Consider the following 55,631-nt stretch of genomic DNA (forward strand, 5'->3'; position numbering starts at 1 on the left):
TTGACCGGCTGCAACAGGCCATGGTCGGCCACGAAAAAGACGATGGCCATGTGATGGTGCTGTTTTTAGACCTGGCCCGCTTCAAAGACGTGAACGACTTGCACGGCCACTGGCTGGGGGACCAATTGCTCTCGGCTCTGGCCTGTCGCTGGCGCGCCGCATTGCGCCCGGCCGATACCTTGGCCCGCCTGGCCTCAGACCAATTTATTGTCATTCTTGAGCGGGCCGCCAAGGCCAAGACTGCCGAGGTGGTGGCGGCCAAGCTTATCGACTGTCTCAAGGCGCCTTTTCGCATTCAGGGCAAGGAGATCACCGTCGATGCCCACGCCGGTATCGCCATGTACCCCGAGGACGGCAACGACCCTTCGGTATTGATCCGTAACGCCGAGGCGGCCATGGCCCAGGCCCGCGAATCCGACGACACCCGCTACCGCTTCTTTACCCCGGCTCTGAACGAATCCCTGTCCCGCCGTATCCTGGTGGAACAAGCCCTGCGCCAGGCCCTGGGGTATAACGAGTTCCAACTGGTCTACCAGCCCCAGGTCAAACTGGACGACAACCAGGTGGTGGGGGTGGAGGCGCTGCTGCGCTGGTACAACCCCAAACTGGGCCAGGTACCGCCAGACCAATTTATTCCCATCGCCGAGGAAGACGGGCAAATCCTGCCCATCGGCCTTTGGGTGCTGGAAGAGGCCTGCCGCCAATTGGCCGCCTGGCGCGAGCTGGGTTTTAACCCGGTGATGTCAGTCAATCTTTCGGCCCGGCAGCTGCGCACCCATGAGCTGCACACCCAGTTACAGCGGTTGCTGGAAAAGTACCAACTGCCGTCCGGGCAACTGGAGCTGGAACTGACCGAAAGGGCGGTGCTGGACACCTCGCACCCGCAGGTGCGCCAATCTCTGGCAGTGGTGGAGGAGCTGGGTGTCGGCTTGGCGCTGGACGATTTTGGCACCGGCTATTCGTCGCTGCGTTATCTCACCGAGCATCCCTTCAACGTGCTGAAGATCGACAAGAGCTTCGTGCAAGCGCTGCCCGAGCGTGACCGCGAGTACACCCTGGTGGCGGCGCTCATTGCCATCGCCCACAAGCTGGGGATGGACGTGGTGGCAGAGGGGGTGGAGACCGCCGAGCAACTGGCGATTTTGCAGTCCTTGCAGTGCCCTGTGGTGCAGGGCTACTACTTCAGCCGGCCGCTGGCACCGGATGATTTGCTGGCCCGGCTAGAACGCCGGGGCCAACACTGGCAACTGGCGCTTTAGAAAATGCGCTCCAGCACGTTACGCACCAGCTCGCCGCCGGCCAGGGCCATTTGCGCCCCGGCGGTGCGCACCTTGATGGCGGTGCGGGTCAGGGGGTAGCCCTTGAAGATCCAGCGTTTGCGCAGCAGGTTGTAGTTGTCGAAAAACTGTTCCCGGTGCGCCGACAGCGGCTCTTCACACAGGCTCTTCCAAGCTTTGTAGACGCCGCTCAAGTCAGCGCCACGCATAAAGCCCTGCACCCAACCGGGGAAGCGCACATAGCGCAGCGACGATTGAAAATCGATAAAGTGCGGCTTGCCGTCGTCCCCTACCAGCACGTTCCCCAGGTTACGCAGATCCAGGTGCACCACCCCACGGCGGTGCATCTCGGCCACCATCTTCTCGAGCTCCAAAAAGAACTGGCGCGGCAGGCGCTGCTCGGTTTTTTTGAGATTGCGAAGAGGGGTGCCTTCGATAAAGGGATAAGCCAGCATCAACTCGTTGAGGCGATAGCTCTGGGGAGCCACCCCTTCAATGCCTTGCAGGCGCGCCAGGGCCTTGGCTTCGCGGCCCACGAAAAAGCGCCCGGCGGTGAAGCGCACCGGCCAGGGACAATGGGAAAAGTCTTTGATAACCAAGTCGATATCGTCATCGCGGTAGCGCATGACGATGGCGTTGGCAAAACGCCCTTTGTGCATCACTTCCAGCTTGTCGAAGGCGAAGGATCTCTCCGCAAAACGACTGGCTAGGGCAGCCAATACGCGACTTTTGAGTGCATTCATCACGACAACCTCACCACTAACGGTGTTTTGGCTCCAAAGGAGCACCTGCCTTGGTGCCCAGAGGGCAGCGGCGAAAAAGCGAAAACCAATGAAAATGAGCAACATTACCTGTTACTAAAACCACCAGCCCCAACCGGGGGCCCATGGCCAAGAAGAAGGCGGCTAAGTTGCAGCCAGGGAGTTAGTCAGTCCGTTGATGCCCACAACAGGCGTCTTGCCTTTGCATCATCAAGACAGTGGTAGTGACCTTGAGCCAGTACCGGCAGGTAGGGAGGAGAGCCCGGCCAAAAGGCCGCGTTACCGACAGTTCCGTTGTCAGGTACCACCAAGGCGCCAGCGCCAACCGTGACAGTGTCTTGAAATCTAACTGTCACAATTTTAAAGGCCAGCTGTCATCACCTTCAACCTTAAGGCTTCATTAAAAACTGAGAAACTATATCTACTATTTTCGAACAATGCTCACGATACGAGCAAAAAATGGCAGCCAAGCCCCGCTTTTAGTGGCCTGGAGGAAGGTAGGAGAGAAAAAAGCCGAAGCGGTTGCTTCGGCTTTTTTAAGGTCAATTGCCAAAAAGGCGGTCGAGGAAGCCCCGCAATTTATCGCACTGCACCTCGGGCAGGTAGCGTTTGTCGGCGGGCAGCAGGCGACCGCTGCGGTTGCAATCCCCCAGGTAGTTGCCGTCGTCGTCAAACACTGCGTCGACGATATTGGCCGGCGGGCGCAGCCGCAGGCTGATGGGATGGCGGTAGTCGAGGTAACTGCCGTACAGGCGAGCCGCGCCGGTGGCGCCGGTGAGGTTGGCCGGGCCGTTATCGTCTTGCCCCACCCAGATGGTGGTGACATCACGGGCGTCAAAGCCGGAGAACCAGGAGTCACGCAGATCGTCCGTGGTACCGGTTTTACCGGCCAGGACCTTACCGGGGAAACGGTTACCCACAAAGCGGCCGGTGCCCTCGCTCATCACCTGAGTCAGGGCGTAATCAGTAAGATATGCCGCTTCCTTGCTGACATTTTGCACCGCGTTGTCGGCCCGCTTCCACAGCAGCTTGCCATCACCACTGGTCACTTCGGACACCGCCGCCAGCGGCACCTGGGCACCACCTTTGGCCAACGTCAGGTACATCTGGTTGACCTGCCAGGGCGACAGCGCCGCCGTGCCCAAAAATACCGAAGGATAAGGCGGCAGATCGGCATCCACCCCCAGGGCCCGGAAGGTGTCCAGCACCGCCGGCACCCCAAGGCGCATGCCAAGATTGACGGTCGGCACGTTCAGGGAATGGGCCAGGGCGTCTACCAGCGCCACCTGGCCGCTGTAGGTACGCTCGTAGTTCTGGGGCTGCCAGACATCACCGTTTTGGGATTTGAGGGTAATGGGCTTGTCTTCAAGCTGGGTGGCCAGGTTGTAGTCTTTGCTGGCAAGGGCGGTCAGGTACACCGCTGGCTTGGCGATGGAACCTATCTGGCGCCGGGCATCGAGGGCGCGGTTAAAGCCGGCAAAATCCACGTCTTTGCCGCCCGCCATGGCCTTGACCAGGCCGCTACGCGGATCGGAAACCACCGCCGCCATTTCCAGCGGTTTCTTGCCGGCAATGGCCGGGAAGGTGGTGCTGATGGATTTTTCCAAGGCCCGCTGCGCCAGTGGTTCCAGGCCGGTAAAGACCCGCACCCCTTGCTGGTCGTCAATAAAGGGTTTGACGATACCGGCCAGCTCGCGCCGCACTTCCTGCATGTAGGCTGGCACCTTGGTGCTGAGCACATTGCGCTCTTTGCTGACCCCAAGCGGCGACATCACGCTGCGCTGGTAGGTGCGGTTATCGATAAGGCCGTTCTCCAGCATCACTTTGAGCACCAAGTCGCGCCGCTCCTTAGCCCGCTCCGGGTGGCGGCGCGGATCGTAATAGGAAGGCCCCTTGATGATCCCCACCAACAGCGCTATCTGATCCGGGGTCAGCTCCTGCACCGGGCGGCCAAAATAAAAGCGCGCCGCCAGGCCCATGCCATGCACCGCCTGGGCGCTGGACTGGCCAAGGAAAATCTCGTTGAGGTAGGCCTCGAGGATGCGGTCTTTGTCGTAACGAAGATCAATGATGAGCGCCATCAGCGCCTCGTTGACCTTGCGCACCAGGCTTTTCTCGCGGGTTAGGAAGAAGTTCTTGGCCAGCTGCTGGGTCAGCGTCGAGCCCCCCTGCACCGTGTGGCCAGCCCGCAGGTTGACCCACAGCGCTCGCAAGATGGACAGCGGCGACACCCCGTAATGGTCGTAGAAGTTACGGTCTTCCACCTGGATAAGGGTCTTGGGCAGCAGCTGCGGCATTTCATCCAAGGGTACAAAAATGCGCTCTTCGTCGTCGGTGGTTTGGCTTAAAAGCTCCACCAGCACCGGCTCGACCCGCTCAATGGCCACCGGCTGCTGGCTGGCGCTGTCGTAAACCTCGTCGATGCGGTCGCCGTCAAAGGCCACCATCAGCCGCCGTGCCGGCTCCAGGCCCTCGGGGAACAGGAAGGGGCGCCGATACAGCTCCACCTTGGTGCTGGAGGCGGAAAACTCCCCCGGTTGGTCGGGGTTGGCCACCTTGCGGTATTTCAACAGGCGCAGCTCGTCAATGAACTGGTCTCGCGACAACGGCGCCCCGGCATAAAGGGCCAGCGACCTTGAGTAGATTTGCGCCGGCAGTTGGAAGGTCTGGCCTTCAAAGCGGTGACGTACCTGGCCGTCCAAATAAACGCAGTAAAGCGCCAGGGCGGCAATCAAGGCCAGGCTCACTTTGAGCAGCAAGGCCCAGGGGCGAAACCGCTTGGCGGCGACCTTAGGCTGAGCCGGTTTTTTGGGGCTGGTTTTCTTCTTGGTCACTGAAACTCACTTGGGTTGCCGGTTTTTGGTAAAACGGGTGGGCTTGGCATTGGCCGGATCTTCAGGCCACTCATGCTTGGGATAGCGGCCACGCATTTCCTTGCGCACGTCCTTGTAACTGCCGGCCCAGAACCCGGCCAGATCGCGGGTTACCTGCAAGGGTCGCCTGGCGGGCGAGAGCAACGCGCAGGTCACCACCACCTGGCCATCACAAAGGGTGGGAGACGCTAATTGACCATAAAGGGCCTGAATCGGTACTGACAGTACCGGCGGCTCCTCCAGGCGGTATTCCAAGGCAAACTGCTGGCCGGTTGGCACTTCCAGGCGGCCGGGCAGCTTTTGGGCCAGGGTCTGGGGTAGCGGCCAGGCCAGATAACTCTCCAAGGCCTGGCGTAAATCCAACTTGGCCAAGGCCTGCTTGCTGCGCACCTCCCCAAGATAGGGGCCAAGCCAGCTTTCTAGGTTGCCAAGTAGCGCGTCGTCGCTGACATCAGGCCAGGGTTCGCCTGGCAGCCACTGGCGGGCGCACAGAATACGGGTTTGGTATTGGCGGCTGGCTTCGTCCCAGGGCAAGGCTCCCATGCCCTGGCGGCGCAGCCAGTCGCAAAGGGCGGTTACCCGCTGCTGTTCGGTGAGGCTCGCCAAAGGCCGGGTAGCCAGCACCAACTCGCCGTAGCGCTGCTCTTCTTGGGCGGTCAGGCGCTCGCCTTCCCAGTCGAGGCGGGCCTGCCAATAAAGGTGGCGGCTGTGCAGAGCCTGCCAATCGTCAAGGTTAACGGCGGCGGCCAGGCGAATAAGGGCATCGCCCTTGTCGCCGCTCATCTGCGCCACCACCAGCCAGGGGCTGCCCCAGAGCCGGTCGCCTTCGGCAAGCTTGGCGCCGCGGCCCATGGCCAGCCGGTAACGCCCCGGCGCCACCGCCATGGCAATGCGCTCGGGGTACGCCAGGCTCAGCATGGCCCCAAGGGACCACCGCTCCTGGCCTTTGCCTTTGAGCTGGCGTTGATAGCGCTCGGCCTGGCGGGCAATGGTGTGCTTGCCAAGGGCGCTTAAGCGCCCTTCGATATCGGCGTCCCAGCCCGGGAAAGGGTCACGCTCTTCCAGCAATGCCGCCAGTAGCGAGGCTTCTTTGAGGCTGCTGCCGGCCTCTGCGGCCACTTGGGTCAGCATATGAGCCAGACGCGGATGGCACCCGAGGCGAGCCATGGCACGGCCCTGAGCGCTGATGCGCCCTTCGTCGATGGCGTCCAGCTGCGCCAGCAGCTTCACCGCTTCGCGCCAAGGCCGGGGCGGGGGTAAATCCAGCCAGTTAAGGGTGGCCGGGTCGCTGACGCCCCATTGGGCCAACTCCAGCACCAGGGGGGCCAAGTCAGCTTCCACTATCTCGGCCGGGGTCTGGGCACTGAGGCTCTGCTGCTGGCTCTCGCCCCAAAGACGAATGGCAATGCCAGGCTCCAACCGCCCTGCCCGCCCGGCCCTTTGGGTGGCAGAAGCCTGGCTGATGCGGCACAGCTTTAACTGGCTCATGCCGGTGGCCACATCCAGCATCGGCCGGCGGCACCAGCCACTGTCTACCACCAGACGGATGCCTTCGATGGTGAGCGAGGTTTCAGCAATGGGGGTGGCCAGCACCAATTTGCGCCGGCCGGCTTTGGGCGGGGCTATGGCCTCGTCCTGCAAGGCTTTGTCGAGATCGCCATAAAGGGGGTAGAGGTCGACATCAGCGGGCAGGCGCCCTTCTAAATCCGCGGCCAGGCGGCGAATTTCGCCCCCTCCCGGCAAAAATACCAGCATCGAGCCAGGTTCTTCGGCCAGGGTGTTGACCACCACCGAGCCGCACAGTCCCAGCCAGGGCTGGTTGACCTTGGGGGCCTGGTAACGCAGCTGTACCGGGAAGCTGCGGCCCAAGCTTTGCACCCGGGCGCAGGGGCTGAGTAGCTTTTCCAGGCGATCGCCGTCGAGGGTGGCAGACATCACCAGCAGCTTGAGGTCATCGCGCAGCCCGGCCTGCACGTCCATCGCCAGGGCAAGGGCTAAATCGCCGGTAAGGTTGCGCTCGTGAAATTCGTCGAAAATCACCAGGCTGACGCCATCGAGCTCCGGGTCACTTTGCAGGCGGCGCACCAAAATGCCTTCGGTGACGATTTCAAGGCGGGTTTCGGGGCCGACGGCGCTGTCGGTGCGGGTACGATAGCCGATGGTCTGGCCGGGCTTTTCGCCAAGGATGCTGGCCATGTAGCGGGCCAGGCTGCGGGCCGCCAGCCGCCTTGGTTCAAGCATGATGATGGCGCCGCCAAGGGTTTTTAACAGATGCAGCGGCACCTGGGTGGACTTGCCGGCGCCGGGAGGGGCTTCCAGAATAAGCCGCGAATGCTGGGCCAGGGCCGAGGTCAGTTGTGGCAATACCTCATCAACAGGCAGGGAACGCAATGCCGGAGTCTTCCTCATCGAATAATGCCGGCCAGTGTATCATGGCTGACAACGGAGATTTCCCGCCGGGCCTCTTCATCCCTGGTGACAACTCTCTACATTTCGGCAGCTACCTGTCGTTTTGTGGTCGGCGTATAGTTCTGGAGCGTTCATTGACGCCCCGTCAATCCTGGAAGACAAGCAGCTGAAGAGGTCTTCATGTCAATCAGCCTGAATCAATACGCCAATATCTACTCCACTTTCGAAAGTGAAAGAACCCGCCCCGTTTTAGACTTATTAACCCATGTTCCTTCACAACACCTAAAAAGCGCCATCGACTTAGGCTGTGGCCCCGGCAACTCCACGCAAGTGCTGGTGGATTTATTTCCCGGTGTAACAATTGCGGGCATCGACAGCTCCCAGGACATGATTAACAAAGCCAAGGCTCGCCTGCCCGATGTTAACTTCGACGTAGTGGGTATCGAAGCCTGGGCGCCAACTGCAAGCTACGATTTGATCCTCGCCAATGCTTCGTTGCAATGGGTACCAGACCACCAGCAGCTCTATCCGAGGCTACTGAGCTATTTGAATAAGAGCGGGATTTTAGCAATACAAACGCCGGACAACTTAGCAGAGCCGGCCCATTGCTTGATAAGAGATGTGGCAACAAGCGGTAAATGGCAGGGCAAGCTGGCAGGAATTGAACGCACACCAAGGCCGAGTGCCGATTGGTATTTTCAATTACTCAACGACAAATGCGCCCAGCTCACGGTATGGCGAACCTGTTATTACCACCATTTAAAGGGCGGTATTGACGATATTATCGACTGGTTCCGAGGCAGTGGCTTGCGCCCGTATTTGTCGCGACTAGACGAGACTGAACAGCAGGTTTTTATAGACGATTACAAAGCGGAATTGAAAAAGGCCTACCCCGTCATGGCCGACGGTTCAGTACTACTGCCTTTTCCACGGCTCTTTATCAACGCCACTCGCTGAGCCACGTAACGAAGCTTGTATCGGCACTGATAAATCAGCTAATCGAGATAAAAAACGCCGGCATCAGTGCCGGCGTTTTTATTGGGTGTGGCTTTTTAAATAAGCCTTAACCGAGGTCGGTCAAGCTGCGGGCAATGGTGCGAATGCCGCGGGCGGTACCGCCGGCAGCCCAAAGGCTGTTTTCGCTGTTGTTAAAGCAAGCCGCTAAGTCCAAATGCACCCAGCCTTTGCCGTTGTCTCGCACAAAGCGCGACAGGAAACCGGCAGCGTTGGAGGCGCCGCCGGTGCCGCCGCCTTTCATCGGGCGACTGTTGGCGGTGTCTGCGTAGTTACTGGGGCACTCAAACTGGTGGAAGGGCTCAAGTGGCAGTGGCCAGGCCGGCTCGTTTTCGGCGCTGGCGATGGCGTTAACCTGGCCGGCGATATCTTTATCCAGAGCAAACAGGGCATTGTAGTGGCTGCCCACGGCGGTCATAGCGGCACCGGTCAGGGTGGCGGCGTCGATAATAAGCGGCGCGCCTGACTCACCGGCCACCAGCAGACCGTCGGCCAGCACCAGGCGGCCTTCGGCGTCGGTGTTGACCACTTCAACGGTGGTGCCGTTTTTGTAGGTGAGGATGTCACCCAGCTTGTAGGCATTGCCGGACACCAGGTTCTCGGCGCAGCAGAGAATGAGCCGCACCCGCTTATCGAGGCCGCGCAGAATAGACAGCGCCAGGCCACCGGTAACCATGGCCGCGCCGCCCATGTCGGCCTTCATATAAAGCATGCCTTCGGAGGCTTTAAGGGAGTAGCCGCCGGAGTCAAACACGATGCCTTTACCCACCAGGGCGGCACTGACCGGGGTGTCTTCGCCGCCGGGGTTGTAGTCCAGCACCAGCATCACCGGTGGGCGGATGGAACCGCGGCCCACGTTGTAAAGGCCGGTCCAGCCTGCGTCTTTGAGGGCTTCGCCGGAGATCATCTTGTAGCTGACCTTGTCGCCGCCGATGGCGCTAATAAAGGAAGCCGCTTCTGAGGCCAGCACCTGGGGCGATTTTTGCTCCGGACCTTTATTGGTAATATCGCGCACCCAGCGAGCTACCTTGAAACGGGCGTCCAGCTCTTGGGACTCGCCGGCCCAGCGGATTTGCTCGCCGCCGAGGGTAGACATAAAGCCTTCGGCAAAGGCCCATTGCAGCTCCTGGTCGGCAAAGCTGCTACCCAGCTGCACGGCCATGATGCCTTGGCTGCGCAGGCGGCGGCCGGCCTGTTGCACCCGGCGCAGCTCGCTGGCGTGCACGGTGGCGCCGTTTTCTTGAAAACTCAGTAAGGCGTTGTTGCCCCATTGGCTGGCAGCAGCTTCGCCGGAAAGATTTACCTCAAACCAGTCACTCATCTGTTACTCCTATTGGACGGCGAGTGGGCCTTGTAGGCAGCAAAGCATACACTAGAGCCGAATTTGAACCCAGACGAGGCCCCATGAAGTTTCAACCGCCCCTGGAAAAAGCCCTTTTATTAAAACGCTACAAACGTTTCTTGGCAGACATCGACGGTGACCGCGGCGCGCTCACCGTCCACTGCGCCAACACTGGCGCCATGACCGGCTGCGGCGACAGCGGCGATACCATCTGGTACCGCTTTGATCCCAGCCCCAAGAAAAAGCTGCCAGGCAGCTGGGAGCTCACCGAAAAAGACGGCAACCTGATTTGCATCAACACCGCCAGGGCCAATGCCCTGGTAAAAGAAGCGCTGGACAATGGCGCCATTGAGGCCCTTAGCTGGGCCGAAACAGTGCTGCCCGAACAAGACGACGGCCACGGCAGCCGGATGGACTTTGTGCTGGAAGGCCAGGGCCGGCGCCTGTGGCTGGAAGTAAAAAGTGTCACACTGCTGACCGATAATGGCGTGGGCGCCTTTCCCGATGCCGTCAGCAGCCGGGCCCTTAAACATCTCGACGCGCTGATGGCCAAGGTGGCCGGCGGTGAAGAAGCTGCACTTTTATTTACGGTGCTGCACAGCGGCATCAACCAAGTGCGGGCGGCAGCGGAGATTGATCCTGTCTATGCTCAAAGGCTTAAGGATGCAGCCAAAGCCGGTGTCCAGGTCCTTGCAGTGAAGGCCAATATCGAAATCGAGGGCATGGTTATTGACAAGTCTGTAAAAGTCGTCATCTAAGCGTTGTGCAGGCAGGGACTATCTGCTATAGATAGCCGCCTTAAACGAGCTGAAGGCTCACATCATCCTGATGATTAGGAGAGTCAGCATGGCTGAAATCAAGAAGAAAAGCTCCCTGGGGGTCCTGGCAATTGCCGAGGTGGAGCCTTATCAAGAGAAGCCAGGCGAAGAGTACATGAACGAGGCTCAGCTTGCGCATTTTCGCAAGATCCTCGAAGCATGGCGTCGCCAGCTCAGGGAAGAAGTGGATCGGACCGTGACCCACATGAAGGATGAAGCAGCCAACTTCGCCGACCCGGCCGACAGGGCCTCGCAAGAGGAAGAGTTCAGTCTGGAGCTGCGTACCCGCGACCGCGAGCGCAAGCTGATCAAGAAGATTGAAAAGACCCTGCAGATCATCGAAGACGGTGACTACGGCTACTGTGAGTCATGCGGTGTTGAGATCGGCATTCGCCGCCTCGAAGCCCGCCCTACTGCCGAGCTTTGCATTGATTGCAAAACCCTGGCAGAGATCCGTGAGAAGCAAATGGCCGGCTGATGCCCGGTTATGTGGGGCGTTTTGCCCCAAGCCCTTCAGGGCCGTTACACCTGGGTTCCCTGGTGGCGGCCCTTGGTTCTTTTCTGGACGCCAAACGCCACCAAGGCCGCTGGCTGCTCCGCATCGAAGATATCGACCCTCCCCGCGAAGTGCCCGGTGCCAGCGACGCCATCTTGCGTACCCTGGATGCCTTTGGCCTGCATTGGGACGGCGCCGTTCGCTATCAAAGCGCCTGCCATGACCACTACCGTGAACGCCTGGCCTTTTTAGCCAGCAATGGGCTGAGTTATCGCTGCGCTTGTACCCGCAAGCAACTCAAAGCCCAAGGTCTGCACCAGCGCGAACTTTGCCAATGCCCGGCAACAGCTGAGGCGGCAGCGCTGCGCTTTAAAAACGACGACCCCCAAAGCCAATTTACCGACCGGCGCTTAGGCCAAATAACGGTGCCGGCTGCATTTGCCTGTGAAGATTTCATCATCCACCGTAAAGACGGCCTCTTTGCCTACCAATTGGCAGTGGTGAGCGACGACATCGACCAGGGCATCACCCAGATTGTGCGGGGCGCCGATCTGCTGGATGCCACCGTCTGGCAATTGCAGCTGTACCGGGCCTTTGGCGCCCAGCAGGTCGGGTATCTGCACCTGCCGTTGGTGATGGACGAAGACGGCCAAAAGCTTTCCAAACAGAACCACGCCGCCCCCATTGACGATGCCAATCCGATACCGGCACTCAGCGCAGCCCTTGGCTATCTTGGCCTAAAAAGTCGCGATGACAGCTCGGTAGAGGCCCTGCTCAAAGACGCCATCATGCAATGGTCATGGCTGGATGATTCTCAACCGGCGCAAGCTCGGGTATGATTTGCGCCTTAATCAGCTTGTATGTGCATTCAGGTGAACGCCATCATTTCTAGAGTTATTGATTTTTGTCGCCGCGTTGTCGGCGGTAAAGAAGAAGAAGTCACCCGCGTTATCCCCAGGGACGACCACTCCATCAGTCGCAAGGACATCAGCGACAACGCGCTCAAGGTGCTTTATCGCCTCAACAAGGCCGGTTACCAGGCTTATCTGGTGGGCGGCGGTGTCCGCGATCTGCTGCTTGGCCTTCAGCCCAAAGATTTTGACATCGTCACCAACGCTAGGCCCGACGACATCAAAAAACTGTTCCGTAACTGCCGCCTGGTTGGGCGGCGGTTCCGCCTGGCCCATATCCTCTTTGGCCGCGACATCATCGAAGTGGCCACCTTCCGGGGCAGCCAGACCGACGATCCCCAGGCCGCCCGCTCCGACGAAGGCATGCTGCTGCGCGACAACGCCTACTCCGACTCGGTCGAAGAAGACGCCCTGCGCCGCGATTTCTCCATCAACGCCCTTTACTACAACATCGCCGATTACAGCATCCTCGACTTTGCTGGCGGCATGAAGGCGCTGGAGAACCGCCGTATCGATCTGATTGGCGACCCTGCCACCCGCTACCGCGAAGATCCGGTGCGGATGCTGCGGGCGGTGCGCTTTGCCACCAAGCTCGGCATGGATATCGCCCCGGCCACGGCCGCTCCCATCCGCGAATTGGCGCCACTGCTGGACGACATTCCGGCAGCGCGCCTCTTTGAAGAGAGCCTCAAGCTGTTCATGGCCGGCAAGGGGCTGGATAACTTCCAGATGCTGAGCGAGTACGGCCTGCTGCAGCGACTGTTCCCGAGCCTGGTGCCGTTTTTGGACGACCCGCGCGCTGGCCGCTTTATCGAGCTGGCCCTGGAGAACACCGACTATCGGGTCCGTAACGATCTTAAAAGCACCCCGGCATTCCTGTTTGCCGCCCTGCTGTGGCCGGTGCTGGACGTCAGAGCCCAGGACATTCTCTTGGAGTCTGGCCTGCCCACCAACGACGCCTATCAGATAGCCATGAACGAAGTGCTGGACGAGCAATGCAAACGCATCGCCATCCCGCGCCGCTTTACCACCACCATCCGCGAAATTTGGACCTTGCAGACCCGCCTGGACAAACGCGCCGGCCGCCGCGCCGACCGCCTGTTCGAGCACCCCCGTTTTCGCGCCGCTTTTGATTTCCTGGAAATGCGCGGCGAAGTGGAAGGCAAGGAGATCAAAGCCCTGGCCCAGTGGTGGCACCAGTATCAGGAAACCGACGGCAGCGGCCGCCAGCAGCTGGTGTCTGGCCTGTTTGAGGCCAAAGGCCCCAAACGCCGCAAGCCCCGTAAACGCAAACCTCGCCCCCGTACCCAAGGCGAGGCGTGAGGGTCAGGGCCTATATCGGGCTGGGCGCCAACCTGGCCAGCCCCGCCCGCCAGCTTTGGCAGGCCCTGCACCACCTGGCCACCATCGAGCACAGCACGCTGGTGGCCAGCTCCAGTTTCTACGGCTCCAAACCCATGGGGCCGCAAGACCAGCCTGACTATGTCAATGCCGTGGCGGCCCTGGATACTGCCCTGCCCCCTCTGGCGTTGCTGGACGCCCTGCAAGCCATAGAGCTGCGCCAGGGGCGAGTGCGCCAGCGGCGCTGGGGCGAGCGCACCCTGGATTTAGACCTGCTGCTTTACGGCCAGCAGCAGTTGGCACTGCCCAGGCTCACGGTGCCCCATGAAGGCCTTAAAGTCCGTTCTTTTGTCCTAGAACCCTTGAAAGAACTGGCTCCCAAACTGGTATTACCAGACGGGGAGTCCTTGGAATACCTGCCTTCCCACGCTGGGGAGCTGGTCAAGGTTGCAGCGCCTCTTTGAGTCGGCTGCACCTTGAGTTAGAGTAATCGCCCTAATTTCGCTCGGAAGGTCCTCTTATGAGCAAGGTAAACGAAGCGGCGCTGAAAAAGCGCACCAGCATTTCCACCCTGCATAAGATGAAACAAAAAGGTGAGAAGTTCGCGACCCTCACCGCCTACGACGCCAGTTTTGCCCAGCTTTTTGACGAGCAGGGCGTCGCCATGTTGCTGATTGGCGACTCCCTTGGCAACGTAGTCCAGGGCCTGGACGACACCCTGGGCGTTACCACCGACGATATCGCCTACCACACCCGCTGCGTGCGCCGCGCTACCCAGGGCGCCCTTATCGTCGCCGACCTGCCCTTTATGAGTTACGCCACCCCCCAGCAGGCCTGCGAAAATGCCGCCATGCTGATGCGCGCCGGCGCTCAGATGGTCAAGCTTGAAGGCGGTGAGTGGGTGTGCGACACCATTCGTACCCTGGTGGAACGCTCGGTGCCGGTGTGCGCCCACATCGGCCTGATGCCCCAATCGGTACATGTGATGGGTGGCTACAAGGTGCAGGGCAAGAGCGAAGAAGACGCCGCCCGAATTCTGCGTGACGCCAAAGCGGTTGAAGCCGCTGGCGCCCAGCTGCTGGTGATTGAATGTGTCAGCAAGAAGGTGGCCAAGGCGGTGACCGAGGCGCTCAGCATTCCGGTTATCGGCATTGGCGCCGGCCCCGACACCGACGGCCAGGTACTGGTGATGCACGACATGTTCGGCATCAGCGCCGGGCACACGCCCAAGTTCTCCAAAAATTTCCTGATAGAAACCGGCAACATGCAAGACGCGGTTGCCCGTTATGTTTCCGACGTGGCCGAAGGGCGTTTCCCGGCGGCCGAGCACTCCTTTGATTGAGGTAACCATAGAATGCGCACCGTGCATTCCGTTAAAGATCTGCGCGCCCAGGTAAAGGCCTGGCACCAGAAAGGGGAGCGGGTCGCCCTGGTTCCCACCATGGGCAACCTGCACCAGGGGCACCTGACATTGGTCAGGGAAGCCAAGCAACTGGCCGACCGGGTGGTGGTCTCCATTTTCGTCAACCCCATGCAGTTTGGGGCCAACGAGGACCTGTCGGCCTATCCGCGAACGCCGGACGAAGACTCCAGCGCCCTGTTCGAAGAAGGGGTGGACCTGCTGTTCATGCCGAGCGTAGAGGCCCTCTACCCCAACGGTATGGAAGGCCACACCAAGGTGGAGGTGCCCGCCATTTCCGATCTGTACTGTGGCCAGACCCGCCCCGGGCATTTTCGCGGTGTGGCAACGGTGGTGTGCAAGCTCTTTAACCTGGTACAGCCCGATATCGCCTGCTTTGGCACCAAGGACTACCAGCAGTTGGCCGTCATTCGCCGTATGGTCGAAGACCTGGCCATGCCCATCGACATCAAAGGTGTCGAAACGGTGCGCGCTGAAGACGGCTTGGCCCTTAGCTCCCGTAACGGCTACCTCACCAGCGAGGAGCGCGCCCAGGCGCCGGCCCTTTACGCCACCCTCAATGCCATGGGCGATAGCCTCACCCAAGGTGAGCAGGACTTTGCTGCCCTTATCGACCAGGGCAAAGCCCAGCTTAGCCAAGCCGGATTTAAGCCCGATTACCTTTATATCCTCAACGCCGACACCCTGCTGCCGGCTGCCAAAGAGGATAAGGAATTGGTTTTATTGGCGGCGGCCTACCTAGGTAAAGCGCGGCTTATCGACAACCTGCGAGTAGATTTGCAGGCCTAACAGAATTGGTTTATATTGCGCCGACTTTCTCGGCTACGTGGTACGATAGCCGCGTTTCCCCGTAAAGGTCGCGAAGAAACATAGGATTTTTAGCCATGCAAAGAGTCATGCTGCAAGGCAAACTGCACCAGGCCCGAGTAACCCACTCTGTTCTGGAATATGAAGGTTCCTGTGCCATCGACCAGGACTTCCTGGACGCTGCCGGCATTCTGGAATACGAAGAGATCCAGATTTACAACATCGACAACGGTGAGCGCTTCACCACCTACGCCATCAGCGGCGAACGTGGTTCCAAAGTGATCTCCGTTAACGGTGCGGCGGCCCACAAGGCCAAGCAAGGTGACCGCGTGATCATCTGCGCCTTTGTCCGCCTCGATGATGCCGAAGCCAAGAAGCACAAGCCCAGCCTTGTCTACCTTGATGCCAAGAACAACATCGTGCGCACCAGTAAGGATATTCCTGTACAGGTTGCCTGATATTGATCTGGACAAAGAAAACGCCGGCTTTTGCCGGCGTTTTTCGTTATTCCATCATGGCCCACAGATAAATCCCTTCAAGGGCCAGTAACAGCGCCGCTCCCGTGGCGATCACCAGCAGTTTTACTTTCACTAAGTCTTTCATGGCGGCCCCGTTAATGGTGGTGCTCACCCTTAACTCTAGTCAGCCCCCAAATCAGCGTCCAGCTGCCAGCATTGCTGGCCGGCAGCCCGGTACTTGTGTTCAAAGGGGGTCATGGCGGCGCCTTTGGCCTCGCTTTGCACCGCGTCTTTGCCGGCAAGGCTAAGCGCCCTGGCAAACTCCTCGACATAAAGCTGCCAGTTGGAGCGCAGCTGCAACTGGCCGCCCAGAGCCAGCAGCGCCTTGAACGCCGGGCTGCCGTGCCAGCGCCTGCCTAAGTGGGCAGCCTTGGGCCAGGGGTTGGGGTAGAGCAGGTAATGGTGACTGGGAAAATAGCCGTGCTCGGCCATCAGCCGCCACAGATCGTTAAGATCGGCCCGCAGCACCAGGTAGTTATCACGGGCCAGGGCATAGTGCTCGTGTTTACCAAGGCGGTGAGCCGATTTATCCACGCCCAGCACCAGGGCCTCGGGGTGACGCTCGGCCAGCAGCGCCGTGCTCTGCCCTACCCCGCAGCAACTATCCAGCACCAGGGGCCGGGAGCGGCCCGCCAGCCACTTTTCGAGTTCGCTAAAGGCGGCCAGACTGTGTTCGGCATAGGGCTTTTTAAAGTCATGGGCCAGGTGGCGCAGCACCACCTCGTCCAGCTTGTCGTGCAGCCCCGGCTGATTACTGCTGACCGCCCTCGCCGTCATCAGTGGCGCAGCCCTACGCCGTTCTTGATGAGGTAAAGAGCCAGGCCATACATGGCCACAATCATCACCGTCAGCACTGTAAAGGCCTGCCACAGGGCAATATCCGCGGTGCCCAAAAAGCCGTAACGGAAGGCGTTAACCATGTAGAGGATGGGGTTGATGTGGCTCAGGCCTTGCCAGAAGCCCGGCAACAGGCTGATGGAGTAGAACACGCCGCCAAGGTAGGTCAGCGGGGTCAGTATGAAAGTGGGCACAATGGAGATATCGTCGAAGCTCTTGGCAAAGATGGCGTTCAAAAGGCCGCCGAGGCTGAACAGCAACGAGGTCAGCAATACGGTCACCACCACCACCAGCGGATGCTGGATTTGGATATGGGCGAAGAAAAACGACACCACAGTCACAATCGCGCCCACCAACAGGCCCCTTGCCATGCCGCCAGCCACAAAGCCCCAGATGATGATGCTGTTGGGGATAGGCGCCACCAGCATTTCCTCGATGAAACGCTGGAACTTGGCCGAGAAGAAGCTTGATGCCACATTGGAATAGGAGTTGGTGATCACCGACATCATGATGAGGCCGGGCACGATGAACTCCATGTAGTCATAACCGCCCATCTTGCCCACCCGGCTGCCGATGAGGCTGCCGAAGATGATGAAATAGAGGGTCATGGTGATGGCCGGCGGCACCAGGGTTTGCACCCAGATCCGCATGAAGCGGTTGATTTCCTTATAGACGATGGAATTCAGGGCAATACGGTTACGGCTGTTCATGCCTGTCCTCCGTTGCGGCCGTTCTCGACCAGGGTGACAAAGAGTTCTTCGAGACGGTTGGCCTTGTTGCGCATGCTGAGCACTTCAATGCCCTGAGCGGACAACTGGGCAAACAGCGGGTTAAGGCCAGCTTCCTTGGCCACCTGCACTTCCAGGCTATGGCCATCTAACAACTTGGTCTCAAAGCCTTCAAGCTTGGGCTCGGGGGCGCCTGAGGCCAGGTCCAGGATGAAGGTCTCGGTGTTGAGTTTACCCAGCAGGCCCTTCATGGTGGTGTTCTCGATGATGCGGCCATGGTCGATGATGGCGATGTTACGGCACAGCATCTCGGCTTCTTCGAGGTAGTGGGTGGTCAGGATGATGGTCAGCCCCTCTTCGTTGAGCTGACGCAGGTAGCGCCACATGGAGCGGCGAATTTCGATATCGACCCCAGCAGTGGGCTCATCAAGAATCAGCAGCTTGGGCTCGTGCACCAGAGCGCGGGCTATCATCAGCCGGCGCTTCATGCCGCCGGAAAGCTCGCGGGTGCGGGCGTCTTTCTTGCCCCAAAGGTCCAGCTCTTTTAATAGCTGTTCGGCCTTTTTCAGCGCCACCGGCCGAGGTACGCCGTAGTAGCCCGCTTGGTTGACCACCACCTGCAGCACGGTTTCAAACTGGTTGAAGTTAAACTCCTGGGGTACCAGGCCCAGGGCGCTTTTGGCCGATACCGGGTCGCTGTCCAGGTCGTGACCAAAGATGCTGACCTTACCTTCACTCTTGTTGACCAAGGATGACAAGATGCCAATGGTGGTGGATTTGCCGGCGCCGTTGGGGCCAAGCAGGGCAAAGAAGTCGCCCTGGGTAACCTGCAGGTCGATACCCTTGAGGGCCTCGGTACCGCCCTTGTAGGTCTTTTTGAGATTGCTGATATCCAGCGCAATGGGGCTTGCTGACATGGTACCTCCCGATTGAATCCGGCCATTATACGCAAATTCATCGATAGATGCCGCCCACGCCAGCATTCCGCCTGGAAAATAACCTTATAAATCAAATGGAAATGGTATCTGTGAAATACAGTGTCACAGCCCTAGCCCTTTTCGTTGACCCGCAGCGTCACCCCTTGGCTTCGCAATATCACTTCCACTTCCGAGGCCGGCATCGGCTTGCCAAGGTAATACCCCTGGGCCACGTCTACCTCTTCGGCGGTGAGAATAGCCAGCTGCTCCGGGGTTTCTACCCCTTCGGCCACGACATTGAGCTCAAGGTTATGGGCCATCTGCACTATGGCGCGGATAAGGGAGCGGGCTTGTTGGTTGTCTTCCCGCAGACCGCGAATAAAGCTCTGGTCGATTTTCAGGCAATCCACGGCAAAGCGCTTTAAGTAACTCAGGCTTGAGTAACCGGTGCCAAAGTCGTCAATGGCAAGGCTCACATCCAACCCTTTAAGCCGCTGCACCACTTCGAGACTAGCCTCGACGTTGTCCATCATCAGGCTTTCGGTCAGCTCCAGCTCCAGGCGGTCGGCGGGAATGGCACTTTGCGCCAGCACTTCCTCGAGCAGGTCAAAAAAATCGGCCCGCAATATTTGCCGCACCGAAATATTCACCGCCATTAAGCCGTTAAAACCCAGCTGCCGCCACTGGGCCAATTGCCGGCAGGCTTCTTCCAGGCACCAGGCGCCAAGGGGCATGATAAGGCCGGTTTCCTCGGCCAGCGGGATAAAGCGCCCAGGCGACACGCTGCCAAGCTCGGGGCTTTGCCAGCGCATCAACGCCTCGACCCCTACCACTTGGCCGGTGCTGATCAGCACCTGGGGCTGGTAATACAGCTGCAACTGCTCGGTGCCGATGGCCTCTTTGAGCGCCGCTTCCATTTGCAGGCGCTCGGTAAGATTTTTGTCCATGTCACGGGCAAAGAAACTGAAAGTGCTGCGGCCACTGTCTTTGGCATGATACAGCGCCGTGTCGGCTTTTCGCAGCAATTGGGCAGCGTTGTCGCCATCTTCAGGGAATACCGACACACCAATGGAGGTGCTTACCCACAGCCGATGGCCGCCCACGCTGAACGGCTCACTCATTACCGCCAGGATACGCTCCACCAGCATCTCTACCCGCCGGCAGTTCTCAATATTGGGTAGCAGGATAAGAAACTCATCCCCGCCCTGGCGTGACAACAACTCGTCGGCCATGCACAGCGGCTTGATGCGTTTAACCACTTCGTTGAGCAGGGCATCACCGATATCGTGGCCAAGGCTGTCGTTAACCGATTTAAAGCGGTCAAGGTCGAGATACACCAGCGCCAGCATGTGCTGCTGTTGGCGAGCCTGGCTGATGGCATTTTCGCATTTGTCCACCAGCCAGGTGCGATTGGGCAGGCCCGTTAGCGGGTCGTGGTAGGCCAAAAAGGCAATGCGCGCTTCAGCCGCCTTGCGGTCGGTAATGTCGCTAAATACCGCCACATAATGCAGCACCTGGCCGTCATCGTCTTTAACACTGCGGATGCTAAGCCACTGCGGGTAAATCTCGCCGCTTTTACGCTTATTCCAAATTTCCCCCTGCCACATGCCCTGTATGTGGATTTGCTGCCACATCCGCTGATAAAACTGCCGCTCCTGATAGCCAGAACTCAACACCCTGGGGGTATGACCCACCACATCGTCGGCGCTAAAACCGGTGATAGCGGTAAAGGCGCTATTAACCGCCAGGATGGACTGGCTGGCGTCGGTGATCATCACCCCGTCCAGGCTCACCTCCACCACCTGGGCCAAAAGGTGCAGGTCCCTTTCCTTGCGCAGCCGGTCGCTGATGTCCCGAAGCGATAGCAGCAGGTAGCGTTTCCCCTGCTCTTCAAAAACGCAGCCCGAGGCTTCGGCCTCTATCTTGTCGCCCCAGCGGCTTTGAAACTGGATGCGCGCGGCATGAAGCAGGTTATCCCTTATCTGCCCAAGCAACTTTTCACGGTCAGCCGGATCCAGCCACAACCCCAGCTGTGTAGCGGTTTTACCTATGGCCTCTTGCTTGGGCCAGCCGGTGGTTTTTACCCAGTTTTCATTGACGTCCACCAAGGTGCCGTCGTCCAGCACCGTGACCGTCACCAGATCTGGCATCACTTTGAAAATGCGCAAAAAGCGTGCCTTTTGGTCTTCACCTTCCAGGTTGCTGAGCCGCAGCGCTTCAAGGGCGGCATCTTCGCTGTCCATGGTTTGGTTCAGCCAATGCCCCAACTGGCCAAGCTCATGGGTGCCAAGCGCCGGTACCCGCGCCTGCCGCTCGCCCTTAATGCGGCGCTGCAATACCGCCACCAGGATGTTGAGAGGATCATTTAACAAGCGCTGGGAAACCACATAAAAGGCGATGCCGGCCACTATGACCACCACCAGCGCCAGCCCCAGCAGGCGAATGCGGTTGGCAAACTGGGTATCGGCCGAGGGCTGGGTGTCAAACCACAGCAGCAGATAGCGCCCGTCGTCAGCAAAAGGGAACACAAAGAGGCTCTGGCTATCACTGGCGTAGCTGTGGGGCTCTTTATCCAGCGCCACGGCCGGTAACCAGACTTTGCTGTTAAGGTCGGCCAGAAGCTGGCCATTGAAGGGGCCACTGCTTTCCACTACCCGGCCCTGCTCGACGATGAGCAGTCTCGACAGCAACGGCTGCTTAGCCAGGGCAGCAAACTCGGCGCTGAGATCACGGGTGTCATCCATACCGGCATGGACCAGCGAGGCCACCAGCGCCGCTTCATCTTGCGCCTGACGTTGCAGCGCGGCCATATCGGCGCGGTTTTCCAGCCAAATCCCAATGATGGCCACACCCAAAATCATCACCACCATCATTGCCAGCAAACGCACGCGCAACGACTGCCATAAGGGAGGGTTAGCCATTAGCAATACCTTGCTTATCAACAGGTTCGAGCATTTCAGTGTAGACGTCCAAGCCAACCCCATCCTTGCGGGCATCCATCATAGGAGCTTGATTAATAGAGGAAACTGCGGGATGAACCTGACAAAGGATAGCATCTGCGTGGGCACCTGCCCGGCAACTGCCTGCCCGCTGCGGCCCCTGGCCAAAATCACAAAAAATTCTCGGGACTTGTTGAAACAAGGCGCTTTTTTAGGTGAATTTTTGAGCTATATTAGGCCGGTCAACACTCAGGTGTGCCGGCTGCCCCGACATTGGCGTGCTACGGGTAGGGTCGGTCGTAAAGCCCAGTAGCACGACTTTATGAGAATGATCGATGAATCTGTTCGTATCTAATCTGCCGTTTCGTGTTGAGTCTAACGATCTGGCAGAACTGTTCAGTCCGTACGGTGAAGTTCAACGTGCCCACATCGTCAAAGATAAAGAAACCGGCCGCTCCAAGGGCTTCGGTTTTGTCGAAATGGCAGACAAGGCCACTGGCGAGGCCGCTATCAAGGGCCTGAACGGCCAGGAGTACCAGGGCCGCAACTTGGTGGTCAACGAAGCCCGCCCTCGCGAGCAGCAAAGCCGCCGCCCTCGCTAAATCATTCCCCAAAGGCCAGCTTTACAGCTGGCCTTTTTGTTTACCAGACTGCTCGGCTTTGTTCGCCGCGCCGCAATGGGTAAACTGTGGGCACTGTTCCGCCGAGACTTCTTGTAAATGAAAGATCCCAAAACACTGCTCGCTAATAACCGCGAGTGGTCTCATCAGATGCGCGAGAACGACCCGACCTTCTTTGAACGTCTGGCCGAACGTCAAAATCCCCACCTGCTTTGGATTGGCTGCGCCGATTCACGGGTACCGGCAGAGCAGCTTACCGGCCTGTTGCCAGGCGAGCTGTTCGTGCACCGCAACGTGGCCAACCAGGTGCTGACCACCGATGTGAACTGCCAGTCGGTTATCGACTTTGCGGTGGGCGCCCTGAAAGTGCGCCATGTCATTGTCTGCGGCCACTATGGCTGCGGCGGCGTGCAAGCGGCCTTGCAAGGCGGCGCCGAGGGTAGCCTGGGGCAATGGCTGCTGGACTTAAAAGAAGTGGCCGAGCGTCACGGCTCGCTGCTGGATGGCCTGAGCTTTACCGAGCAGGCCAATCGCCTGTGCGAACTCAACGTGCTGGAAGCGGTATGCCGCGTGGCCCGTTCCCCTGCCGTGCAAAAGGCCTGGAACGAAGGCCAGAAGCTGTCTATTCACGGCTGGATCTACGGCGTAGCCGATGGCGAGCTGCAAGAGTTGGGCCTGACCGTTACTAGCCAGGACGACATAGTCCCGGCCAGGGATAAAGTACTGAGCAGCTACGTTAGTCTGTAAACCCATCCAATAAAAAGCCCGGCTTAAGCCGGGCTTTTTATTATTCCAGCGGCACCACTATGCCGATGTGGGGCAGGTTTCGGTATTTTTGCGCCCAGTCGATGCCGTAGCCCACCACGAACTCGTCAGGGATGGTAAAGCCGATGAAATCCACCGGCACGTCCACTTCCCGGCGCGACGGTTTGTCCAGAAGAGTACAAAGCTTGATGCTCTTAGGCTCGCGGGTTTGCAGCACCTTGACCACCTTGGAGAGGGTGTTGCCGGTGTCGATGATGTCTTCGACGATCAACACATGGCGGCCTTGGATGTCTTCGTCCAGATCTTTGATGATTTTTACGTCACGGCTCGAGTGCATGGAGCTGCCGTAGCTGGAAACGGTCATGAAATCAAACTCGGCGCTCATGTTCAGCGCCCGGGCAAGATCTGCCAGGAACACCACGGAGCCGCGCAGCAGGCCCACCAGCAGAATTTCGTCTCCCGGCTGGTAGCTGTTTTCGATCTCTCTGGCCATGGCGTCGACCCTGGCTTTGACATCAACTTCGCTGATGAGGACATCAACCCGGTGTTTCATCTTTCTCTCCCGTGCACAACTTGGGCGGCAAGGATACGCCAATCTCAGGGCTTTCCATAGCCCCAGCGGGGCACCAGGCCCTGCTCCAGGCCGATATGGTCAAGCACTCTGGCCACCATGAAATCCACCAGGTCGTCGATGGACTGCGGCTCGTGATAAAACCCCGGCGCCGCCGGCATGATGGTGACCCCAAGGCGAGCCAGTTTCAGCATGTTTTCAAGGTGAATGGCCGACAGCGGGGTTTCTCTGGCGACCAGAATAAGCTGGCCGCGCTCCTTGATAACCACGTCGGCGGCCCGCTCCAATAGGTTGTCCGAGGCGCCCTGGGCGATGGCCGACAAAGTACCGGTGGAGCAAGGGCAAACCACCATGGTCTTGGGCGCCGCCGAGCCCGACGCCACCGGCGAGAACCAGTCTTCCTTACCGTAAACCCTGAGTTGGCCGGGCTTGGCCTTAAAATGCTCGGTCAAAAAAGCCTCGGCCGCCTCGGGCTTGGCCGGGATCTTAAGGGGGGTCTCGGTGGCCAGTACCACCTTGGCCGCCGAGGAGATAAGCAGATGCAGCTGCCAGCCGGCCGCCAGCACGCATTCCATCAATCGCAGCGCATAAGGCGCGCCAGAGGCGCCGGTAATGGCGAGGGTCAGGGCTTTGTCAGTCACGGCCAGCCTCCAGAGCGGCAAGCAGTTTTTGGTGGATGCCGCCAAAGCCGCCGTTGCTCATTACCAGGATATGGTCCCCGGCTCTAGCCTCGCTTATCAGCATCTGCACCAAAGTGTCGACGTTGTCGCTGTAGCTGGCCGGTACCAAAGATTCATGGCACAAGTCTTTGATGGACCACTTAAGGCCATGGGGCTCGAACCAGAACACCCGGTCGGCAGCCTTGACCGCGTCGTTGAGCTGGTCGGCGTGCACCCCGGCCTTCATGGTGTTGGAGCGAGGTTCCAGTACCGCCAGAATGCGCTCGCCGCCCACTTTGCGGCGCAGGCCGTCGATGGTGGTGGCAATGGCGGTGGGGTGATGGGCAAAGTCGTCATATACCGCAACCCCGCCCACTTCGCCTTTGAACTCCAGGCGCCGGGCCACGTTTTTAAAACGGCCAAGGGCCTCGGCGGCCACCTTGAGCGGCACCCCGGCGTGGCGGGCGGCCGCAATGGCGGCCAGGCCATTGTGGACGTTGTGCATCCCCACCAGTTCCCAGCTCACTTCTACGGCTTCGTCGCCGCTGTGCACAGTGAACTGGCTACCATCGCCCTTGATAAGCTCGGCCTTGAGATCTTCCCCCAGGCGCAAGACCTCGCTCCAGCAGCCCTGTTCCAGGGTGGCGGCCACGTTTTGGTCTTTGGAGGGCACAATCACCAGCCCTTTACCCGGCACCATCCGCAAAAGGTGGTTGAACTGGCGCTGGATGGCGGCCAGGTCGGTAAAGATATCGGCGTGGTCGAACTCGAGGTTATTGATGATGAGGGTGCGCGGCCGGTAGTGCACGAACTTGGAGCGCTTATCAAAAAAGGCGGTGTCGTATTCGTCGGCTTCCACCACAAAAAACGGCGCGTCGCCCAGCCGTGCGGAATAGCCAAAGTTGGCCGGCACCCCGCCCACCAAGAAACCCGGATTGAGGCCGGCGTCCTCTAAAATCCAAGTCAGCATGGAGGTGGTGGTGGTTTTGCCGTGGGTGCCGCTAACTGCCAGCACCCAGCGGTCTTTGAGCACCGCATCAAACAGCCATTGGGGGCCTGACACATACGGAATGCCCAAATTCAGGGCCGCTTCCACGCAGGGGTTGCCACGGCTCATGGCGTTGCCCACCACCAGCAAATCTGGGGCGGGGTCGAGCTGCGCCGGGTCGTAGCCTTCGATCAGCACAATGCCGGCGGCTTCTAGCTGGGTGCTCATGGGCGGGTAAACGTTCTGGTCAGAGCCGGTCACCTTGTGGCCCAGCTCCCGGGCCAGTTGGGCCAAGCCGCCCATAAAGGTCCCGCAGATCCCCAAAATGTGTATATGCATGATGCGCTTCATTAATTAGTATCCTGGCGCCTAGTGTAACAGCACAATCCGGCGCAGAAAGCTTAACAGCACGCCCTGTGAGGGCGGGGCGAAATCGTTTATCATGACGGCGCTTTTTTCAGCCGCCGGGAATACTGTCCATGCAATTTTTGGTTAACGTCCTTCGCCAAGACGGGGTCGACAACGCCCTGATAAGCCTGCTCCAGACCGTGGGCGTGGCCTGCAAAGAAATCAATTTTCGCCTGCACCAGGGCGCCCTGGCGGGTGTGCTGGGCTCAACCGAAGACGAAAACGTCCAGGGCGAAGTGCAAAAGAAGCTGGATGTTATCTCCAATGACCTGCTCAAAGATCTGCTGCTGCAAAGCGGCCTGGTCAAGGCCCTGGCCTCGGAAGAAGAAGACGACATCGTGGTGGGCGACATCGACGGCCAGTTCCTGATTGCCTTCGACCCGCTGGACGGCTCGTCCAACATCGACATCAACGCCATGGTCGGCACCATTTTCTCCATCTACCGTGCCAACGATTCACTGGTGGTTGACGAGTCCTCTTTCTTGCAACCGGGCAGCCTGCAGGTTGCCGCCGGTTACGTGGTTTATGGCCCGGCTACCCTGCTGGTGCTGACCACAGGTAACGGCGTGAAGATGTTCACCCTGGACCAAACCCTGGGCGAGTACCTGCTCACCGTGAAAAAGGTGAACATCGACCCTGACACCCAAGAATTTGCCATTAATATGTCCAACCAGCGCCACTGGGCCAAGCCGATGCAAGACTACATCGACGACCTGCTCAAAGGCAGCGAAGGCCCCCGCGGCAAGAATTTCAATATGCGCTGGGTGGCGGCCATGGTGGCCGACGTGCACCGCATCCTTTGCCGGGGCGGGCTGTTCAGTTACCCCTGGGATCGCCGGGCACCGGAAAAACCCGGCAAACTGCGCCTGATGTACGAAGCCAACCCCATGGCCATGCTGATTGAGCAAGCCGGCGGCCGCGCTTCTACCGGCACCCAGCGCATTCTCGATATTCAACCGGAACAAATTCACCAGCGGGTAGCCGTAGTATTGGGGGCCGCCAACGAGGTGGGCGCCGTCGAGCAATACTACAGCCACCAGCGCTGAAACGGCGGTGCGGCAAAGTCGCACCGCAGCCTAGTCAGTCACGGCCAGGCCGCTATAATAGGCGCCTGAACCAAGTGAGAGTTGAAAGGACAACACCTATGAGCCTGAATCAGGTACCTGCTGGCAAGAACATTCCCGACGAGATCAACGTCATCATCGAGATCCCGGCCAACGCCAGCCCTATCAAGTACGAAGTAGACAAAGACAGCGGCGCCATTTTCGTTGACCGCTTCATGTCCACCCCCATGTTCTACCCCTGCAACTACGGCTACGTGAACCACACCCTGAGCCTGGACGGCGACCCGGTAGACGTACTGGTGCCCACCCCTTACCCGCTGATCCCCGGCGCCGTTATCCGTTGCCGCCCGGTTGGCGTGCTGAAGATGACCGACGAGTCCGGTGAAGACGCCAAAGTGGTTGCCGTACCGGTATCCAAGCTCACCAAGATCTATGACGACGTTAAAGACGTCACCGACTTGCCTGAGCTGCTGAAAAACCAGATCACCCACTTCTTCGAGCGCTACAAAGAGCTCGAGCCCGGCAAATGGGTAAAAGTGGAAGGCTGGGCCGATGCCGCTGCCGCCAAAGAAGAAATCATGACTTCCTTCGAGCGCGCCCAGCAAAAATAAGGCTGTGAGTGCTTGATGAAAAAGCCCCGCTTGCGGGGCTTTTTTTATGGCGGTTGGCGGTTAGCTGGCGTTGATGAACACCGGGTTGGAGTAGAACCACAGATCGTCATAGTTGCGATCGTTAAGCTGGTTATACCAATCCTGCACCGCCTGGCCATCGGCAATGGGGGTTTGGGCGTCCAGCTCGGGGTTACCCCTGCTGGTTTGGCCGGTCACGTTGTAACCGAGGTTGGTGCCGCGCAGGCGAAAGTACTGGTGGCCGTTGGCAACAAAGCTGTAGCGCATGTTGTAGTAGCCATCGGCATCGAGGGTCCAGTCACTGGCGGTAAAAGTCTTCACCACCAGGGTGCTGTCGTTGGTGTCTTTGGCGTAGGCGTCGGTACCGGGCTCGGCCTTGGTGGTAACGTTACCGGCGATAAGGTCGATATGGTCAAGCCCGGGGTTGGTGCCCACGTAGTTGCCGTCGCCAAGGTCCGGTTCTTTGTTGTTGGCAGCCGGGCTCTTCACGCGGATGGTCAATGTCACGGTGTCGCCATTGGCAGCCGCGAGGGTCTGCCCCATCACGGCCTTGGCGCTGGTGGTGGCCAGCTCAACATCCAGGGCGTTGATGAGATCCCCTGTCACCGCAAAACTGTTGCCCGAGCGCAGCCCGGCCAGCACCGCGGCGGCATCGGGGCTGGTGCTGTCGACCCAGGTGTAGGTCTTGGCATATTCACCGGGGTAGTAGCCGCTGGCGTAGGGCACGATGGCCTTGAAGTGGAAATCCGAGTTGGCCATGTTCCAGACGCGGCGCCCTTCACCCAACAGCGCATCCCACCAGCCCCCCACTTCGGCCACGGTTGGGTCAACCCCGCCAAACAGCCCGGCGCTGCTGTCGCCATAGTCGCCACGGCTGCCGTTGAACTGGTTGCCCACTATGCCCTCAATCATGAAGAACACGTCCGGGGCGGCGTTGTTGAGATCGCGAATGTCGCTGATGGTGTAGCTGGAGCGGTAGCGGCGCGGGTGGCTCAGCATGCCGTAGCTGCTGGTGGGGAAATTGGCCTGCAACCAGGCCAGGGCCGCCACGGCATCTTGATGGGTGCTGTTTTGGCGCACCACGCCGGCGGCGTTCCAGGCGGCAACGTCACTGGCGGCAAAATCGCTGAGGCTGTTTTTGTAACTGAACTCGTACTCAAACTGCTTGATGGCCGCCAGCCGCGCCTCGGGATCCTTGGGATTGCCCAAAATACCGATGTTGTAGTGCTCGTGGGTGGGCATGTCCCACTCGAAGCTCGACCACAGCACCTTGCCCGGATACTCGGCCTGCTTGGCCTGCACCGCCGGCTGCTCGTAGTTAACCAGGGCGTCGTAGTAAAGCTGCTCGCCAAGGTCGTTGTCGTCGTTGTCTTGGCTGTTATCGCGCATGTGGTTGGAAAGGCTCAAATAGTCGAGCCCGAAGCTGGCAAAGGCGTGGTCGATGACATCATTGGTGGGCACCCGGGCATCGCCGGAGACCGCGGTATGGGTGTGGATATCACCGGCAACCCAGCGCCCTTGCGCCACCGGCGGCTCGGGGGTGGTGTCGGAGGTGTTGTTATCGTCAGAGCAGGCGCCAAGCAGCAGCAGCGGTAACAGATAAAAGGTTGGCTTGTTATACATTTCATTTAGGCCTTGTAGGGAAAAGAGCGGCCAGTATCAAAAACAAATACGTCTGAAAAATGTCGGGAACATGACGGTTTAATTGCTTATTTAAAGTAACGGAAACGTAAAGGTAAAAATAGAAATTCAGGCGCCTTAAAATTAAAAACAAAAGCGACTAAACGCATTTAAAATCAGACAAATAGAGTACCGTTTTAGCAATTAAAACAATCACACCAAAAAACTCAATTCACTAAACATAGCCGGCAAGCGCAGCATAAGCGCCATCGAATGAAAATACAGAGCTGGCACCTCTTCCCCGGGTGCCAATGGCGTTTTATTTATTGCTGCGAGGCTCCCTATGCTGAATACCGAAGTTTCTTCATCTTTAAAAAATCAGTTGTTCTTTTTGGACTGGGACAGCACATCCATTTTGAAACTCGACCCGCTAACCCGCCACCACTCCACGGTAATAAACAACCTGGGCGGCTACCCGGACGGCATATTGCTGGACGAAGAAAACGAACTTATCTACTGGACCAACATGGGAGCCGACTGGAACGGCCCGGATGGCGCCATTGAAGTGGCCCGCCTTGACGGCAGCCAGCGGCGGATGCTGGTGGGCGGCGGCGTTATCACCACCCCCAAGCAAATTGTCTTTAACACCGACAAATCCTGGCTGTATTTTTGTGACCGCGAAGGCGGCCGGGTGATGCGCTGCCGCCCCGACGGCACTGCGCTTACCACCCTGGTGCAACGGGCGCCGAAGATGCCCGAGCCTCGCGACTTTGTCGACCAATGTGTGGGGATTGCCGTGGACGATGCCAACGGTAAAATCTATTGGAGCCAAAAAGGCCCGTCCAAAGGGAACCAGGGCGCCATCTTTCGCGCCAACATCGAGATCCCACAAGGGCAAAATGCCATCAACCGCACCGATATCGAGACCCTGCTGAGCGCCTTGCCAGAGCCTATCGATCTGGAGATCGATTTTGCCAACGCCACCTTGTATTGGAGCGATCGCGGCGCCGAGCCCAGGGGCAACACCCTCAATAAGGCCCGTATCACCGCCCAGGGCCTGGAGGATCACCAGATAGTGGCCGGGGGCTTTAAAGAAGCCATTGGCCTGGATTTGGACTTGGCCAATCAGCTGGCCTTTGTCAGCGACCTTACCGGCCACGTCTACCAGGTTTCCCTGGCCACAGGCCAGCATCAGTTGCTGTATCAACAAGGCCGACTGACCGGCATCAAACGCCACCGCTAAACCAAGCGCCCGCCTGGCGCGGGCTTTGTTAGCGGCATTTGCATCCTTGCCTTTTCCTCGGTAGCTTAAAAAACATCCAGGAAGGAAAAGGTAAGCATTTGTTATGTCTGCACAAATCGGATGGGCCGACTGGCTGGTCATCGGCCTGTATCTGGTTGGCCTTATCCTGTTGAGCCTCTATCTCTCCCGCTCCCAGCATTCGCGCGAAGATTACTACGTGGGCAACCACGGCATTGGCCCCTGGGCCATCGCCATCTCCACCATGGCCACCCAATGCTCCACCAGTTCCATTCTCGGCGCCCCAGCCTTTGTGGCCTTTGCCGCCGGAGGCGGCCTGGTGTGGTTGCAATACGAACTGGCGGTGCCGCTGGCGATGGTGGCCATCATGGTGTTTTTGTTCCCGGCCTTTTACCGGTTAAGGGTTATCTCGGTGTACGAGTACCTGGAGAAGCGCTTTGACCTTAAAACCCGGCTTATTTTAAGCGGCCTTTTTCAGCTGGTGCGGGCCTTTGCCACCGCCGTCACGGTGTACGGCATCTCGCTGGTGATTGAGCTTATTACCGGGCTGTCGTTCTTCTGGTCGGTATTGCTAATCGGCGCCATCACCCTGGTGTATGACGTGCTGGGGGGCATTCGCGCGGTTATTTATTCTGACGTGCTGCAAATGCTGATTTTGGTGGTGGTGTTGGCGGGCTTGCTGGCCCTGCTGGTGGCAGAGCTTGGCGGTATCAGTACCGTTTTTGCCGCGCTGCCCGCCGAGCGCCTTCAAAGCCTGGACTTTGCCGCCTCCGGCCTGGGTGACGGCCAGACCTTTGCCTTCTGGCCGATGCTGATTGGCGGCTTTTTCCTCTATGTATCCTACTACGGCTGCGATCAAAGCCAGGTGCAGCGCGAGCTTTGCGCCCAGAGCCTTAACGATGGCCGCAAGGCGCTCTTTCTAAACGGTTTGCTGCGCTTTCCCTTTGTACTGCTCTATTGCCTGCTGGGGGTAGCGGTGGCGGCCTTTGCTAGCGCCCACCCGGGCTTTGTCGAGGCGCTGCCCAAGGACGGCGCCAGCCCCAATTACAACTTGGCGGTGCCACTGATGATGACCCAGCTGCTGCCGACCGGGCTGGTGGGGCTGGCCATGGTGGCGCTCTTTGCTGCCGCCATGTCGTCGCTGGACTCGGTCATAAACTCCCTGAGCGCCACCACCATGGAAGATTTTATCCGCCGCTTTCATCGCGGCGCCTGGAGCGAGAGAACCGAGCTTAACCTGTCGCGGCTCACCACCCTGTGCTGGGGCGCGGTGACCTTAACCTTTGCTTTTTTCGTGGGCCGCATCGCCGACACCGTGCTGGAAGCCATCAATATCATCGGCTCTTTGATAAACGGCCCGGTCTTGGCGGTTTTTGCCCTGGGGCTGCTGACCCGCCGCGCCAATGGTAACGGCGCCGTGGCCGGGTTGCTGGCCGGTTTTGGCCTTAACCTCTATTGCTGGATAGCGCTGCCGGCGCTCTCCTGGCTGTGGTGGAACGCCTTTGGCTTTGGTTGCTGCTTTGCCGTGGGTTACTTGGTGAGCCTACTCAGCCAGCGCCCACACCTTGAGCACGGCTTGTTCTGGCGCAGCCAGTCCCAGCAGCAAAGCGACCAGTATTGGAAAAAAGGCTACCTTCTGCTGGCGCTCTGGGCCGGGGTTATTCTGCTGGTGGCCTGGGCCCTGGAGCAGTACGCGTGAGTTATCGCGATAAAATGCCGCTGCCGAGCGCCTCTGAAGCCGCAGCGCCGGGCTTTACCCTAGTGGCGGGAGGCAGCATTTTCCTGTGCCTTATCGCCATGGCCTGCACCGGCAGCGGCGGCTTTTCCAGCACGCCCTGGCTGGTCACGGCGCTACTGATAACCCTGGCCTTCACTGCCCTTAACTACCTTGCTCGCCACCACCTTTTTTGGCGCTACCTGCTGGCAACGTTGGCCGCCGCTCAGTGCCTGGCCGCCATCGGTTTATGGCTGCAAAACCCGGCAGACAGCGTCAGCGCCGGGGCGCTGGCCTTTTTGCAAGTGAGCCTGGCGCTCTATGGCGCCGCCGTATTGGCCCAGCAGCTTTGGGTGATAACCCAGCGCCACCGAGGATAAACCATGCCCTTAAGGCTTTCTTTTGATGACCATTTAACCCCAAGGCCGGCGCCTGCGGGTATTGATGTCCTTTGCGGCCTCAAGCACTTTGCCATCATCACCTATGCCGTGCCTGCTGCGCGCTTTGCAGGTTTGTTCCCGCCCCGCTTTGCCCTCGATACCGTTCACATCGGCGGCGAAGCCATGGGGCTGGTGTCGGTGGTGCCCTTTATCGACGTCGACTTTACCTCGGCGCGTTATCCCTTTCCCAAGTTCACCATGGGCCAGACCAACTACCGCATTTACATCATCGATACCGAAACCGGCGAGCGCTGCGTCTGGTTTTTGGGTACCACCCTCGATTCATGGACGCGGCTTGTGCCAAGCTTGCTCTGGCGCCTGCCTTGGTATCGCGGCAAGGTCCGCTTTGATTGCGAGCAAGACCCGGCCACCGGCCTTTATCGCCATTACCGGATGCACACCCGCGCCCAATGGGCGCCAGCTTCGGTCAGCCTTTATCAGCCACAAGAAGAGCCCTTTGCCTTCGCCGGTTTTGAAGACACCGAAACGGCCCTGGTGTACCTGACCCATCCTTTGGCCGGCTTTTACCACCGCCGGGACGGCAAGCTCGGCACCTACCGGGTGTGGCACAAGGCCCTGGAGGTGCGCCCGGCCCGCTTGCAAAGCGCCGATTTTGGCCTGCTTAGCCGCATGGGCCTGGTGAGCCATGAAGAGCAGCAGCATCCTCACAGCGTGCTTATCGAGCCCCTAAACCAGTTCACCATCTACCTGCCGCCCAAGGTGCTCTGATGGCCTGCACCGGCAGGTAAAACCCTTGACCAAGACCGATACTTAACCTGATAACCCGTTGTTCCTTAAGGTGCCGCTATGACCATCCCTCTTTGGACCCTGCTGGGTTTTGCCGTCTGGACCCTGGTGCTGATGCTGTTTACGGTGGGCTTTTACCGCTGGAGCCGGATCTTGGCCGGGCGCCAGGCCATCAACAGTTTTCGGGCCGATGATGTAACCGGCGACGAATGGTACCGGCGGGCAATGCGAGCCCACGCCAATTGCGTGGAAAACCTGCCGGTATTTGGCGCCATCGTGGTGGTGCAGCACTTAGCGGGGCTGAGGGGCGAGCTGATTGACGGCCTCTGTATGGCGGTGCTGGTAGCCAGGGTGGCGCAATCGCTGGTGCATGTGTATCTCATCCAAACCAACACCATGACCCTGCTGCGTTTTGGCTTTTATATGGTGCAGGTGGTGTGCTTTTTATGGCTGGTGGTACTGACCGCCGCGCATTTTCAATAAAGAGCGCCGTTACTGCGTAAAGGGAACTGACTTTTCCGTATATTGTTGCGTCATGGCTTGACGCTTAGAAGAGTTGGTTCTTACTATTGAAATCGATAAAATTTTTGCTCTCAACCAGATTGGCAGACATGCAATGCGCTTTTTATATACATCCATTTTAGTATCCCTATCTCTTATCTCTGGCTGCACTCAAACGCCAGTAAAAAAGCTGAAAGTCTATCAAGTGCAACCCAAGCAAGAAGGGCAATTTGTAACAACACGAGTAAACATCAGTTTTCCAAAACAAGATGACGTCAATACAACTTTCCGCCTCCGCTACAATGCCAAAGGAATTCTTACAGATAGCTTGGCATTTAGCGAAATTGACGAAGTCAACGACTCTCCCTATGTATTGGACATCGCAATATCTGGGGAAGGTTTAGATGACAGTATTGACATGGCAAAACAGATAGCATCCGCCGCAACCCTTTTTCTCATACCGACCGAATCAAAAGGCAGATGGATAGTAGACGCGACCCTATCAAGTTATGGGGTTACGGTTCAGCACTATAAGATAACCGAGAATTACAATAACAGAATATCCATTACAACTGGTTATTCAACTCAAAAATCGTCGGAGCAGCTTGCACTTGAAAAGGCGATGCACCATTTGATAAATGAAATTAGAGCAGATAAAGCTATTCCCTTGGTTATACCAAATATAGATATGCTCAGCGCACCACATCTTGATTTTAAATAACAATGTCGAGAAAAGAATACTCTCGTTAACGGGACAATCCTGACAACACTATCTTATTGAATTTCTATTCCCCCCGGCTAATGCCCGGGGGGATAAAACTGCTCGGCCACCGCTTGGCTGACGGCGGCAATGGCGGCGTTTTTCTGGGCGCTGCCGCCAAGGCCATCGCTGTAATAGACCGCCAACAGATAAGGAGGCTGGCCGCTTGGCCAGACGATCGCCACATCGTTGCTGCCGCCGTTTTCGCAGCTACCGGTTTTATCGCCAGCCTGCCAACCGCCGGGCAAACCGGCGCGGATCTTGGCCATACCGGTTTGGGTGGCTTTTAGCCAGGCAAGTAGTTGCTGGCGAGAGGCGGGCGCAAGGGCCTTACCCAGCAACAGCTTTTGCCACAGCGCCACCATGGCCGTCGGGGTGGTGCTATCGCGCGGGTCGCCGGGCAGGTTGGTATTAAGGGAAGGCTCGGTGCGGTCAAGGCGGGTGAGGTTATCGCCAAGGCTGCGAATATACGCAGTCAGCCCGGCCGGGCCACCAATCTTGGCCAGCAGCAGGTTGGCGGCGGTGTTGTCACTCAAGGTGATTGCCGCGCCGGCCAAGGCCGAGACCGTCATCTGCCCTTCATCCACATGGGCCGCCGTTACCGGCGCGTAATCCAGTAGATCGCCCTTGCCATAAGACAGCTCAGTATCGAGGCTGAGCTGTCCCTGCTCGGCCTTTTTCAGCACCGCCGCAGCCAGCAAGGCTTTAAAAGTGCTGCACATGGCAAAGGTATCGTGCTCGCGATACCCCAACTGCCGGCCATCGCGGCTATCAAAGGCGGCAACCCCGAGGCGGCCGCCGTATTGGCTTTCGATGTCACTAATAGTGCGGCTAAAATCGTCCGCCAAGCTGATGCCAGGCAACAGCAGGCAGGTTAACCACAGCAATGGGTTACGGCATAAAGTGTTCGCCACGGCGCATCCTTACTCCGGTAAGTGGAATGACAGCTGCTGTTTTAGCACGCTGAAACGAAAATGGGTGTCCTTCATGGGCTCGCCGTCCAGATTGATGTGCAGCGGCGCCTCGGCAATGATTTCAAACTCGGCGGCCTGGCCGCGTTTGACCCAAGCCTCATGGCCTTGCAGGCCGTCTTGGGCCAGGGCGTCCAGCATATCCAGCAGCCCTACCCGCTCGTTGTGCGGCAGTAAGGTGATATCCAGCAGGCCGTCGTCCAGGCAGGCGTCGGGGCACAGGCGAATGCCGCCTCCGGCTTGCCAGCCGTTGCCCACCGCCAGTGCCATCAGCTCGCCCTGCCAACTGGCGTCACCGTTTTTTAGCTCCACCGCAATGGGCTGGAAATCAAACAGCTTGCCGATGCCGGTTAAGAGGTAAGAGAACTTGCCCAGCACCCGCTTGAGATCCGGGTTGGTTTCCACCGTCACCTGGGAGCCAAAGCCGCCGGTCACCACATTCAAAAAGGCGCGGCCGTTAACCATGCCCACATCGATAGGCCGGGGCGCCTTGTTGAGAATAATGGCCATGGCCTTGTGCAGGTTGTCGGCACTGATACCCACCCCATGGGCAAAGTCGTTGGCGGTGCCCATGGGCAGCAGCCCCATGGCCTCCACCGGCTTTCCCTTGGCCAGCATGCCTTGCAGCACCTCGTTGAGGGTACCGTCGCCCCCAACCGCCACTATGCTGTCCAGGCCCTGGCCCAGAGCCTCTTTGGCAAAGCGCTCGGCGTCACCTTCTTCAAAGGTGGCCCTTACCGAGACCTCATGGCCATGGCTGCGGCTTTGCTCGATAAGCTGGCGAAGCGTGGCGTTGGCGGCAGATTTACCGTTAATGATGAGGCGGATACGTTTGCCCATGTTCCCTCCTTAGTCGCTTCCAGCTTAACGGCACCAAGCAGACGCGGCGAGGACGGCAAACAAAGCGGTTCAGCAAAGGAGGCCTTTGCCGGACCAATAAAAAAGCCCCGTGTAGGGGCTTTTTTAGGTTTCTTGTTATGTCGAGAGGGAGGAGCGTGGTGGCCGGCTTTTCACCCAAAACAGGGCCAAACCGAGCCAGGAAGCGAGCAAGCAGGCCATAACCCACCAGCCCACCGAGCCCTTGACCTGGCGGCTGGACGCAACCACCAGCAGGGCTGGCAACAGCATCATCACCCCCAACACCACCACGGCCGCCGACAGCGACTCGAACAGTGTCCATTCCATGGGCTTTCCCGTGTGTTGGCCATTCCTCAAAAGCAGGCGGAATTTAACATTAATAAAACAAAAGAACCAGAACCCATACAGACGAGTTGGCACTGGCCCGCAAAGTGTGAAAGCCATGGCGGTGCGCGCTTTACCACCAGCTAACAGCTTGATTAAATAGGGCACCACCAGCCGGTGGCCTGCTACTCACCAACGACCGGATAACCACACAAGGACAGTCGATGTACAAAAAAATTCTGCTGGGCGCCGCCGCGCTAATGCTAATAAACGCACCGGTCATGGCCCGGGACTCCATCAACGATTACTCAGTCAAGGACGCCATGGCCCAATCCGAGGCCAAGGAAATTTTGGGCGATAAGATCCGCTTTTATTTCGGTGACCAACCCCATGGCAAGGTGCTCAAGACCTTCGGTGAGTTTCGCACCAACCAAAAAACCAACGCTTTTGGGAAAAGCGACGAAAAGGCCTGCAAATGGGTGTTTTTGTCGGCTATGAAATCGCTCAAGCAGCGGGCCGAAACCGAGGGTGGCAATGCGGTTATCAATATCCGCTCCAACTACCGCAACAACCTCACCACCAGCGACACCACCTTTAAGTGCGGTGCCGGCGCCATCATTGCTGGGGTAGCGTTGGTCGGAGATGTGGTCACCCTGAAATAAAAAAGCGGGCTCAGCCCGCTTTTTTATTCGCTGATGATGTGCGGCACGAAGCGGGCGCTGTCCTTGGTGATAAGGCTGCTGTCTTCGCGTATGCCCATGCCGCAGGCCACGTCTCCCACCACCCAGCTGCCCACCAGGGTATGGTTGCCGGCAAAGGCCGGCAGCGGCGCCAGGGCTTGGCGGATAAAGCGGCCATCGTCATATGGGCCGGGTTCGGCCAGGCGCTGGCCATCGGGCAGGTACAGCTCGACGTTGGCCCCTTCCCGGGAAAATATCGGCTTTTTCACCCAGCCACGGCCCAGGGCCGAGCCATCGTCAAAGTGCGCTTCCAACAGGTTGGGGTGGCCTTTATGGGCCTGCCACAGCAGCGGCAGGATACCTTTGTTGGCGAGGATGATTTTCCAGGGCGGCTCCAGCCACAGGGTCTGGCTGTCGGCAATAAGGTCGCCAAACTCTTCGGCCAGCATGAATTCCCAGGGATAGAGCTTGAAGATGGCGTCGATGGCCTGATCTTCACGGTCCCAAAAATGGCCGTCACCAAAACCTATCTGCTCCATGGGCACATAGCGGGTGGCAAGGCTGGCCTGGGAGGCAATGTCTTGCAGGTAGCGCACCGTGCCCAGATCTTCGTCGCTGTTTTGCACGCTGGCAAAGTGCAGCCGCTCCACACCCAGCTCGCCAAAGCGGCTTTGTAGCTGCTCTTGAAGGCTGTTGAACTGATCGCTGCCCTTGGGAACCATGTCGTGCTTGATGGCATCTTCCAGCCACAACCACTGGAAGAAACCCGACTCGTACAACGAAGTGGGGGTGTCGTAGTTCAGCTCTAAAAGCTTGGCCGGTGCCGCGCCGTCGTAGCTAAAATCCATGCGCCCGTACAGATGCGGCTGGCGCTGGCGCCAACTGGTTGCCACCAAGTCCCAGTGGCGCTCGGGGATACAGAGCTGCTCGAGCTTTTGCTCGCTGGCCACCACCTCGTCCACCAGGGCCATGGCCAATTCGTGAAGCTCCTGGGTGACATCTTCGATGTCGTTCTCTACCTGCTTGAGGCTGAACTGGTAATAGGCGGACTCGTCCCAGTACTTTTCACCGTCGATGGTGTGAAAGCGAAAGCCCAAATCACGGGCCTGCTCCTGCCACCAGGGGCGCTCTTCAATCGTGATGCGTTTCATCAGCCACCAAAGCTTGTGCGACGTGCCGCCTGGGCACCGAAGCCGCCACGGCGCACCACACCGGCCGGCGCCACTTTTACGTCAGAGGGGCGCACCTTGACCGGGCCTTCGCCACGGGAAACCGGCACGTTCTGGGCGGTGCGGTAGGTGTTGGGGTCGTCTTTGGAGCGATACAAAGGCTGGGTTTGCACCGGATTGCGGCCGCCACTTAGCATCTGGCCGGCCATAAAGCCCATCATCATCGGCATGAAAAAGCCGCCGCTTTGCTGGTATTGCTGCTGGCCGGGAACGGCGCAGTTACCGGCGCCAAAGTCCTGCTCGCAAGCTTGCAAGCTGGTGTAGCGCGGCGCGGTTTGTTCGGCGACTTGCTTGGCCTGCTGGAACTGGCTCTCGCACTGGGCGCGGTCATGAAACTGGGCGCATTGCTCGACACTTTTATAGACGCTGGCATCCACCGGCGGCTCGCTGCAACCGGCAATGTAGAGGGCGCTGATAGGCGCCATCAGGGTCAAGGCCACTTTTTTACTGCGTTTCATTTGCGCTCCTTTCAATAGGTCATGCAGGCGGCGTTAAGCAGCCCCACCGCCACCGACGCCAGGCCGGTAAAGATGCCTGCCGCCGCCTCGCCCTGGCTTATCCGCGCCGGCAAGTCCGCCAGCAACCGCTGCAATACCTTGAAGGTAAGCAGCTGCACAACCAGCGCCACCAGGCCCCAGATGGCGCCATCTACCCAGGACTGGGAGTTGGCCACGGCGCTTGCCATGGGAATGGCAAAGCCCACCAGGGCGCCGCCAAAGGCCAGGCTCGCCGCCACATTGTTCTGGCGGATAAGGGCGAACTCGTCGTGGGGGGTCACCCAGGTGTAAATCCAGACAAACACCAGCAACATGCCGGCCGCCAGGGCAAAGTAGCCGACAAAGGCGGCCAGTGACTGCAAGTAAACAGGGTCCAAGGCTTACTCCTTTTTCAGATAATCGGCTTCCAGCTCAACGATGCGGCTGACGGCAACACTGCAACAAGTCAGCACTTCCCCGTCGTTGATGTAGGCAATGGGGGTGTCGAGATAACGCACTTCACCGTTTTTCAGGCGCATCCGGCAGGCTCCGCAAAAGCCGCCCCGGCACTGGTATTCCACGGGGATGCCCTTTAGCAGCAGCTGATCGAGGATGGGCAGGTCCGGTGCCACGGGGATGATGTGCTCGCCGACAACGAGCGCACGTTGGGTGTTGTCCGTCATAACAGGTCAATTTTCGGCTAAGGGCCCAACTATACCGCAAAGGTGTCTTGCGATGGACTCCCCGCTTCCCTAAAATCGCCCCGTACAAAAATCGCACAAAAGATAACTAAATGAAAAATCTCGTACTTTGCTTGCTTACCACCCTGTTGCTATTGGGTTGCCAAACCACCAAACGCCAGGCCCTGGCGCCCCAGAACAACGCCAGCCTCAACGACAGCGTTATTATCCAGGACCAAAGCGCCCAGCTGCTGGGGGCTCGCTACGGCGACGACACCTCAGAGCGCGCCGCCGTCATCACTCTGGCGCCGGTCCAGGCCCAGATGCAGCGCTTTATGTTTCAGACCAGCTTCAAGCACAAGCTGCGCAAAGCCTTTTGGGACCACGAGCAGTTAAGGGGCAACAAAATCATCGAGGTGGACGACCCGGCGAGCCTTACCGAGCTGTTTGCAGTGCGCGGGGTAGACGGCAAAAACGTCCTCAAGCTCACCCCCAGCTACACCTTGAGCAGCGACCGGCGCCACCTGCAACTGACCCTGCTGGCCGAGTATTTCGAGCCGCCGAAAAAGAGCCGTTTCAGTACCGAGAAAACCCCTCGGGTGCTGTATCGCAACACTTTTTACTTCCAGTCGCCGGCCCTGGCCTTTACCCCCAGGAAGACCCGCAACAACGACGAAATTGCCGCCGAACGCAAAGTTATCGACGAGAAATACTACGCCCTCAAAGACAAGGCCACCGACGGCTACCAGCGCCTGCAACTGAGTAAAGATCAGCAGCGTGAGCTGGACGCCATCGAGACCGAGCAGGACGAAGCCGGGATCAGCAAGCAATACAGCGATTTTCTCAATGCCCACCAGGATTGGCTGATTGACCAGGCCAACCAGGGCATGACCGAGGTCATCGAAATGATGCTCTACGACATCGCCACCCCGGCCCTGCCGGACATAGACGAAGCCAGCCAGTTCCCGGCCCCCAAGGGCCGCCAGTGGCAGCGCCTTAGCAAAAGAGAAGGCCGCAACCTGGTGTCTACCGCCAGCGGCGAGAGTTTTAACTGGGGCGACTTGGCTCACGACTGAAATTAGGCAGCGATGGCAGGAATTTTCTTTTTTCTGTCAGCAACCTAACTGATATTCAGGCCAGGCTGGCAAGGCAACCTGAAAACCGTAGCCTGTTTAGGGTTATTGCGTTTTGAAAGGAGCCGAGATGATCCCCACCTGGCTTAATCTGCTGGCTTGGCTGTCATTGCTGCTGGGCCTGCTTAGCGCCATCGCTATCCTGATAGACCTGCAAAAACGCCCGCAGCACATGGCCATCATGCATTGGGTATGGCCTCTGTGCGCTTTATTCGGGCACCTGTTGCTGCTGGCCTTTTACCTTTGCTACGGGCGCGCCCCCCCCCCGTCACACCACGAACACCACGAACACCACGAACACCACGAACACCAACAGCCTGCGCCCTCCTGGGTGCAGGTTGCGACCGGTTCGTTGCATTGCGGTAGTGGTTGTACCTTGGGGGATATTGTTGCCGAAACGGCGGTACTGTTCTTTCCGGCCATCGCCACCGCCTTTGGCTGGAAAACCCTGTTTGCCGAGCCGATTTTTGCGGTGTGGATCCTCGATTTTATCTTTGCCTTCGCAATAGGCATCGTCTTCCAGTACTTCGCCATCAAGCCCATGGCGCCCGGCCTGTCGGTTGGTGCCGCCCTATCTCAGGCGCTGAAGGCCGACGCTTTATCCTTGTGTGCCTGGCAGTTAGGCATGTATGGCTTTATGGCCCTGGCCCACTTTTATCTGTTTCCACAGTTACTGGGAACGGCGCTTAAAACCGGCTCGGCCCCTTTTTGGCTGATGATGCAGCTGGCCATGCTCTGCGGCCTGCTTACAGCTTTCCCGGTCAATCGCTGGCTTATCCAAAAAGGCATTAAAGAAGCGATGTAAAAAAGCCGGCTGATGCCGGCTTTTTTCATAAAGGCGCGCAGGCGGCTTCGAGCCACTGGCGGCTCTCGCCTTCCAGGCGCGGGCCAATCTTGGCCAACACCTTGGCGTGGTAGTCGTTAAACCAGCCAAGCTCGGTGTCGCTCAGCAGGCTTTTGTCCACCAGCCGTTTGTCGATGGGGATGTAGGTGAGGTTTTCAAAGCACATCACCTCACGGTCTCCCGGGGCCTCGGCCTTTTCCACCGTCACCAGGTTCTCAATGCGAATACCAAAGGCGCCGACACGGTAAAAACCCGGTTCGTTGGAAAACACCATACCCGGCAGTATCGGGTAGTTATTGGCGGCCTTGCCAATGCGCTGCGGCCCTTCATGGACGCTCAGGCACTGCCCCACCCCATGGCCGGTGCCGTGGTCATAGTCGTAGCCCTCGGCCCAAAGTGGCGCTCTGGCCAGGTAGTCGAGCTGGTGGCCACAGGTGCCTTTGACAAAGCGGGCCCGGCCAAGGCCGATATGGCCTTTGAGTACCAGGGTGTAGAGGTGTTTTTGCTCGGCGCTCACCTCACCGATGGCCACGGTACGGGTGACATCGGTGGTGCCCAGGCGATACTGGCCGCCCGAATCCACCAGGTACAGGCCGTCTTTTGGCAGCTTGGCCGGGGTCCCGTTACGGAAGTTGTAATGGGGCAATGCGGCGTTGGCGCCGGCTGCCGAGATGGTGTCAAAGCTCGGCTCTAAGTAATCGGCCTGAGCTTTGCGGTAGCTCTCCAACTGCTCGGCCAGGGCGGCTTCATCGGGGCGCTCGCCCTTGGCGACGATGCCGTCCAGCCAGCACAAAAACTGGCTGACCGCAGCGCCGTCACGCAGGTGCGTTTCGCGCATGGCGTCAATTTCCACGGCGTTTTTGGCCGCCTTGGGAATAAGCGCCGGATCGGTGCCCAGCACCACGGTGGCGCCAGCCATATTAAGCTCTTCCACCAAAAACGCCGAGGTCAGGCCCTCGTCCACCAGCACTTTTTGCCCTTTGAGGGCGGCCAGCTCGGCGCCCAGCATCTCGGGGGCAAAGACTTCCACATCAGAGCCCAGCTCGGCGTCGGCCGGCAGGCGGGCGATATCCACAAATAACTTGAGATGGCCACTGGCCGACAGCAGGCCGCGCATCAGCATCACCGGCATGCAGGGAATGTCGGCGCCGCGCAGGTTGGTCAGCCAGGCCAGGCTGTCGGGCTGAGCGATAAGGGCGACATCGGCCTTTTTGGCGATGGTTTTCGCCAGCTCTTGGCGTTTTTGCTGGCAACTTTTGCCGGTCAGCTTGTCGCTCAGGGCAAAGCCCTTGGCCGATGGCAGCGCCGGGCGCTCGGGCCAGCAGGCGTCAACCAGGTTGTGGCCATGGACAAACGCAACCCCAGGCGCCCCTTCGCGCCACAGCCGCAGCTGGCGGGCACTGACACAAAAGCTGTCAAAGCCGACACGGCTGCCTTGGGGCAATTCGGCAAAAAAATCACCAATGGGGGTTTCGTGCAAGTGGTGCACTTGGGTGCCAGCTGGCACCTGGCTTTGCACCTGCACCGTGTAACGGCCATCTACCCAGATATGCAGACGTTCTTTGGTGACCAGGGCGATACCGGCCGAGCCGGTAAAACCGGTGACAAAAGCCAGCCGCTCGTTGGCGGCCGGCAGGTATTCACCCAAAAAGGCGTCTTCGTGAGGAATCAGCCAGGCGTCGAGGTCGCCCAGCTTGCTTTGAATATGTTCAATCACCGACATCTTGGCTCCTTAAATGGGTGAACCCGGTGGAATGGTGCTCTGCAGTGGCAAGGGGGTTTTGGGGTCGGCCAAAAAGGCCGCCAGCCATACCCCTGCCTCGCGCTGCTGGCGGCGCCAGGCTTCGTCGCCGCGCCGGCCCTGCAGCCAACTGGCACTTTGGCGCAACTCGCTGCGGATAAGGGCTGCCGCCGGGGCCGAGAGCTTGGGCAGGCTCTTGGCAAGCTCTGCCAACCCCTGCCAAGCTACCGCACTTTGCACGGCGCTGGCATCGCTCAGGCGCCAACGATTGAGCACCAGAGTGTTAACGACGCTCAGCATATCAGGGCCCTTGGCCTGCTGATAGACCCGCTCCAGGCGCGCCGGCGCCAGGGCCGGGGCCAGCACCAGCTGCGCGGCCGCCTCAACGGCGGCTTGCGGGTCAAAATCCTTACCCAGGCGGCTTGGTAGCCATTCAGCTTGGTTTTCAAGGTCTTGGCCTGAAGGCGGCATGGCGCGGGCCAGGCCCGGCGGCAGCGTCAGCACGTCGTCCGACAACAGGTTATCCAGCGCCTTGAGGGCTTGCTGCTGCATTTGGGGGCTGACTTCGGTGGTCCCCAGGAAGGCTTCGCCCTGGCGCCCGTATTGATAGCTGACACCACCCAGCAGCCGCGCCACCGCTTCGGCCTGGTAGCGCTGCAACAGGTACAGCGGGGTGAGCTTGCGTTGCCAGTCGTCGCCGCGCTCGCCGGAGCCAACGGCGTCACGTTCAAAGTGGGCCAGGGCAACTTTGCGCACCGCCAGCAACTGCTCAAGAGCTTTGAGCGGATCGGCGCCAAAGTCCCACAGATTGCCGCTTTGCTCGCTGCTGGCAAAGCCCCGGGCGCCCTCGTCGGAAACATAGGCGCGCTGCTGGTTGTCTTTGATAAGCGCGGCCCGCTCCTTGGCATTGTTGGCGTAGGCGTAGTGCACCAGGTAGTGGTCCCAGCCGCCTAGGCCAACGCCGTAAGCGTTATCCAGGCTCACCTCATCGCCTTTGAGGTGCACCTGGGGATGGGGGTAATCCATCACCGAAGCGTCTTGCTGGGTACTGGCGGCAAAGTTGTGGGCAAAGCCCAGGGTATGGCCCACCTCGTGGGCCGCCAGTTGGCGAAGCCGCGCCAGGGCCATGTTAAGGGCCTCTTGATGATGGGCCTTACCCACCAGGGCTTCGGCAATGCGAAGGTCCTGGCGCACCCGCAAGGAGCCGAGGCTCACCTGGCCTTTTAAAATTTCCCCGGTGCGCGGGTCCACCACCGCCGCCCCATAGGACCAGCCACGGGTGGCACGGTGCACCCAGTTGATGACGTTGTAGCGGATATCCATGGGGTCGGCCCCTTCGGGCAGCACCTTGACCTCAAAATCGATGCCCACTTCCTTGAAGGCCTGGCTCCACCAGCGGGCACCGTCCAAGAGCGCCGAGCGCACCGGCTCGGGGGTGCCGTTATCGAGGTAATAGATGATGGGGTGCTTGGCATCGGCGCGGTGACGAATTTGGTAGCCCTGTTCTATGGGTTGGTCCAAGGCGGTGGCGTAGTCTTGAAAATCCACGTGGAAGGAGCCGCTGCGAGGGTGATAGGCCAGGGGCTGATAGCCATCGTCTGGCAAGCGGATAAGGGAGATGCGCTGCACCAGAGTCAGGTGGTTCGGGTCTGGCACCGTCCAGCGGATGGCATCGCCGGCAGGTTTGCCGCTGAAGGTGAGGATGCCTTGCAGTTCGGTGTTGTCCACAAAGCTCTTGTTGCTTTGCCAGTCGATGGCGGAGAGCTTGCCATCAAACTGGTAACTGCCCTGCCCGGCTTCGGCCACTCGCTCGGCCAGGGCCTGGCGGTCACTCAGTACCAGGCTGGAAAGGTCCACATAACCGTCTTTTAGCTCCCCTTGCCAGATAACGGAGCGGGCAAAGGCTTCTTCAACTGAGCGTTTTTCATCGTTAAAGCCGCCACGGGCGCGAAAATTGAGGTTGTCGCGAATAAGCTGCACCACCTTGCCCTGGCGGGAGAAATGCACCAGCACCGCTTCGCTGACTTGGTTACGGTCCAGCCCCACTTCGTTGGCCCCCATGCCCCAAGGCAGGCTGGCATGCAGCAAAAAGGGCTCCTCAAAGCGGGGTTTGACCCACAGTGCGCCGTGGTCCGGGTCGGGGTAGAGGGTATAAAAGCCCTTTTCGGCCGCCAGACCATCGGTGACGGCGGCAAAGGCGCTCCCGGTCCAGAGCACGGCAAGCAAGGCGATAACGCGCATGGTGACTCCTTGTTCAATTCTTGTTGGTGTATCCAAACCATTGCGCCCTTTTTAACCGCCCGTTGCAACTCCCTTCAGCTTGAATACCTTGCAACTCGGGTAAGTTGCTGCAAAATGGTTGGACCACATAAAAAGGAGCAGCAGAACATGCGTTTAACTCTTACCGCCGCCTTCACCCTGGCTTTGGCTTTCCCAGCCCTGGCCCACAATATCGAGCTCAATGCTCCGGTACCCAGCGCCACCGTTACCGACGACGGCGCCGTGACCTATGAGAATAAAAAATTCGGCTATGAGCCCTTCTCCACCGACAGCCTGACTGGCAAAGTGCGGGTGATCCAGGCCTTTGCCGGACGCACCAGCGCCAAAGAGATCAACGATCCGCTGATCGACGCCATCAAGAAAGGCCACCTGCCCCAGGACAAATACCAGACCGTTACCATCATCAACGTTGATGACGCCATCTGGGGCACCGGCGCCTTTGTACGCAGCTCCGCCAAAGACGGCAAAAAAGACTTCCCCTACTCGCAGGTGGTGCTGGACGAAAAAGGCGTTGTGAAAAAAGCCTGGGATCTCGCGCCGAAAAGCTCGGCCATCATCGTGGTGGACCAAGACGGCAAGGTACGCTTTGTCAAAGACGGCAAACTGAGCGATGACGACATCAAAAACGTGATGGCGCTGCTGCACCAGTTGCTGGGCGCATAACCGCCCCTGAACGCAAAAAGACGAGCCAAGGCTCGTCTTTTTTGTGGGCGCTATTGCACCTTTTTACCAACGGCGCACCGGGCCGGTATCGATATGGATAAAACCATCCTGGGGGTAGTAGCCCACGCCGCCAGCTTTCATGGCCAGGGCCGCTTTGTGGGCTTTGGCCAGCTGAATACCGGGCAGGCGAATGTCGATGGCTTTCCCTAAACAATGAAAAGACTTGGTGGCCACATGATGGCCGGCCTTTTTCATGGCCGCGTTGGACGCCGGGCTGCGATAACCGGAGATCACTTCGATAGTGCCATCAAAACCGAGGTTACCGGTCAAGCGGGTGAGTTGGTCAAAGAGCGCCGGATCCATGTGAGTCACATCGCCGCTGCGGTGATCTTTGAGCACCTCATTGAAGCTTTGCAGGGTTTCGTTGAGATAAAGGCCGTTTTGCCAATAAATCCCCTGAGCAGTCTGTCCTGTGTGCAAATTAACCATGCTTAATGCACGCTTGTGGCCCACACTGGCCATGGCCTTCCCTGGTAGGACACTGGCAGCAGCCAGGGTGCTGACGCCGAATAAAAAACGACGGCGTGAGAGCATTTTGTGCTGCATTTCACCTCCTACAACTGGGTGTTTTAGAGAGTTGCGTTTAAAACAGCCCTCAAACTACCTGCAGCACAAAAAATGATCAATCTTTATGCAGCGCAAATTGTGAGTCAGGCCCCAGATCAAGCCCGTAGATATCGTCTCTGAAGTGTAAGTGACCACTTGCATCCACCCAGGCAGTCCAATACACCAGTGCCACCGGCAGAGGTTGGCTGAGGGTGATTTTCTGCCACTGGCCGCTGTCCAGCGCCTGGCGCCAGCCGGGGTGGTCGAACAGCAAACGGTCGGCCAGGGTATAGGCCGCTTCGACCCGAATGCACCCCGAGCTGTATGCTCTTTTCGCCTGGCGAAACAGCCCCGGCTGGTTGGTGTGGTGCAGGTAAATGGCCTCGTTGTTGGGCAGCACGAATTTCAAGCGGCCCAGGGCGTTAAAGTCCCCGGCCCGTTGGCGAAGCCGCCAGGTAGGTGGCCAGTGAGCGGGCACTTGCTCCGGCAGCGGCACCACCTGGGTAGCGCGGCCATAGCCTTCGACAATCTCAATCTGGTGGTCCACCAGCGGTTCAAAGCCCTGGCGGCGCATTTTTGGCAGGTAGTCACGACGAAAAATGCTGTAAGGCACGTTCCAAAAGGGGTTGAGCTCGATGGCGGTAACTTCGCTTTGCATCAGCGGCGTCGGCCGGGACGGACGCCCCACCACGATGCGTGACTGCAAGCGCACCTCGTTGCCGGCAAACCAGGTGAGGGTGTAGGCGGGAATGTTGACGATAAGCTGTTCGCTGGCGGGGCTCAGTTGGCGCATCCGCGCCAGGGTGGCTTGAATTTGGGTCAGCCGCTGGGCCGGGGTGACATTGAGCGCCGCCATGGTGGCCTTGCCCACTACGGCGTCTTCGTTAAGGCCAAGGCGCCCTTGAAAACGCTTTACCGCCTCGCCAAGGGCGGCGTCAAACTGGTCACGGCCTGGCACGTCTTCGGTGAGATCGCCGCTCAGCACCAGCATTTCGCGCAGTTTGAGCACCGCATCGCCCTTGTCGCCCAGGCGCAAGGTCGGGCCCTCAAGGTGTGGCCAGTTACCCATCTCGGCCAACAATTGCAGTTGTACTTCGGCCTGTTGCAGGCCCTGGCGCTGACTGTCTAACCAGTCGGCACGAACAGGGGTCATCAGCAGCCACAGCAATACCAAACAAACGACTCTCATGATCCAGGCACCTCCATCCCTAGTATGGTGCCTGGGCTGGCGACAGCCACCGCGAATTGCGCTAGGCTGGCGTCACGCCATTTTCAACATCACCCATCATGGACAAAACACCAGCAGTGGAACGCATGGGGTACAGCCCCACCGACAGGTTGCGCCAGTTGGCCCAGCAACAAGGGCTGGAAGGGGCACTGAACAGCGATGAAAAGGGTAACCCCCTGGACAGAGCCAGGCACAGAGCCGCCATCGGTGTGACCCGCCGCCAGAAAAACCTGGAGGCGATCATTCGCCGGGCCTTGGGGCAGTCCGATGACAGCACCGTGGTAGATGATGTCGATGGCGACTGGTTCTATCACTTCAGCCGCTTGAGCGAGAACATCGGCAGCCCCCGCATGCAGGGCTTGTGGGCCAATATCCTGCTGCGTGAGCTGGAAAACCCCGGCAGCTTTTCACGGCGCGCCTTGGAGGTGCTGGAAAAGCTCTCGGTCAAGGAAACCGGGCTCTTTGCCAAGGCCGTTAACATGGCGCTGCAGGTGGGTCAGGAATACCGGCTGGTGATTGGCATTTACCGGCGCCATACCCTCGGCGGTAGCCAAACCCGGCTGCTGCCCCTGGGCCAGTTCGGCCTGCCCTACTCGGCGCTGGCCACCTTGATGGAAATTGGCCTGCTGCAAAGCTCGGAGCTGCTGAGTGCCGACCTCAAACTCAGCCCGCTGCACTTTAACGTTGGTTCCCACAAAGGGGTGCTCAGTGGCGGCCGGCGGAAGGTACACCTGACCTATTACCGTTTCAGCTCGGTAGGGGATGAGCTGGCCCGGCTGATGTCAGCCGAGCCGGACAACAAGTTTGAAGGGGAGTTTAAGAAGGCTCTGGCAGCAGACGTGCAGCTGCAGTGGCAATAAAGCCGCCGTTTCGCAGGTTCTCCCGGCGATAGCCCAAAGGCTCGCCGGCCAGAGTCAGCACCAGGCCACCGGCCGCTTCCAAGACCGCCTGAGCCGCTGCCGTATCCCACATCATGGTGGGGTTAAAGCGCGGATAGAGCTGGGCGCTACCGTCGGCAATGGCGCAGAACTTGAGGCTCGAGCCTCGGCTGAGCAACTCGTGCTCACCCAGTTTTGCCAGCCAGCCGGCCAGCTCCGGCGCCGGATGGGAGCGAGAGGCCACCACCACCGGCGGCGTGCCATCGGGGTTAACGCTGATGGCGCGCCGCTCCCCGGCCACTTCCAGGTAGGCGCCTTTGCCCTTTTCGCCCACATAGAGATGGTCGGTAGCGGGCACGTACACTAGCCCCAGCACCGGCTCGCCGCCGTCAATCAAAGCCAGGTTGACGGTAAAATCGGGGCGCCCGGCCAAAAACTCCTTGGTGCCGTCCAGAGGGTCCACCAGCCAGAACTTTTGCCAGTGCTGGCGCGCCTCCCAAGGGGTATGGGCCCCTTCTTCCGACAACACCGGGTAACCGGTTTCACTCAAGGCCAGCATCAGAATGTCATTGGCCGCCTTGTCGGCCAGGGTCACCGGCGAGCCGTCGGCCTTATCCTCGGCGCCCACCTTGCCCTGGAACGACAGGGCCTTTAGCCCCGCCGCTTTAACCGCATCAATCAGCGCTTGCATCAAGCCCCACTTCCTTTTCGAGCCATTCCAATACTTTATTGACCGCCTCGGCAGGAGACAAGGCTTGGGTGTTCACCACCAAGTCAGGGCTGGCAGGCACTTCAAAGGGGGAATCAAGACCGGTCATGTGCTTGATTTCGCCGCGCCGCGCCTTGGCATAAAGGCCTTTGGGGTCGCGGGATTCACAAGCCTCCAGGCTCGCTTCCACGTAAATTTCGAAAAAGCGTCCTTGGGGCAGTCGCTCACGAATGAGTTGGCGGTCGCTGGCAAAGGGCGACACAAAAGCGGCCAGTACAATCAGCCCTGCATCCACCATCAGCCGGGCCACTTCGCCGACCCGGCGCAGGTTCTCGGTGCGATCGCTGTCGCTAAACCCCAGATCGCTGCAAAGGCCATGGCGCACGTTGTCGCCGTCCAGCAGGAACGAATGCTTACCGGCACCGGCCAGGGCCTGCTCCACACCGTTGGCAAGCGTTGATTTACCGGCCCCAGACAGGCCGGTAAACCACAGCACCAGGGGCTTTTGGCCCAAGGCCTTGGCGCGGCTGGTAGCGTCTACCGTATGCTGGTGCCAGGTCAGGTTGCTGCTCATGACCAGTCGCTCACGTCGATGGCTTGCCAGTGCGGATAGTGGCGGCGAATGTAGGCGTTGAGCTCTTTCTCGGCCTGGCTGACCGCCGGGCGCTGCTCAGCGGTGTCCGCCACCGCTTCTTCGGCCATAAAGGCAGCCACGGTCTGCTGGGTGTCCGGGTCCACCAGGATCAGGCTGCCGGTGTGGCGGCTTTGCTGGTAGATGTCCAGGGCCTGGGCTTCTTCCAGTTGCAGCGTGACCTGGCCGATAGCGTTGGTTTTCAGTTCGGCATCGTCGCTGATGGTCCAGTTGTCCACGTTCAGCTGGCCGCTGACGTTCGCTACCTTACCCCAGGTCCAGCGGCTGGCCGCCTTGATGCGATAACGCTTGCCGGGTTGATGGCCTTGGTCGTTAAGCCACACCAGCCAGCCTTTCCAGATGCGGGCGCCGGTGACCGGGCTGTTGGTCAGCCAGTCGCCGCGGCTAATGTCGATTTCCCGGTCCAGCTGCACCGCTACCGCGTCGCCCGCTTCAATCAGCTCCACTTCGGAGCCGGAGCGCCACACGCTTTGCACCAGGGCATGGTTGCCGGACGGCCAGTGATAAAGGGTGTCGCCGGCCTGCACCGTGCCCGCAAAGAGGGTACCGGCAAAGCCGCGAAAATCCTGGTTGGGGCGGATGATGCTTTGCACCGGCAGGCGCACGCCGTCCACCGAGGGGCGGCTGACGCTGGCGTCTTCCAGGGCGCCAAGCAGGCTTGGGCCGTGGTACCAGGGCATTTTCTCGGACAGCTTGGCCAGGTTCTCGCCTTTAAGGGCGGAGACCGGCAACACCTTGATGTTGGCGCCGGGCATGCGCTCGGCCAGCTTGTAGTAGTCCGCTTCGATGGCCTTGAAGGTGGCTTCGTCGTAGTCCACCGCGTCCATCTTGTTCACCGCCACCACGAACTGGCGAATGCCCAGCAAGTGGCACAAAAAGCTGTGGCGGCGGGTCTGGCGGATGATGCCTTTGCGGGCGTCCACCAGGATGATGGCCAGGTCGCAATGGGAAGCGCCGGTGACCATGTTGCGGGTGTACTGCTCGTGTCCGGGGGTGTCGGCAATGATGAGATGGCGGCTGCCGGCTTCGGCAAAACGCCAGGCCACGTCGATGGTAATCCCCTGGCTGCGCTCGGCTTCCAGGCCGTCCAGCAGGTTGGCAAACGGCAGTTCGCCGTTCTCAAGGGGGTCGCCAAGGGCTTTGAGCTGGTCGGCATAAAGCTGGCCGGTTTCAAACAAAAAGCGGCCAATCAGGGTGGACTTGCCGTCGTCGACGGAGCCACAGGTCAACAGTTTCAGTGTTTCTTGCATCAGAAGTACCCCTGGCGTTTCTTACGTTCCATGGCGGCCGTAGAGTCTTTGTCGATCATGCGGCCAGAGCGCTCGCTGGCGCCCAGTTGGCCCAGTTCGTCCAGCACCTGGTCGAGGGTCTCGGCGTCGGACTCAATGGCGGCGGTCAGCGGGTAGCAGCCCAGGGTACGGAAACGCACTTTTTTCAGTTGCGGCACTTCGCCGGGCTCAAGGCGGAAACGCTCGTCATCCACCATGAACAGCTGGCCATCACGCTCTACCACGGGGCGTTCGGCGGCAAAGTACAGCGGTACCAGTTCGATTTCTTCGGCGCGGATATAAGCCCAGATGTCCCGCTCGGTCCAGTTGGACAGCGGGAACACCCGCATGCTCTCGTCTTTGGCCAAGTCGCTGTTGACGTGGGTCCACAGCTCCGGGCGCTGGCGACGCGGCTCCCAACGCTGGAAGGCGTCGCGGTGGGAGAACACCCGCTCCTTGGCGCGAGAGGCTTCTTCGTCACGGCGGGCGCCACCGAAGGCGCAGTCGTACTTGCCACGGGCCAGCTCGGCTTTGAGGGCCTCGGTTTTCATCACGTCGGTGTAGCGGCTGCCGTGGTCAAAGGGGTTCAGCTTCTCGGGGTTTTGCACCACTTTCAGATCCAGGCCGAATTTCTTGGCCTGGGCATCACGAAAGGCGTACATGGCCTGGAATTTCCAGCCAGTGTCGATGTGCAGCACCGGGAAGGGCACCAGGGCCGGCAGGAACGCCTTGCGGATAAGGTGCAGCAGCACGCTCGAATCCTTGCCGATGGAGTAGAGCATCAGCGGCCGCTCAAACTCGGCTGCCGCTTCACGAATAATGTGCAGGGACTCGGCTTCAAGGGCCGCGAGATGGGGGCTTAGGCTCATTTTGCCTCCTGATAAAGGGTCACGGTGTCTCCAATCATCAACAGCGCAGGGGATTTGACCTGCGCCTGTTCAACAGTGTCGGCCAGGTGGCCAAGGTCGGTGCGAAAGCGCCGCTCCTCTGGGCGAGTGCCGTTTTCCACCACCAATACCGGGGTGGAAGCGGCCAGGCCGCCTGCCATTAATTCGTCGGCGATATGGCTGCTTTGGGTCAGCCCCATGTAAATCGCCAGGGTGCTCTTGGGCTGGGCCAGGGCACGCCAGTTGGCGTCTTCGCCGCCGGGCTGGCAATGGCCGGTGACCAGGGTCATCTGGTTGGCAAGGCCCCTGTGGGTCAGCGGCACCTGGGTGCGGGCACTGCAAGCAGCGGCAGCGGTGATGCCGGGCACCACGTCCACCTCGATACCGGCGGCGCGGGCGGCCAGCACTTCTTCGCCGCCACGGCCAAATACAAAGGGGTCGCCGCCTTTAAGGCGCACTACCCTTTTGCCGGCGCCGGCTTCGCGCACCAAGATGGCTTCAATCTCGGGCTGGGGCACCGAATGCAGGCCCTTTTCCTTACCTACCGAGATAAAGTCGGCGTCGCGGCGAGCAAGGTTCATCACCGCGTCAGAGACCAGCCGGTCGTAGACAATAACGTCAGCCGCTTGAATGGCCTGCAGGGCTTTGAGGGTGAGCAAGTCCGGGTCGCCGGGGCCGGCGCCTACCAGTTTGAGCCAGCCTGAGCGGCGGTTTTCACCGGCCAGCAAGGCTTCCAATTCGGCTTCGGCCGCTTGTGTATCGCCCTTGGCCAGTTGCTGGCCGGTGTCGCCGTCCAGCAGCGCTTCCCAGAAGCGGCGCCGGTCGCTAAAGGCGGCAAAGCGGCTAGCCACTTTGTCCCGAAACCGGCCCATCAGCGCCGCCAGCGCGCCGGTCCACTGAGGTACTTCGGCTTCCAGTTTTTCCCGAAGGCGCCTGGCCAGCACCGGCGCCTGGCCGTCACTGGAAATGGCGATGGTCACCGGCTTTCGCTCCACCACGGCCGGCACGATGGCGCTGCAAAGCGCGCGCTGGTCTACCACGTTGACCCAAATCTGCCGGGCATTGGCCGCCTCGGCCACCGCCTCGTTGACCAGTTCGTCGTCGGTGGCGGCAATGGCCAGCCACACGCCGTCCAGCCACTTGGGCTCGAACTGCTCGGCAACGTGGTCGACGGGGCTGGCCGCTATTTCGGCACACAGGGTCTTGGCCACCAGGCGCACCTTGGCGCCGGCCTTGTGCAGCGCCTGGACCTTACGCCAGGCCACTGTGCCACCGCCCACTACCAGCACATCCTTGCCGTGTAAATCCAGGAACAACGGGAAATCGTGCATCAATGACTTACTCGTGCAGGCCGCATTCGCGGACCAGGCCGCCAAAGCGGGTCTGTTCTTCGCTCAGCTGTTCGGACAGGGGTACGGTGGAGTGCCAGTCTCCTACCGAGACGTAGCCTTGGTCCCACAAGGGGTGATAAGGCAGGCCGTGCTCGGTGAGGTAGCGGTACACATCGCGGTTGTTCCAATCGATGATGGGATACACCTTGGTGTGGCCGTTCTGGCTTTCCAGCACGCCGCGGCCCTCGCGGGTGCTGGACTGCTCGCGGCGAAGGCCGGCAAACCAGCTTTGCACCTTGAGCTCTTCCAGGGCGCGCTGCATGGGCTCAACCTTGTTTTCCTGGTTGTAGGCCTTGATGCCGTCTACCCCTTGCTCCCAGCGCTTGCCATAGCGAGCTTCTTGCCAGGCAGCGGTGGTTTTGGGGCTATAAACCTTGAGGTTGAGCCCGAGCTTGTCGGTGAGCTGCTCCACAAAACCATAGGTTTCCGGGAAGTGGTAACCGGTGTCGATGAAGATCACCGGAATACCGGGGGCTTCGCGGTTAACCAGGTGCAGCATCACCGCCGCCTGGATACCAAAGCTCGAACTCAGGGCAAATTCACCGGGCAGGTTGTCCAGGGCCCAGCGCACCCTTGCCGGTGCGTCCAGGCCTTCCAGCAATTGCTGGTGCTCAGGCGTGAAAATCGACTTGGGCATCTTTAACCTCCTTCACCACGCCGGTGCGTACCACGAAGTCGCCAAAGCGCTCGTCGGCGTTGCGCTCGGCGCGGTAGCGGCTCAGCACCGGTTTGAGTTCAGCGAGGATCTCGGTCTCGGTGAGGTTCTCGCGATACAGCTTGTTGACCCGCAGGCCGCGGCCGTCGGCGCCCAGGAACAGGTTGTAACGGCCAGGGGCCTTGCCCACCAGGCCAATCTCGGCCAGGAAAGGACGGGCACAACCGTTGGGGCAGCCGGTGATGCGGGTAACGATGTCTTGGTCGCCCAGCTCCACTTCATCCAGCAGGCCTTGCACCTTGGCAACAAAGTCTTCGAGGTAACGCTCGGCTTCGGCCATGGCCAGGCCACAGGTAGGCAGCGCCACACAGGCCATGGCGTTTTCACGCAGGCGAGTGGTGGGCACGTTCAGGCCATGCTCGGCCACCAGGGCCTCAATCTTGGCCTTCTCGGCCTTGGGCACACCGGCAATGATGAGGTTCTGGTTGGCGGTCATGCGAAAATCGCCCTGGTGCACCTGGGCGATGGCGCGAAGGCCGGTCAGCCAGGCTTGGCCGGGCTTGTCGATAAGGCGGCCTTCCGGCACAAACAGGGTCAGGTGGTCGCGGCCGTCCACACCCTCTACCCAGCCAAAGCGGTCGCCTTGTTGGGTAAAGACCACCGGCACTTCCGGCAGGAAGGTCACGCCACTGCGTTTTTCCACCTCAGCCTTGAAGGCGTCTACACCCATGCGATCGACGGTGTACTTGAGACGGGCGTTTTTACGCTGGTCGCGGTTGCCGTGGTCGCGCTGGGTGGTAAGCACCGCTTCGGCCACCACATTCATTTGCTCGGGGCTGATAAAGCCCAGGCAGCTGGCTACCCGCGGGTAAGTGGCGGTGTCGCCATGGGTGGTGCCCATGCCGCCGCCCACCAGCACGTTGTAGCCGCGCAGCTTGCCGTTCTCGGCGATGGCCACAAAGCCCAGATCGTTGGCGTAAACATCCACGTCGTTATGGGGCGGAACGGCGACGGCTGCTTTGAATTTACGGGGCAGGTAGGTATCGCCGTAGATGGGCTCGGCGGAGTCGGCCACCTTTTCTTCGTCCAGCCAAATCTCGTGATAGGCACGGGTGTTGGGCAGCAGGTGCTCGGACAGCGCCACGGTCTGGCGATACACCTCTTGGTGCAGGCTCGAATCCACCGGGTTGGTGTTACACAAAACGTTGCGGTTCACGTCGCCACAGGCGGCGATGGAGTCCAGCAGGGCGCTGTGCAGGCCTTGAATAAGGGGCTTGAGGCTTTCTTTTAAGATGCCGTGGTACTGGAAGGTCTGGCGGGTGG

The 55,631-nt window shown here is 59.5% G+C and carries 56 protein-coding genes (2 of these 56 only partly in view); 25 read left to right on the plus strand and 31 right to left on the minus strand.

Going from position 1 to position 55,631, the window contains the following annotated elements:
- Window positions 1–1,259: the 3' portion of a putative bifunctional diguanylate cyclase/phosphodiesterase gene (locus EDC28_RS00785; protein ID WP_050657761.1), read on the plus strand. Its footprint begins 583 nt before the window's first position; the window shows 1,259 of its 1,842 coding nt (coding positions 584–1,842); its start codon lies beyond the left edge, outside the window; the stop codon is at window positions 1,257–1,259.
- On the opposite strand, the gene EDC28_RS00790 is transcribed toward EDC28_RS00785, so the two are convergent.
- From EDC28_RS00790 to hrpB, 3 genes are all read right to left on the minus strand, one after another.
- On the minus strand, window positions 1,256–2,020 hold the full coding sequence (locus EDC28_RS00790; RefSeq protein ID WP_123420575.1) for an RIO1 family regulatory kinase/ATPase domain-containing protein: 765 nt from the start codon (window positions 2,018–2,020) through the stop codon (window positions 1,256–1,258). The genes EDC28_RS00785 and EDC28_RS00790 overlap by 4 nt on opposite strands.
- A gap of 560 nt (window positions 2,021–2,580) precedes the next feature.
- On the minus strand, window positions 2,581–4,872 hold the full coding sequence (gene mrcB / locus EDC28_RS00795; RefSeq protein ID WP_123420345.1) for a penicillin-binding protein 1B: 2,292 nt from the start codon (window positions 4,870–4,872) through the stop codon (window positions 2,581–2,583).
- Between the two features lie 6 nt (window positions 4,873–4,878).
- Entirely contained in the window at window positions 4,879–7,302 is a 2,424-nt protein-coding gene (gene hrpB, locus EDC28_RS00800) for an ATP-dependent helicase HrpB (protein WP_123420346.1), read from the minus strand.
- 198 nt (window positions 7,303–7,500) lie between these two features.
- Here hrpB and tam point away from each other — a divergent pair, with 198 nt between their 5' ends.
- Window positions 7,501–8,277, plus strand: a complete 777-nt coding sequence (tam, locus tag EDC28_RS00805) for a trans-aconitate 2-methyltransferase (RefSeq protein WP_123420347.1) — start codon at window positions 7,501–7,503, stop codon at window positions 8,275–8,277.
- Between the two features lie 106 nt (window positions 8,278–8,383).
- On the opposite strand, the gene pepB is transcribed toward tam, so the two are convergent.
- On the minus strand, window positions 8,384–9,655 hold the full coding sequence (gene pepB, locus EDC28_RS00810) for an aminopeptidase PepB (RefSeq protein ID WP_123420348.1): 1,272 nt from the start codon (window positions 9,653–9,655) through the stop codon (window positions 8,384–8,386).
- 83 nt (window positions 9,656–9,738) lie between these two features.
- On the opposite strand from pepB, the gene sfsA reads away from it, so the two are divergent.
- The 8 genes from sfsA to panD all read left to right on the plus strand — a co-directional run bounded on the left by sfsA (window position 9,739) and on the right by panD (window position 15,927).
- On the plus strand, window positions 9,739–10,434 hold the full coding sequence (gene sfsA / locus EDC28_RS00815) for a DNA/RNA nuclease SfsA (protein ID WP_123420349.1): 696 nt from the start codon (window positions 9,739–9,741) through the stop codon (window positions 10,432–10,434).
- A gap of 88 nt (window positions 10,435–10,522) precedes the next feature.
- The gene (gene dksA, locus EDC28_RS00820) at window positions 10,523–10,972 is read left to right on the plus strand and encodes an RNA polymerase-binding protein DksA (RefSeq protein ID WP_050657768.1); all 450 of its coding nucleotides are present in this window, start codon (window positions 10,523–10,525) and stop codon (window positions 10,970–10,972) included.
- Window positions 10,972–11,829 carry a tRNA glutamyl-Q(34) synthetase GluQRS gene (gene gluQRS / locus EDC28_RS00825; RefSeq protein ID WP_123420350.1) on the plus strand — a complete coding sequence of 286 codons (858 nt, stop codon included), beginning with the start codon at window positions 10,972–10,974 and terminating at the stop codon, window positions 11,827–11,829. Before dksA ends, gluQRS begins: the two co-directional genes overlap by 1 nt.
- Before the next feature lie 42 nt (window positions 11,830–11,871).
- Window positions 11,872–13,224: a polynucleotide adenylyltransferase PcnB gene (gene pcnB, locus EDC28_RS00830; protein ID WP_417354848.1), complete on the plus strand. Its 1,353-nt coding sequence runs from the start codon at window positions 11,872–11,874 to the stop codon at window positions 13,222–13,224.
- The gene (gene folK, locus EDC28_RS00835; protein WP_050657770.1) at window positions 13,221–13,706 is read left to right on the plus strand and encodes a 2-amino-4-hydroxy-6-hydroxymethyldihydropteridine diphosphokinase; all 486 of its coding nucleotides are present in this window, start codon (window positions 13,221–13,223) and stop codon (window positions 13,704–13,706) included. The genes pcnB and folK overlap by 4 nt, the downstream gene beginning before the upstream one ends.
- Window positions 13,707–13,762: 56 nt before the next feature.
- Entirely contained in the window at window positions 13,763–14,584 is an 822-nt protein-coding gene (panB, locus tag EDC28_RS00840; protein WP_123420351.1) for a 3-methyl-2-oxobutanoate hydroxymethyltransferase, read from the plus strand.
- Between the two features lie 12 nt (window positions 14,585–14,596).
- Window positions 14,597–15,451: a pantoate--beta-alanine ligase gene (gene panC / locus EDC28_RS00845; RefSeq protein WP_123420352.1), complete on the plus strand. Its 855-nt coding sequence runs from the start codon at window positions 14,597–14,599 to the stop codon at window positions 15,449–15,451.
- 95 nt (window positions 15,452–15,546) lie between these two features.
- Window positions 15,547–15,927: an aspartate 1-decarboxylase gene (gene panD, locus EDC28_RS00850; RefSeq protein WP_050657773.1), complete on the plus strand. Its 381-nt coding sequence runs from the start codon at window positions 15,547–15,549 to the stop codon at window positions 15,925–15,927.
- Window positions 15,928–15,973: 46 nt separating this feature from the next.
- Here the strand turns inward: panD and EDC28_RS20390 are convergent, their stop codons facing one another.
- The 5 genes from EDC28_RS20390 to EDC28_RS00870 all read right to left on the minus strand — a co-directional run bounded on the left by EDC28_RS20390 (window position 15,974) and on the right by EDC28_RS00870 (window position 21,390).
- Entirely contained in the window at window positions 15,974–16,099 is a 126-nt protein-coding gene (locus tag EDC28_RS20390) for a hypothetical protein (protein ID WP_280530809.1), read from the minus strand.
- A gap of 8 nt (window positions 16,100–16,107) precedes the next feature.
- Window positions 16,108–16,764: a tRNA (guanine(46)-N(7))-methyltransferase TrmB gene (gene trmB / locus EDC28_RS00855; protein ID WP_123420353.1), complete on the minus strand. Its 657-nt coding sequence runs from the start codon at window positions 16,762–16,764 to the stop codon at window positions 16,108–16,110.
- Window positions 16,764–17,534, minus strand: a complete 771-nt coding sequence (locus EDC28_RS00860) for an ABC transporter permease (RefSeq protein ID WP_050657775.1) — start codon at window positions 17,532–17,534, stop codon at window positions 16,764–16,766. The genes trmB and EDC28_RS00860 overlap by 1 nt, the downstream gene beginning before the upstream one ends.
- Window positions 17,531–18,469, minus strand: a complete 939-nt coding sequence (locus EDC28_RS00865; RefSeq protein WP_050657776.1) for an ABC transporter ATP-binding protein — start codon at window positions 18,467–18,469, stop codon at window positions 17,531–17,533. Before EDC28_RS00865 ends, EDC28_RS00860 begins: the two co-directional genes overlap by 4 nt.
- A gap of 131 nt (window positions 18,470–18,600) precedes the next feature.
- Window positions 18,601–21,390 carry an EAL domain-containing protein gene (locus EDC28_RS00870; RefSeq protein WP_170163985.1) on the minus strand — a complete coding sequence of 930 codons (2,790 nt, stop codon included), beginning with the start codon at window positions 21,388–21,390 and terminating at the stop codon, window positions 18,601–18,603.
- Between the two features lie 353 nt (window positions 21,391–21,743).
- Between EDC28_RS00870 and EDC28_RS00875 the strand changes: the two genes are divergently transcribed.
- Together EDC28_RS00875 and can are read left to right on the plus strand one after the other, a co-directional pair.
- Window positions 21,744–22,010 carry an RNA recognition motif domain-containing protein gene (locus tag EDC28_RS00875; RefSeq protein WP_050657778.1) on the plus strand — a complete coding sequence of 89 codons (267 nt, stop codon included), beginning with the start codon at window positions 21,744–21,746 and terminating at the stop codon, window positions 22,008–22,010.
- Window positions 22,011–22,127: 117 nt separating this feature from the next.
- A complete protein-coding gene (can, locus tag EDC28_RS00880; RefSeq protein WP_050657779.1) occupies window positions 22,128–22,775 on the plus strand; it encodes a carbonate dehydratase in 648 nt (215 codons plus the stop codon).
- 40 nt (window positions 22,776–22,815) lie between these two features.
- Here can and hpt read toward each other — a convergent pair whose 3' ends face one another.
- From hpt to mpl, 3 genes are read right to left on the minus strand one after another with little or no spacing between them, the layout of a single operon-like run.
- Window positions 22,816–23,346: a hypoxanthine phosphoribosyltransferase gene (gene hpt, locus EDC28_RS00885; protein ID WP_123420355.1), complete on the minus strand. Its 531-nt coding sequence runs from the start codon at window positions 23,344–23,346 to the stop codon at window positions 22,816–22,818.
- Between the two features lie 44 nt (window positions 23,347–23,390).
- On the minus strand, window positions 23,391–24,005 hold the full coding sequence (locus tag EDC28_RS00890) for a flavin prenyltransferase UbiX (protein WP_123420356.1): 615 nt from the start codon (window positions 24,003–24,005) through the stop codon (window positions 23,391–23,393).
- Complete coding sequence (gene mpl / locus EDC28_RS00895) at window positions 23,998–25,350, minus strand: UDP-N-acetylmuramate:L-alanyl-gamma-D-glutamyl-meso-diaminopimelate ligase (RefSeq protein WP_123420576.1); 1,353 nt, start codon at window positions 25,348–25,350, stop codon at window positions 23,998–24,000. The genes EDC28_RS00890 and mpl overlap by 8 nt, the downstream gene beginning before the upstream one ends.
- 140 nt (window positions 25,351–25,490) lie before the next feature.
- Between mpl and EDC28_RS00900 the strand changes: the two genes are divergently transcribed.
- Both EDC28_RS00900 and ppa read left to right on the plus strand, forming a co-directional pair.
- Window positions 25,491–26,465: a class 1 fructose-bisphosphatase gene (locus tag EDC28_RS00900; protein ID WP_123420357.1), complete on the plus strand. Its 975-nt coding sequence runs from the start codon at window positions 25,491–25,493 to the stop codon at window positions 26,463–26,465.
- Between the two features lie 98 nt (window positions 26,466–26,563).
- The gene (gene ppa / locus EDC28_RS00905) at window positions 26,564–27,094 is read left to right on the plus strand and encodes an inorganic diphosphatase (RefSeq protein ID WP_050657783.1); all 531 of its coding nucleotides are present in this window, start codon (window positions 26,564–26,566) and stop codon (window positions 27,092–27,094) included.
- A gap of 60 nt (window positions 27,095–27,154) precedes the next feature.
- Here the strand turns inward: ppa and EDC28_RS00910 are convergent, their stop codons facing one another.
- Window positions 27,155–28,735 carry a CehA/McbA family metallohydrolase domain-containing protein gene (locus EDC28_RS00910; protein WP_123420358.1) on the minus strand — a complete coding sequence of 527 codons (1,581 nt, stop codon included), beginning with the start codon at window positions 28,733–28,735 and terminating at the stop codon, window positions 27,155–27,157.
- A 340-nt stretch (window positions 28,736–29,075) separates the two neighbouring features.
- Between EDC28_RS00910 and EDC28_RS00915 the strand changes: the two genes are divergently transcribed.
- The 6 genes from EDC28_RS00915 (at window position 29,076) to EDC28_RS00940 (ending at window position 34,116) form a co-directional block, all read left to right on the plus strand.
- Entirely contained in the window at window positions 29,076–29,975 is a 900-nt protein-coding gene (locus EDC28_RS00915) for a YncE family protein (RefSeq protein WP_123420359.1), read from the plus strand.
- Window positions 29,976–30,078: 103 nt separating this feature from the next.
- Window positions 30,079–31,692, plus strand: a complete 1,614-nt coding sequence (locus EDC28_RS00920) for a sodium:solute symporter family protein (RefSeq protein ID WP_050657785.1) — start codon at window positions 30,079–30,081, stop codon at window positions 31,690–31,692.
- Window positions 31,689–32,087 carry a hypothetical protein gene (locus EDC28_RS00925; RefSeq protein WP_123420360.1) on the plus strand — a complete coding sequence of 133 codons (399 nt, stop codon included), beginning with the start codon at window positions 31,689–31,691 and terminating at the stop codon, window positions 32,085–32,087. The genes EDC28_RS00920 and EDC28_RS00925 overlap by 4 nt, the downstream gene beginning before the upstream one ends.
- Window positions 32,088–32,090: 3 nt before the next feature.
- A complete protein-coding gene (locus tag EDC28_RS00930) occupies window positions 32,091–32,876 on the plus strand; it encodes a DUF2071 domain-containing protein (protein ID WP_123420361.1) in 786 nt (261 codons plus the stop codon).
- A 78-nt stretch (window positions 32,877–32,954) separates the two neighbouring features.
- A complete protein-coding gene (locus tag EDC28_RS00935) occupies window positions 32,955–33,377 on the plus strand; it encodes an MAPEG family protein (RefSeq protein WP_123420362.1) in 423 nt (140 codons plus the stop codon).
- Between the two features lie 73 nt (window positions 33,378–33,450).
- A complete protein-coding gene (locus EDC28_RS00940) occupies window positions 33,451–34,116 on the plus strand; it encodes a hypothetical protein (RefSeq protein WP_123420363.1) in 666 nt (221 codons plus the stop codon).
- A 77-nt stretch (window positions 34,117–34,193) separates the two neighbouring features.
- On the opposite strand, the gene bla is transcribed toward EDC28_RS00940, so the two are convergent.
- The 3 genes from bla to EDC28_RS00955 form a co-directional block, all read right to left on the minus strand.
- Window positions 34,194–35,069, minus strand: coding sequence for a class A beta-lactamase (gene bla / locus EDC28_RS00945; protein WP_123420364.1), 876 nt, complete (start codon window positions 35,067–35,069; stop codon window positions 34,194–34,196).
- A 9-nt stretch (window positions 35,070–35,078) separates the two neighbouring features.
- Window positions 35,079–35,966, minus strand: a complete 888-nt coding sequence (gene yegS / locus EDC28_RS00950) for a lipid kinase YegS (RefSeq protein WP_123420365.1) — start codon at window positions 35,964–35,966, stop codon at window positions 35,079–35,081.
- A gap of 135 nt (window positions 35,967–36,101) precedes the next feature.
- Entirely contained in the window at window positions 36,102–36,311 is a 210-nt protein-coding gene (locus EDC28_RS00955) for a hypothetical protein (RefSeq protein WP_050657792.1), read from the minus strand.
- Between the two features lie 221 nt (window positions 36,312–36,532).
- Here EDC28_RS00955 and EDC28_RS00960 point away from each other — a divergent pair, with 221 nt between their 5' ends.
- Window positions 36,533–36,970 (plus strand): excinuclease ABC subunit A, encoded by a 438-nt coding sequence (locus EDC28_RS00960; protein WP_050657793.1) that lies wholly within the window; start codon window positions 36,533–36,535, stop codon window positions 36,968–36,970.
- 23 nt (window positions 36,971–36,993) lie between these two features.
- On the opposite strand, the gene EDC28_RS00965 is transcribed toward EDC28_RS00960, so the two are convergent.
- Genes EDC28_RS00965 through yfaE form a run of 4 tightly spaced genes read right to left on the minus strand, consistent with a single transcriptional unit; the run spans window position 36,994 to window position 39,376 of the window.
- Window positions 36,994–38,139, minus strand: coding sequence for a glutathionylspermidine synthase family protein (locus tag EDC28_RS00965; RefSeq protein WP_123420366.1), 1,146 nt, complete (start codon window positions 38,137–38,139; stop codon window positions 36,994–36,996).
- Window positions 38,139–38,675 carry a DUF1190 domain-containing protein gene (locus EDC28_RS00970; protein WP_123420367.1) on the minus strand — a complete coding sequence of 179 codons (537 nt, stop codon included), beginning with the start codon at window positions 38,673–38,675 and terminating at the stop codon, window positions 38,139–38,141. Before EDC28_RS00970 ends, EDC28_RS00965 begins: the two co-directional genes overlap by 1 nt.
- A gap of 11 nt (window positions 38,676–38,686) precedes the next feature.
- Window positions 38,687–39,091 carry a DUF350 domain-containing protein gene (locus EDC28_RS00975; protein ID WP_050657796.1) on the minus strand — a complete coding sequence of 135 codons (405 nt, stop codon included), beginning with the start codon at window positions 39,089–39,091 and terminating at the stop codon, window positions 38,687–38,689.
- A gap of 3 nt (window positions 39,092–39,094) precedes the next feature.
- Window positions 39,095–39,376 carry a class I ribonucleotide reductase maintenance protein YfaE gene (gene yfaE / locus EDC28_RS00980; protein WP_083445747.1) on the minus strand — a complete coding sequence of 94 codons (282 nt, stop codon included), beginning with the start codon at window positions 39,374–39,376 and terminating at the stop codon, window positions 39,095–39,097.
- 110 nt (window positions 39,377–39,486) lie between these two features.
- Here yfaE and EDC28_RS00985 point away from each other — a divergent pair, with 110 nt between their 5' ends.
- Together EDC28_RS00985 and EDC28_RS00990 are read left to right on the plus strand one after the other, a co-directional pair.
- Window positions 39,487–40,449, plus strand: coding sequence for a hypothetical protein (locus EDC28_RS00985; protein ID WP_123420368.1), 963 nt, complete (start codon window positions 39,487–39,489; stop codon window positions 40,447–40,449).
- 127 nt (window positions 40,450–40,576) lie between these two features.
- Complete coding sequence (locus tag EDC28_RS00990; protein ID WP_123420369.1) at window positions 40,577–41,311, plus strand: DUF4396 domain-containing protein; 735 nt, start codon at window positions 40,577–40,579, stop codon at window positions 41,309–41,311.
- A gap of 25 nt (window positions 41,312–41,336) precedes the next feature.
- Here the strand turns inward: EDC28_RS00990 and EDC28_RS00995 are convergent, their stop codons facing one another.
- Window positions 41,337–43,073 carry an aminopeptidase P family protein gene (locus EDC28_RS00995; RefSeq protein ID WP_123420370.1) on the minus strand — a complete coding sequence of 579 codons (1,737 nt, stop codon included), beginning with the start codon at window positions 43,071–43,073 and terminating at the stop codon, window positions 41,337–41,339.
- Window positions 43,074–43,082: 9 nt separating this feature from the next.
- Window positions 43,083–45,332, minus strand: a complete 2,250-nt coding sequence (locus EDC28_RS01000) for a zinc-dependent metalloprotease (protein ID WP_123420371.1) — start codon at window positions 45,330–45,332, stop codon at window positions 43,083–43,085.
- 147 nt (window positions 45,333–45,479) lie between these two features.
- Between EDC28_RS01000 and EDC28_RS01005 the strand changes: the two genes are divergently transcribed.
- Window positions 45,480–46,034, plus strand: a complete 555-nt coding sequence (locus EDC28_RS01005) for a YtfJ family protein (RefSeq protein WP_123420372.1) — start codon at window positions 45,480–45,482, stop codon at window positions 46,032–46,034.
- Between the two features lie 63 nt (window positions 46,035–46,097).
- Here EDC28_RS01005 and mepK read toward each other — a convergent pair whose 3' ends face one another.
- Window positions 46,098–46,640 (minus strand): peptidoglycan L,D-endopeptidase MepK, encoded by a 543-nt coding sequence (gene mepK / locus EDC28_RS01010; protein ID WP_050657802.1) that lies wholly within the window; start codon window positions 46,638–46,640, stop codon window positions 46,098–46,100.
- Between the two features lie 76 nt (window positions 46,641–46,716).
- Window positions 46,717–47,829: a L,D-transpeptidase family protein gene (locus tag EDC28_RS01015; RefSeq protein ID WP_083445748.1), complete on the minus strand. Its 1,113-nt coding sequence runs from the start codon at window positions 47,827–47,829 to the stop codon at window positions 46,717–46,719.
- Window positions 47,830–47,927: 98 nt separating this feature from the next.
- On the opposite strand from EDC28_RS01015, the gene EDC28_RS01020 reads away from it, so the two are divergent.
- On the plus strand, window positions 47,928–48,728 hold the full coding sequence (locus EDC28_RS01020; RefSeq protein ID WP_123420373.1) for a TIGR03899 family protein: 801 nt from the start codon (window positions 47,928–47,930) through the stop codon (window positions 48,726–48,728).
- Here the strand turns inward: EDC28_RS01020 and cysQ are convergent.
- The 7 genes in view from cysQ to cysI are tightly spaced (at most 7 nt apart) and all read right to left on the minus strand, a layout consistent with a single transcriptional unit that may run on beyond the window.
- Window positions 48,685–49,440: a 3'(2'),5'-bisphosphate nucleotidase CysQ gene (cysQ, locus tag EDC28_RS01025; protein ID WP_419179021.1), complete on the minus strand. Its 756-nt coding sequence runs from the start codon at window positions 49,438–49,440 to the stop codon at window positions 48,685–48,687. The two genes, EDC28_RS01020 and cysQ, sit on opposite strands and share 44 nt — an antisense overlap.
- The gene (cysC, locus tag EDC28_RS01030) at window positions 49,421–50,029 is read right to left on the minus strand and encodes an adenylyl-sulfate kinase (RefSeq protein WP_123420375.1); all 609 of its coding nucleotides are present in this window, start codon (window positions 50,027–50,029) and stop codon (window positions 49,421–49,423) included. The genes cysQ and cysC overlap by 20 nt, the downstream gene beginning before the upstream one ends.
- Window positions 50,026–51,357, minus strand: coding sequence for a sulfate adenylyltransferase subunit 1 (locus EDC28_RS01035; RefSeq protein WP_123420376.1), 1,332 nt, complete (start codon window positions 51,355–51,357; stop codon window positions 50,026–50,028). Before EDC28_RS01035 ends, cysC begins: the two co-directional genes overlap by 4 nt.
- On the minus strand, window positions 51,357–52,244 hold the full coding sequence (gene cysD / locus EDC28_RS01040) for a sulfate adenylyltransferase subunit CysD (protein WP_050657808.1): 888 nt from the start codon (window positions 52,242–52,244) through the stop codon (window positions 51,357–51,359). The genes EDC28_RS01035 and cysD overlap by 1 nt, the downstream gene beginning before the upstream one ends.
- Window positions 52,241–53,593 (minus strand): siroheme synthase CysG, encoded by a 1,353-nt coding sequence (gene cysG / locus EDC28_RS01045; protein WP_123420377.1) that lies wholly within the window; start codon window positions 53,591–53,593, stop codon window positions 52,241–52,243. The genes cysD and cysG overlap by 4 nt, the downstream gene beginning before the upstream one ends.
- Before the next feature lie 7 nt (window positions 53,594–53,600).
- On the minus strand, window positions 53,601–54,290 hold the full coding sequence (locus EDC28_RS01050) for a phosphoadenylyl-sulfate reductase (RefSeq protein ID WP_050657810.1): 690 nt from the start codon (window positions 54,288–54,290) through the stop codon (window positions 53,601–53,603).
- On the minus strand, window positions 54,265–55,631 hold the 3' portion of the coding sequence (gene cysI / locus EDC28_RS01055) for an assimilatory sulfite reductase (NADPH) hemoprotein subunit (protein WP_123420378.1). Its footprint extends 301 nt past the window's final position; only the last 1,367 of its 1,668 coding nucleotides appear in the window; its start codon lies beyond the right edge, outside the window; the stop codon is at window positions 54,265–54,267. The genes EDC28_RS01050 and cysI overlap by 26 nt, the downstream gene beginning before the upstream one ends.

This window comes from Gallaecimonas pentaromativorans (assembly GCF_003751625.1).
Lineage (GTDB): Bacteria > Pseudomonadota > Gammaproteobacteria > Enterobacterales > Gallaecimonadaceae > Gallaecimonas > Gallaecimonas pentaromativorans.

Excerpts from the sequence above, each read along its gene's own strand:
- EDC28_RS00790 (WP_123420575.1), bottom strand. The coding sequence starts at position 2,020 with ATGAATGCACTCAAAAGTCGCGTATTGGCTGCCCTAGCCAGTCGTTTT.
- tam (WP_123420347.1), top strand. The coding sequence starts at position 7,501 with ATGTCAATCAGCCTGAATCAATACGCCAATATCTACTCCACTTTCGAA.
- pepB (WP_123420348.1), bottom strand. The coding sequence starts at position 9,655 with ATGAGTGACTGGTTTGAGGTAAATCTTTCCGGCGAAGCTGCTGCCAGC.
- sfsA (WP_123420349.1), top strand. The coding sequence starts at position 9,739 with ATGAAGTTTCAACCGCCCCTGGAAAAAGCCCTTTTATTAAAACGCTAC.
- dksA (WP_050657768.1), top strand. The coding sequence starts at position 10,523 with ATGGCTGAAATCAAGAAGAAAAGCTCCCTGGGGGTCCTGGCAATTGCC.
- gluQRS (WP_123420350.1), top strand. The coding sequence starts at position 10,972 with ATGCCCGGTTATGTGGGGCGTTTTGCCCCAAGCCCTTCAGGGCCGTTA.
- panB (WP_123420351.1), top strand. The coding sequence starts at position 13,763 with ATGAGCAAGGTAAACGAAGCGGCGCTGAAAAAGCGCACCAGCATTTCC.
- panC (WP_123420352.1), top strand. The coding sequence starts at position 14,597 with ATGCGCACCGTGCATTCCGTTAAAGATCTGCGCGCCCAGGTAAAGGCC.
- panD (WP_050657773.1), top strand. The coding sequence starts at position 15,547 with ATGCAAAGAGTCATGCTGCAAGGCAAACTGCACCAGGCCCGAGTAACC.
- trmB (WP_123420353.1), bottom strand. The coding sequence starts at position 16,764 with ATGACGGCGAGGGCGGTCAGCAGTAATCAGCCGGGGCTGCACGACAAG.
- EDC28_RS00860 (WP_050657775.1), bottom strand. The coding sequence starts at position 17,534 with ATGAACAGCCGTAACCGTATTGCCCTGAATTCCATCGTCTATAAGGAA.
- EDC28_RS00865 (WP_050657776.1), bottom strand. The coding sequence starts at position 18,469 with ATGTCAGCAAGCCCCATTGCGCTGGATATCAGCAATCTCAAAAAGACC.
- EDC28_RS00870 (WP_170163985.1), bottom strand. The coding sequence starts at position 21,390 with ATGGCTAACCCTCCCTTATGGCAGTCGTTGCGCGTGCGTTTGCTGGCA.
- EDC28_RS00875 (WP_050657778.1), top strand. The coding sequence starts at position 21,744 with ATGAATCTGTTCGTATCTAATCTGCCGTTTCGTGTTGAGTCTAACGAT.
- can (WP_050657779.1), top strand. The coding sequence starts at position 22,128 with ATGAAAGATCCCAAAACACTGCTCGCTAATAACCGCGAGTGGTCTCAT.
- hpt (WP_123420355.1), bottom strand. The coding sequence starts at position 23,346 with ATGAAACACCGGGTTGATGTCCTCATCAGCGAAGTTGATGTCAAAGCC.
- mpl (WP_123420576.1), bottom strand. The coding sequence starts at position 25,350 with ATGCATATACACATTTTGGGGATCTGCGGGACCTTTATGGGCGGCTTG.
- EDC28_RS00900 (WP_123420357.1), top strand. The coding sequence starts at position 25,491 with ATGCAATTTTTGGTTAACGTCCTTCGCCAAGACGGGGTCGACAACGCC.
- ppa (WP_050657783.1), top strand. The coding sequence starts at position 26,564 with ATGAGCCTGAATCAGGTACCTGCTGGCAAGAACATTCCCGACGAGATC.
- EDC28_RS00910 (WP_123420358.1), bottom strand. The coding sequence starts at position 28,735 with ATGTATAACAAGCCAACCTTTTATCTGTTACCGCTGCTGCTGCTTGGC.
- EDC28_RS00915 (WP_123420359.1), top strand. The coding sequence starts at position 29,076 with ATGCTGAATACCGAAGTTTCTTCATCTTTAAAAAATCAGTTGTTCTTT.
- EDC28_RS00920 (WP_050657785.1), top strand. The coding sequence starts at position 30,079 with ATGTCTGCACAAATCGGATGGGCCGACTGGCTGGTCATCGGCCTGTAT.
- EDC28_RS00930 (WP_123420361.1), top strand. The coding sequence starts at position 32,091 with ATGCCCTTAAGGCTTTCTTTTGATGACCATTTAACCCCAAGGCCGGCG.
- EDC28_RS00935 (WP_123420362.1), top strand. The coding sequence starts at position 32,955 with ATGACCATCCCTCTTTGGACCCTGCTGGGTTTTGCCGTCTGGACCCTG.
- yegS (WP_123420365.1), bottom strand. The coding sequence starts at position 35,966 with ATGGGCAAACGTATCCGCCTCATCATTAACGGTAAATCTGCCGCCAAC.
- EDC28_RS00955 (WP_050657792.1), bottom strand. The coding sequence starts at position 36,311 with ATGGAATGGACACTGTTCGAGTCGCTGTCGGCGGCCGTGGTGGTGTTG.
- EDC28_RS00960 (WP_050657793.1), top strand. The coding sequence starts at position 36,533 with ATGTACAAAAAAATTCTGCTGGGCGCCGCCGCGCTAATGCTAATAAAC.
- EDC28_RS00965 (WP_123420366.1), bottom strand. The coding sequence starts at position 38,139 with ATGAAACGCATCACGATTGAAGAGCGCCCCTGGTGGCAGGAGCAGGCC.
- EDC28_RS00970 (WP_123420367.1), bottom strand. The coding sequence starts at position 38,675 with ATGAAACGCAGTAAAAAAGTGGCCTTGACCCTGATGGCGCCTATCAGC.
- yfaE (WP_083445747.1), bottom strand. The coding sequence starts at position 39,376 with ATGACGGACAACACCCAACGTGCGCTCGTTGTCGGCGAGCACATCATC.
- EDC28_RS00985 (WP_123420368.1), top strand. The coding sequence starts at position 39,487 with ATGAAAAATCTCGTACTTTGCTTGCTTACCACCCTGTTGCTATTGGGT.
- EDC28_RS00990 (WP_123420369.1), top strand. The coding sequence starts at position 40,577 with ATGATCCCCACCTGGCTTAATCTGCTGGCTTGGCTGTCATTGCTGCTG.
- EDC28_RS00995 (WP_123420370.1), bottom strand. The coding sequence starts at position 43,073 with ATGTCGGTGATTGAACATATTCAAAGCAAGCTGGGCGACCTCGACGCC.
- EDC28_RS01000 (WP_123420371.1), bottom strand. The coding sequence starts at position 45,332 with ATGCGCGTTATCGCCTTGCTTGCCGTGCTCTGGACCGGGAGCGCCTTT.
- EDC28_RS01005 (WP_123420372.1), top strand. The coding sequence starts at position 45,480 with ATGCGTTTAACTCTTACCGCCGCCTTCACCCTGGCTTTGGCTTTCCCA.
- mepK (WP_050657802.1), bottom strand. The coding sequence starts at position 46,640 with ATGCAGCACAAAATGCTCTCACGCCGTCGTTTTTTATTCGGCGTCAGC.
- EDC28_RS01015 (WP_083445748.1), bottom strand. The coding sequence starts at position 47,829 with ATGAGAGTCGTTTGTTTGGTATTGCTGTGGCTGCTGATGACCCCTGTT.
- EDC28_RS01020 (WP_123420373.1), top strand. The coding sequence starts at position 47,928 with ATGGACAAAACACCAGCAGTGGAACGCATGGGGTACAGCCCCACCGAC.
- cysC (WP_123420375.1), bottom strand. The coding sequence starts at position 50,029 with ATGAGCAGCAACCTGACCTGGCACCAGCATACGGTAGACGCTACCAGC.
- EDC28_RS01035 (WP_123420376.1), bottom strand. The coding sequence starts at position 51,357 with ATGCAAGAAACACTGAAACTGTTGACCTGTGGCTCCGTCGACGACGGC.
- cysD (WP_050657808.1), bottom strand. The coding sequence starts at position 52,244 with ATGAGCCTAAGCCCCCATCTCGCGGCCCTTGAAGCCGAGTCCCTGCAC.
- cysG (WP_123420377.1), bottom strand. The coding sequence starts at position 53,593 with ATGCACGATTTCCCGTTGTTCCTGGATTTACACGGCAAGGATGTGCTG.
- EDC28_RS01050 (WP_050657810.1), bottom strand. The coding sequence starts at position 54,290 with ATGCCCAAGTCGATTTTCACGCCTGAGCACCAGCAATTGCTGGAAGGC.